This window comes from Parabacteroides sp. AM58-2XD (assembly GCF_003463685.1).
GTDB classification, from domain to species: Bacteria; Bacteroidota; Bacteroidia; order Bacteroidales; family Tannerellaceae; genus Parabacteroides; species Parabacteroides segnis.
The window spans coordinates 1-40,787 of the sequence record NZ_QSDP01000056.1 but is presented as its reverse complement, the minus strand read 5'-3'; the positions used below and the strand labels follow the sequence as shown (position 1 = coordinate 40,787).

The 40,787-nt window shown below is 43.2% G+C and carries 20 protein-coding genes and 7 pseudogenes; 15 read left to right on the top strand and 12 right to left on the bottom strand.

From position 1 onward, the window contains the following. Nucleotides 1-205 precede the first annotated feature (205 nt). Both DXA15_RS14560 and DXA15_RS14555 read left to right on the top strand, forming a co-directional pair. Nucleotides 206-2,801, top strand: a pseudogene (locus tag DXA15_RS14560) (substrate-binding domain-containing protein). 171 nt (nt 2,802-2,972) lie between these two features. Next, nucleotides 2,973-3,851 carry a carbohydrate kinase gene (locus DXA15_RS14555; protein ID WP_128134480.1) on the top strand — a complete coding sequence of 293 codons (879 nt, stop codon included), beginning with the start codon at nt 2,973-2,975 and terminating at the stop codon, nt 3,849-3,851. Between the two features lie 209 nt (nt 3,852-4,060). Here DXA15_RS14555 and DXA15_RS14550 read toward each other — a convergent pair whose 3' ends face one another. Further along, complete coding sequence (locus tag DXA15_RS14550; RefSeq protein WP_007652658.1) at nt 4,061-4,552, bottom strand: SPOR domain-containing protein; 492 nt, start codon at nt 4,550-4,552, stop codon at nt 4,061-4,063. A 112-nt stretch (nt 4,553-4,664) separates the two neighbouring features. On the opposite strand from DXA15_RS14550, the gene DXA15_RS14545 reads away from it, so the two are divergent. Together DXA15_RS14545 and DXA15_RS14540 are read left to right on the top strand one after the other, a co-directional pair. Beyond that, nucleotides 4,665-6,743 carry a S9 family peptidase gene (locus DXA15_RS14545; protein WP_233567289.1) on the top strand — a complete coding sequence of 693 codons (2,079 nt, stop codon included), beginning with the start codon at nt 4,665-4,667 and terminating at the stop codon, nt 6,741-6,743. Nucleotides 6,744-6,981: 238 nt separating this feature from the next. Then, on the top strand, nt 6,982-7,536 hold the full coding sequence (locus DXA15_RS14540; protein ID WP_128134479.1) for an RNA polymerase sigma-70 factor: 555 nt from the start codon (nt 6,982-6,984) through the stop codon (nt 7,534-7,536). A gap of 33 nt (nt 7,537-7,569) precedes the next feature. Here DXA15_RS14540 and DXA15_RS14535 read toward each other — a convergent pair whose 3' ends face one another. Continuing rightward, nucleotides 7,570-8,760, bottom strand: a complete 1,191-nt coding sequence (locus tag DXA15_RS14535; RefSeq protein ID WP_128134478.1) for a S41 family peptidase — start codon at nt 8,758-8,760, stop codon at nt 7,570-7,572. A gap of 20 nt (nt 8,761-8,780) precedes the next feature. Continuing rightward, nucleotides 8,781-11,383, bottom strand: a pseudogene (locus DXA15_RS14530) (outer membrane protein assembly factor). Nucleotides 11,384-11,721: 338 nt separating this feature from the next. Between DXA15_RS14530 and DXA15_RS14525 the strand changes: the two are divergent. Then, the gene (locus DXA15_RS14525) at nt 11,722-12,699 is read left to right on the top strand and encodes a FecR family protein (protein ID WP_128134477.1); all 978 of its coding nucleotides are present in this window, start codon (nt 11,722-11,724) and stop codon (nt 12,697-12,699) included. Between the two features lie 6 nt (nt 12,700-12,705). Beyond that, nucleotides 12,706-15,315 (top strand): carboxypeptidase-like regulatory domain-containing protein, encoded by a 2,610-nt coding sequence (locus DXA15_RS14520; protein ID WP_128134476.1) that lies wholly within the window; start codon nt 12,706-12,708, stop codon nt 15,313-15,315. A gap of 27 nt (nt 15,316-15,342) precedes the next feature. Here the strand turns inward: DXA15_RS14520 and DXA15_RS14515 are convergent, their stop codons facing one another. The 3 genes and pseudogenes from DXA15_RS14515 to DXA15_RS14505 all read right to left on the bottom strand — a co-directional run bounded on the left by DXA15_RS14515 (nt 15,343) and on the right by DXA15_RS14505 (nt 18,352). Next, a complete protein-coding gene (locus DXA15_RS14515) occupies nt 15,343-16,701 on the bottom strand; it encodes an MATE family efflux transporter (RefSeq protein ID WP_128134475.1) in 1,359 nt (452 codons plus the stop codon). Nucleotides 16,702-16,903: 202 nt separating this feature from the next. Next, nucleotides 16,904-17,661 (bottom strand): annotated as a pseudogene (locus DXA15_RS14510) (peptidylprolyl isomerase). A 19-nt stretch (nt 17,662-17,680) separates the two neighbouring features. Then, on the bottom strand, nt 17,681-18,352 hold the full coding sequence (locus tag DXA15_RS14505; protein WP_046146671.1) for a peptidylprolyl isomerase: 672 nt from the start codon (nt 18,350-18,352) through the stop codon (nt 17,681-17,683). 126 nt (nt 18,353-18,478) lie between these two features. On the opposite strand from DXA15_RS14505, the pseudogene DXA15_RS14500 reads away from it, so the two are divergent. The 8 genes and pseudogenes from DXA15_RS14500 to DXA15_RS14465 all read left to right on the top strand — a co-directional run bounded on the left by DXA15_RS14500 (nt 18,479) and on the right by DXA15_RS14465 (nt 33,515). Continuing rightward, nucleotides 18,479-19,761 (top strand): annotated as a pseudogene (locus DXA15_RS14500) (DcaP family trimeric outer membrane transporter). A gap of 96 nt (nt 19,762-19,857) precedes the next feature. Then, nucleotides 19,858-22,962 carry a SusC/RagA family TonB-linked outer membrane protein gene (locus DXA15_RS14495; protein ID WP_128134474.1) on the top strand — a complete coding sequence of 1,035 codons (3,105 nt, stop codon included), beginning with the start codon at nt 19,858-19,860 and terminating at the stop codon, nt 22,960-22,962. A gap of 9 nt (nt 22,963-22,971) precedes the next feature. Continuing rightward, nucleotides 22,972-24,578, top strand: a pseudogene (locus DXA15_RS14490) (SusD/RagB family nutrient-binding outer membrane lipoprotein). A 105-nt stretch (nt 24,579-24,683) separates the two neighbouring features. Beyond that, nucleotides 24,684-25,703 carry a FecR family protein gene (locus DXA15_RS14485; RefSeq protein WP_128134473.1) on the top strand — a complete coding sequence of 340 codons (1,020 nt, stop codon included), beginning with the start codon at nt 24,684-24,686 and terminating at the stop codon, nt 25,701-25,703. A 227-nt stretch (nt 25,704-25,930) separates the two neighbouring features. Then, a complete protein-coding gene (locus DXA15_RS14480; RefSeq protein WP_233567288.1) occupies nt 25,931-29,359 on the top strand; it encodes a TonB-dependent receptor in 3,429 nt (1,142 codons plus the stop codon). A 36-nt stretch (nt 29,360-29,395) separates the two neighbouring features. Further along, nucleotides 29,396-31,215 (top strand): annotated as a pseudogene (locus DXA15_RS14475) (RagB/SusD family nutrient uptake outer membrane protein). An 80-nt stretch (nt 31,216-31,295) separates the two neighbouring features. Next, nucleotides 31,296-32,197, top strand: a pseudogene (locus DXA15_RS14470) (alkaline phosphatase). 34 nt (nt 32,198-32,231) lie between these two features. Then, nucleotides 32,232-33,515 (top strand): sulfatase, encoded by a 1,284-nt coding sequence (locus DXA15_RS14465; RefSeq protein WP_233567287.1) that lies wholly within the window; start codon nt 32,232-32,234, stop codon nt 33,513-33,515. Between the two features lie 59 nt (nt 33,516-33,574). Here DXA15_RS14465 and DXA15_RS14460 read toward each other — a convergent pair whose 3' ends face one another. The 3 genes from DXA15_RS14460 to DXA15_RS14450 form a co-directional block, all read right to left on the bottom strand. Next, a complete protein-coding gene (locus tag DXA15_RS14460; RefSeq protein ID WP_128134471.1) occupies nt 33,575-34,171 on the bottom strand; it encodes an RNA polymerase sigma-70 factor in 597 nt (198 codons plus the stop codon). Between the two features lie 119 nt (nt 34,172-34,290). Next, nucleotides 34,291-35,202 carry a hypothetical protein gene (locus DXA15_RS14455; protein WP_007652694.1) on the bottom strand — a complete coding sequence of 304 codons (912 nt, stop codon included), beginning with the start codon at nt 35,200-35,202 and terminating at the stop codon, nt 34,291-34,293. Between the two features lie 202 nt (nt 35,203-35,404). Next, nucleotides 35,405-37,357 (bottom strand): hypothetical protein, encoded by a 1,953-nt coding sequence (locus DXA15_RS14450; protein WP_233567286.1) that lies wholly within the window; start codon nt 37,355-37,357, stop codon nt 35,405-35,407. A 177-nt stretch (nt 37,358-37,534) separates the two neighbouring features. Here DXA15_RS14450 and DXA15_RS14445 point away from each other — a divergent pair, with 177 nt between their 5' ends. After that, nucleotides 37,535-38,305 (top strand): hypothetical protein, encoded by a 771-nt coding sequence (locus tag DXA15_RS14445; RefSeq protein ID WP_128134470.1) that lies wholly within the window; start codon nt 37,535-37,537, stop codon nt 38,303-38,305. 69 nt (nt 38,306-38,374) lie between these two features. Here the strand turns inward: DXA15_RS14445 and DXA15_RS14440 are convergent, their stop codons facing one another. The 3 genes from DXA15_RS14440 to DXA15_RS14430 all read right to left on the bottom strand — a co-directional run. Further along, nucleotides 38,375-38,821: an HU family DNA-binding protein gene (locus tag DXA15_RS14440; RefSeq protein ID WP_128134469.1), complete on the bottom strand. Its 447-nt coding sequence runs from the start codon at nt 38,819-38,821 to the stop codon at nt 38,375-38,377. 147 nt (nt 38,822-38,968) lie between these two features. Beyond that, the gene (locus tag DXA15_RS14435) at nt 38,969-40,162 is read right to left on the bottom strand and encodes a 6-bladed beta-propeller (protein WP_128134468.1); all 1,194 of its coding nucleotides are present in this window, start codon (nt 40,160-40,162) and stop codon (nt 38,969-38,971) included. Nucleotides 40,163-40,314: 152 nt separating this feature from the next. Continuing rightward, the coding region (locus tag DXA15_RS14430) for a CDC27 family protein (protein WP_233567285.1) at nt 40,315-40,787 on the bottom strand (473 nt) is incomplete at its 5' end.

Here is a 40,787-nt window from a genome sequence, read left to right as displayed (position 1 = left end):
ACCTCAAAGGTATGATTTCAAATCGTCGCGCCTAAAAAGTAGTATCTAATAGACTATATTTCAATTATTTCAAAGAACTATTTATCCACTTTTACGGGACAGTAATGGTATCTTGTCTCTAACAATATCCTGTAAACAGGAAGGAGAAAAGAAATTTGTTGTGGGCGTTTCCCATAGTTCTATCAATGATAGCTGGCGGAAAGCGATGGTGCTGGATATGCAGGTAAAAGCTTCTGAGTATCCCGGACTGACTCTGCAAATAAAAGATGCCGGAGAAGACAATGACACTCAGATCAAACAGATACGTGAGTTTATCAAACAACGGGTAGACCTTGTCATTATATCTGCCAACGAATCGGAACCGGTCACAACCGCAGCCGTAGAGGCCTTCCGGGCGGGGATTCCTACTATTATAATAGACCGGAAGATTTATTCGGAAGAATATACGACTTTTATCGGTGCGGACAATTATGAGATTGGCCGTGCAGCCGGATTGTTTATCAATTCATTGTTGAAGAAAGAGAAGACAACGATTGTCGAAGTGTGGGGGCGCGAAGGTTCTTCTTCTGCCCGCGACAGACATAACGGTTTTAGTGATGCTCTTATTCATAATGATAATGTGATTCTGAAAACTGTTTACGGACGTTGGCATTCGAAAGAAACAAAAGAGAATATAGCTGCACTTGGCCTGTTTGATGATATTGATATCGTGTATGCACATAACGATGTAATGGCTTTGGCTGCGCGGGAAGCTATTATGGAAATAGATCCGCTGGCAGTAAAAAGGATAAAGTTTATCGGCATAGATGCTTTGCCGGGGAAAGGAAAAGGAATTGAAGCGGTAAGTAACGGCTATCTGACAGCTTCTTTCGTATATCCAACCGGAGGAACTACCGCGATAAAGGTTGCCTGGCAGATACTGAACGGGCAGCCTGTCTCCAAACAATATGCACTGACATCAGCCTGATCGACAAAGAGAATGCCGGTACATTATATTTGCAGACTGAACAGTTGGCTGATTATCAGGAACAGATCGAGAAACAGCGGAATAATCTGGAAGAGATGCTTTCAGAATACCGTTTTTTACAAAATTCAGTCGGTTTGATCCTGTTGTTGCTGGGAGTAGTGGGCCTACTGGCTCTTTATGTAATACACATCTTCCGTAAAGTACAGCGTAAGAACCATGAGTTGAAGCGAACCAATATACAAGTGGAACAACAACGCGAAGAATTGGCTATTGCCAACCGGAAGATCGAACAGGCTACTACCCGCAAATTACAGTTCTTCACAAATGTATCCCATGAGATCAAAACACCGCTGACACTGATACTCGGTCCATTGAATAAGCTATCGAAAGAGTTGCCTCCCGATTCTCCGCTTGCCGATGACATACATATCATAAAGAAGAATGCCGACCGTCTGAAACGTGTTGTCAGCCAGCTGCTCGACTTCCGTAAGGTAGAAAGTAACAAGATGGATATGCGGGTGACGGAAATAGATCTGATTACCTTTATCGAAGATGTCAGTTCCTATTTCGATAATATGGCACAGAGCAAACAGATACAATACTCGTTTCAACACGATGTCTCTTCCGTAATGTTGTGGGTGGATACGGATAAGATGGAAAAGATTCTGGCCAATCTGTTGTCGAATGCCTTTAAATTTACACCCGACGGAGGAACCGTCACAATTCGTTTGCAGGATCATGCGGGATATGTTATCCTTTCGGTAGAAGATAATGGGAAAGGAATCCAGCCGCAGAACCTGTCTTCCGTTTTCGATCAGTTTTTTACCGCCGACCATCTTACCGGGACGGGAATCGGCCTGCACCTGACTCATGAGTTTGTCGGTATGCATAAAGGAAGTATCCGTGTGGAAAGTGAACCGGGGAAACGTACCGTCTTTTTTGTCGAGTTGCCCAAAGGAAAATCTCACTTTGATGAATCCTGTGTGTTTGCCCCTTCCGTGACAGAATTGTCGAGCGGCGTGCTAATCTGGATACCCGTGAAATGGATGAGATTGTGAACCGTACCTACGATTATACGATCCTGATTGTTGAAGACGATCCGGATATTAATGCGTATCTGCAAAAAGAACTGAAGCCGAATTTCCGTATCCTGGCGGCAGAGAATGGTCGGGTGGCAGTGGATATACTGGCAAAAGAAAATGTGTCGCTGGTAATCAGTGACGTGATGATGCCCGAAATGAATGGCTATGAATTGTGTAAGCGGATTAAATCGGATATTGTTTTCAGCCATATACCGGTTATATTGCTCACCGCCCTTTCCGATGATAAACAGCGGATGTATGGTATTGCCAGCGGTGCCGATGAGTTTATCCAGAAACCGTTTAATATTGAAGAAGTAAAACTCCGTATCGTCCGTCTGCTGGAAGAACGTGCCCGGCTGAGGAATGCATTTGCCCAGGAACTTCAATCGCCTGCTGCTTCCGGATTGAAAACGGATAAGGCGGAAAGTATGGACGAATTATTTATGCGCAAGTTCATGGCATTGATTGAGGAATCTTATCCTGATTCAAACTTCAGTATCGAAAAAGCGAGCGAAATGCTTGGCCTGTCGCGTGTGCATCTCTACCGGAAAGTAAAAGAACTGACAGGAGTGACGCCTACCGATTTCCTCCGTAACTACCGTTTGAAGCAAGCCGCTGCCTTGTTGCGTCAGAAAGACTGTAATGTCAATGAGGCCGCTTATGCAACCGGTTTCAGTTCCCCTCCTTACTTCTCCAAATGCTTTAAGGCGGTGTATAATATTACACCAACCGAATATCAGGAGAAAGGATAACACTCGTTACATTTATGTAACGACAATATAAGCCTGTTGAAAATAAACCTTTTATGTAACGAATGTTATCCTTTTTGTAGCATCCGTTATCGTCTGCTTCTGTTTCGTTCCTTAGTTTTGCATCATCAACATAAGGAACAAAAATCTCGTATTACAAAGAATTACTACATCATGGAACAGATGAAGCAACAAAATAAAAAACCGGTAGTGGTCGGTATTGGCGAACTTCTTTGGGATTTGCTTCCCACAGGTAAGACGGCAGGCGGCGCACCGATTAATTTTGTTTACCATGCTTCCCGTTTGGGAGCGGAAGGGTATGCTATCAGTGCCATTGGTGATGATGATAACGGAAGGGATATATTGAGCGAACTGAATAAGTACAAAATTCAGTATTTAATAGAAAAGTTGCCATATCCTACAGGAACGGTACATGTGGATATAGAGGATGACGGTATTCCCCATTATACAATAACGGAACGTGTAGCCTGGGATCATATGTCGCCTACCTCCGATGCAGTAGACCTTGCAGAACGTGCGGATGCTATCTGCTTCGGTGCTTTGGGACAGCGTTGTCAACAATCCCGTGAAACGATTCAGGCTATTCTTTCGTTTGCTCCCGATTCGGCGTACCGGTTGTTTGATATTAACCTGCGACAACATTATTATAATAAGGTATTGATTGAAGAATCTTTGTACTTGGCGAACGTGCTGAAAATGAATGATGATGAAATGTCGGAGCTGAAAAAACTGTTCGGTTTGAAAGGAACCGAAGAAGAGGTGGCTAACTGGTTTATGGAGAACTATAACCTGCGAATGGTTGTTCTGACGGCGGGTGCTGATTACAGTACGGTTTACACCCCCGACGAAGTCTCTACCTTAGCTACTCCAAAAGTGGATGTAGCGGATACGGTAGGAGCAGGAGATGCTTTTTCGGCAGCCTTGGTGATGTCGTTATTGAAAGGGCAGACATTGAGAGAAGCCCACGAATGTGCTGTAAAGATATCGGCTTTTGTTTGTTCCCATAAGGGAGCATGGCCGGCTTACGAATAAGAAATAGAAGATACTCATATATGTATAGGTTAATTGTTTAAGGCAAAAAGATGGTTAGTTTTAGGTTTTTAATTTAGGTTGGTTAAAAGGTCCGGCATTGCCGGGCCTTTTATGTTTTCTCCTTAACACACAAAAAGGGATTATCCCGAAGGATATCCCTTTTCATGTATCGATAATAATGTTTGCCTGTTTTACTAACAGACGTCTTATTAGTATTGTCTTTCCAACAACCAGGCATCCTGGAAATCAGGTGCATATTTAGCTTTGATAGCATCGCGACTGTCGGCAGCATCAGCTTTATCATCGAAGCTGGCAACGATTACACGCAACATGCCTTGTTCGTTTTCACCTAATACAGCGTTGTAGCCTGCATTCTGCATACGTTCTTTCAAAGAGTAAGCATTTGTCTTGTTCTTGAAGCTACCGATAACCACACTGTAACGTTTCAGACGGCTGGCGTCTTCGCCTTGTGCAGCGCTGATTCTTTCCGAGCGAGTCGTTGCTGTAGAAGTTCTGGGTTTGGAAACCGGGGCAACCTCTTCAACAATCTCTTCTTCTTGTTCTACTACCTCAACAGGAGCTGTAGACTCTTTTTCTTTGGCTTGTTCGTAAGCAGCCTTATAAGCACTCTGTTTAGGTTTACATGAGCCGAATGCTAATACCATACTTATAGCGGCTCCAAATAACCAAATCTTATTCATACTGTTCAGTTCTTAAATTACTTGTGCAAAGATATAAATTATATTTACTAATTTCGCACACAGAATATAATATATTATAATGTACATGAATAAATCTATTGCAACAATGGTTATGGCAACATCCGTATTACTAGGTGCTTGTAATCAGGAAGCTAAGAAAGCAGAAGACACAAAGCCAGTTATCGGACGTTCGGAAATCAAGATTGCCGACGGTCGGATGACGCCCGAGGCGCTTTGGGCCATGGGACGTATCGGCGGCATGAATGTTTCGCCCGACGGACAGAAAGTAGTTTACACGGTAGCTTATTACAGTGTACCTCTCAACAGCAGCAACCGTGAAGTGTTCGTCATGAACGCCGATGGTTCTGATAACAAACAGATTACCCACACTTCCTTTTCTGAAAATGAAGCAACCTGGATTAAAGGGGGCACAAAGATTGCTTTCCTTTCCGGCGAAAGCGGAAGCAGCCAGCTTTGGGAAATGAATCCGGACGGAACCGGACGGAAGCAGTTGTCCAATTATGACGGCGATATCGAAGGCTTCGCTTTCTCTCCGGATGAAAAGAAGGTTTTGTTTATTTCGCAGGTAAAGACGGTTCCGAGCACAAAAGACAAGTATCCGGATTTGGATAAAGCCAGCGGTATCATTGTGACGGATTTGATGTATAAGCATTGGGATGAATGGGTAACGACAGCTCCCCATCCGTTTATTGCTGATTTTGACGGAAATAAGGTCGGAAGTCCGATTGATGTGTTGGAAGGTGAACCGTACGAATCACCGATGAAACCTTTCGGTGGTATCGAGCAGCTGGCCTGGAATACGACCTCCGATAAGATTGCATACACTTCCCGTAAGAAGACCGGTAAGGAATATGCTCTTTCCACTAATTCGGATATTTATGTATATGACCTGAATACCAAGCAGACCGTAAATATCAGCGAAGGTATTATGGGATACGATACCAATCCGCAGTATTCGCCTGACGGTAAATATATTGCCTGGCAGAGTATGGAACGCGACGGGTATGAATCGGATCAGAACCGCCTGATGGTTATGAATCTGGAGACGGGCGAAAAGACATTTGTCAGCAAGGACTTCGATTCAAATGTAGACGGTTTTTGTTGGAGTGCCGATGCCCGTACGCTTTACTTTACGGGAGTTTGGCATGGTGAATCGCAGGTATATAAGATAGAACTGGACAACGGTAATAAACTGACTCAGCTTACTTCTGGTACGTATGATTATGATTCAGTGAACTTGCTGGGAGAAAACAAGTTGATTGTTAAGCGCCACTCTATGAGCATGGGCGATGAAATCTATTCTATCGACCTGGCTGATAATAATAAGGTAGCTCAGCTGACTACTGAAAACAAGCAGATTTACGACCAGCTGACTATGGGTAAGGTAGAAGGACGCTGGATGAAGACAACCGATGGTAAGCAAATGTTGACCTGGGTAATCTATCCGCCTAATTTCGATCCTAACAAGAAATATCCGACTTTGCTGTTCTGCGAAGGTGGCCCGCAAAGTCCGGTCAGCCAGTTCTGGTCTTATCGTTGGAACTTCCAGATTATGGCGGCTAACGATTATATCATTGTCGCTCCGAACCGTCGCGGTCTTCCGGGCTTCGGCATGGAATGGAACGAACAAATCAGCGGTGATTACGGTGGTCAGTGTATGAAAGACTATTTCACGGCTATTGATGAAATGGCGAAAGAACCGTATGTGGATAACGATCGTTTGGGTTGTGTCGGAGCCAGCTTCGGAGGTTTCTCCGTTTACTGGTTAGCCGGTCATCATGACAAACGTTTCAAAGCATTCATTGCCCATGACGGTATCTTCAATATGGAAATGCAATATCTGGAAACGGAAGAAATGTGGTTTGCCAACTGGGATATGGGCGGCGCTTACTGGGAAAAGAACAATCCGGTGGCACAACGTACATTTGCCAACTCTCCGCATTTATTCGTAGACAAATGGGATACGCCAATCTTGTGTATCCACGGAGAAAAAGACTATCGTATCCTTGCCGGTCAGGGAATGGCGGCCTTCAATGCAGCCGTGCTACGTGGTGTTCCTGCCGAATTGTTAATCTATCCGGATGAAAACCACTGGGTATTGAAACCGCAGAACGGCGTACTCTGGCAGCGCACATTCTTTGAATGGCTGGATCGGTGGGTGAAGAAATAACAGCCTGCTTGTGCTGGAAGAGTGGCTTGCCTGTGTTGAATTGGCGACACAGGCAAGCCAGCTCGCCAGCCTTATAGTGCTAAACGGATAAGCATCGGCTACTGCAACGATGCCCCTAGTTCCCATAAAACATTTTAATTTTGTATATAAATAGCTATTTACATTAAGATTTCAAAAAGATATTTTCTATCCCGCAAATAATTACTTCTTTTGTCTCCCGATACTAAGAAGTTGATTCATGGCAGGTAGCAGTATTGACATAAAAACGATTGAAGGCTTATGGAATGGAGATCATAAGGCTTTTGAAACGGTATTTCTTACCTATTATAATAAGACGAAAGCTTTTATCTACGGATATGTAAAATCGGAATCCGACGCCGAGGAATTGGCTGAGGACTTATTTGTAAACCTCTGGATCAACCGGCAAGCTATCAACACCGCCAAATCTTTCGACGCCTATTTATATACGATTGCCCGCAATGCCGCTATAAACTACCTCAACCATAAATACATCCATCTGGCTTATACGAATAATTTCCAACCGGATGAAGCCGGTTCTACATCAGAAGAAGATCTTATCGCAAAAGAACTGGGCTTGTTAATCGATGATCTCGTAAACAAAATGCCGGAACAGCGTAAGCAGATTTACATACTCAGCCGCAACGAAGGACTCAGTAACGGCGAAATAGCCGAACGGCTGCATACGAGCAAAAGAAACGTTGAAAGTCAGCTAAGCCTCGCCCTGAAAGAGATTCGTAAAGCTATATTCGCCTTCATCCTTGCTCTGTTATAGTTTCCCCGGTTACGCTGCGCTCCGTCTGCATCGTTATATGAACAACAAACTGTCGTTTAATCGGTCGATCAGGTTGTTTAATCTTTCATCCGGTTTGTTTCCTTTTATCTCTGTGTCGGGAATTGTTTTATCTTCTATATGCAGACTACCGTTAGGATTTAATCCTGCCAATGCCGGGTAACGCACAAGTATACCACTAGCCGGCAACCGTATCACTACCGGATCGCTTCCGATACCGCCACCGGCAGTTGTCTGGCCGGCAACAGTAGCCCAGGAGGTGCTTTGGGCAAAACAAGCAAATTCATCTGCCGCAGAAAAGACGCCTGAATCTGTCAGGATGATTATTTCCCCTTTAAAAGGGATAGGTAAATACGGATAGATGATGGTTGTTTCCTTCGTTACCTTAAATGTTTGTTCTGAAAGTTCCAAAGGTGGTGATATAAATTGTGAAGATACATTTATGGTGACATCACTGTTCAGATAGCGTGAAAAGAATAAACTGTTGTGCCTTCCCTTTTTGATCGCGAAGTAACGCTGGAAGCAGGCGGGTGCATATATCAGCCGTTTCACGATCCCTTCCATCCAGTAAGAGCTGCTCCTTCCTTTATTACCTTGTATATCTATGATGAGATAGTTGTAGTTGCTAATCCTATAAAGAAATTCATTTATTCGCTGAAAATCATCCTCCCGGCTTTCCGGATCGAATGACGATATGTGTAAGATCCCTATCTTACGTGAAGGAATGATCGAATCTTTATACTGTGAATTGTTCTTTGAAACGGTTTCTTTTGTATTACCTTTCTTTAATAATTTACTCCAATACCCCATCTCTTTGTCCGATTGGTTCAATGTATTTACCCAGGGTATATATCCCGGATTTATTAAGCAAGCTTCTCCGTATTTTGTGCGGTAGTGGCTCCAGTACACAGTAGGGGAGAGATCGACTTCTTTGTCATGCAGGTTTTTTACGATGGAGTCGAGCAGCAATATATATTCTTTATTATTCTTTGTGTTGCACACTTTCTTCAGAAAAGAATCCTTTTGAGATAACCACGACTTTCCGTATACACGTTCATACAGGCTGAAATAGGGATAATTGCTTTTTAGTGTTTCTACCAGAAAGAGAAAGTCCTTCTCTTTTTCTGTTGACGTTAATTCTCTGACTTCCTGAGATAGTCCTATTTGCGCGATACATGCAAATAGCCATATGAATATACTTTTCATTCTTCTTTTTCTTATTATTATTAAAATTCCTGTCCGATAATAAAGTGAGGATGCCAGCCTCCTCTTTTTCCATTTACCTTATCAAATCCGTAAGCCATATCGATACCCATCAAACCGATCATCGGCAGGAAGATACGTGCACCTACACCCACAGAACGTTTCAGATCGAACGGATTAAAACTCTTCAAATCCTTCCAGGCGTTACCGGCTTCTGCAAAAACCAATCCGTAGATGGTAGAAGACGGTTCCAGCAGGAACGGATAGCGCAACTCCATTGCTAAACGAGAGTAGGCATACCCGTATGAACTGTAACCAGCGTTACCGGCAATACTTCCGTTTTCATACCCTCTCAAACCAATCGTTTCGGTAGCATAGGTGCTGGAGTATCCGCTCATGCCGTCGCCACCCATGTAGAAGGTTTCAAACGGTGAACGTTTATGGCTGTTGTATGATCCCAGGAATCCGTATTCAACACGTGTCATTAATACCGGCGTACGCTTCACCGCTACCGGAGCCAATGGAGAGAATAGCTTTGCTTTGAATTTCCATTTATGATACTCGATAAACTTAAACTTATTCGGGTCGCTATCACTCATGCTGGTATAATCCTTTCCATCCCATAAAGAATAAGGGGGAGTTGCGCTTACCGACACCGAAAATTGCGAACCGTGACGAGTGTACAACGGGTTGTCGATCGAGTTGCGCTGCAACATCAATTCCAGATTGACATTATGGCTGGTACCGTTCTGCACGAGAAAGTAGGCCCAGTCGTGCATAATATACATCTGATAATTCAATGTTGCCATGAACTGAAAGTAGTCGTCCGGCCAGTTTAGTCGTTTACCGTAACCGACAGCAACACCAAGCATCATGATCGACTTATCCGGGTCGTAGGCCAGTTCGTAGTTGTTGTAGTTATTGCCATAGCCGTACATATTACCGTAGCCGCTGCCATAACCGGGATAATAACTACCGTAATTCGACAGATTGTTATTATAGTAGCTACTACTGATATCTGTTTGTTTGGAAAAGTAGGCACTTACAGAAAGCGTATTCGGTCGTCTTCCACCAAACCACGGATCCATAAATGAAATACTGTATGCCTGATAATAACGTCCATTGGTCTGGCCGCTCAATGTCAATGTCTGTCCTTCCCCCTGCGGATGATACCTTTATATGTCTTCGGGTTCAGAAAGTTCTTCATGGAGAAGTTGGTAAACTTCAGACTTAGCTTACCGATCACCCCTGTCTGTCCCCAGCCGGCTGAGAACTCGATCTGGTCGTTTGCCTTGGAAGTCAGGTTATACTGTATATCTACCGTTCCGTTCTCCGGGTCGGGCAGCGGTTTGGGATCCATATTCTCCGGGTCGAAGTGTCCCTTCTGTGCAATTTCACGGACTGAACGCATCAGATCTTCACGACTGAACAACGTGCCCGGCTTGGTACGCAGCTCACGACGCACGATATCTTCATACAAACGGTCGTTGCCATTAATGATTATACGGTTGATAGTCGCCTGCGGGCCTTCCTGAATACGAACTTCCAGCGAGATAGAGTCGTTATCCACATCCACTTCCACCGGGTCGGCACTGAAGAAGATGTAACCGTTGTTGTAATAAATGTTAGACACGGCGTCTTCGTCCAACGACAAACGCTCGTTGAGTTTCTTTTGGTTGTAAACTTCCCCCGGCTTCATACTCAGTATCGCTTCCAGATAATCGGAATCATATTGTGTATTACCTACGAAACGAATATCTTTCAGGTAATATTTGTTGCCTTCTTCCAGTTTCAGAAAGATATCTACTAGCTTCTCATTATAATTAACAACACTGTCTGAGAGTAAGACGGCATCACGATAACCTTGTTCGTTATATTTGGCGATGATGTTCTGTTTATCCTTCTCATATTCTTCGGAGGTAAACTTTTTCGTGCTGAAGGCTTCCAGTATGCTGCTTTTCCAGTCGTTCGGGAGGCTGAATTTCTCGTTTGTTTTCTTCATCGCCTTCTTCAGCACTCCGGTAGTCAGCGCTGTATTTCCTTTGAAGTAGATACGGTGAATCTTTGTCTTCTCGTTTTTATTGATATTGATATCGACAATCACTTCGCTTTCTTTCGACAGATCGTCGCGCTGAACGATATCCACATCTACGTTCTTAAAACCTTTGCCGTCGAAAAATTTCTGAATAACAATCTTTGCCCTATCCATCAGGTTAGGAGTTACCTGGAAGCCCTTCTTCAAGCCCAGCCTGGCTTCAAGGTCTTCCCGCTCTCCTTTCTTGATGCCATGATAATTTACTTCCGATATACGGGGACGTTGTTTCAACCGGATTTCCAGCCAGACATCGTCGCCTTCTAGCTTAGTTGCCAGTATCTTTACATCCGAAAACAATCCATGTTTCCAAAAACGCTTTACCGCTGTTGTAATTTCATCGCCAGGGATTGTCACCATGTCGCCTACCGACAGCCCGGAGAAGCCTATTAACACGAAATCATCATAATTCTTAATACCCGTCACCTTAATATCGGCAATCTTATACCGTTTGGGATGATTATAAGATATTTGTACTTTTGTTTTGGCTATTGAGTCATTTTGTGCACATACAGTTTCGTTAGAAAAAAGCATCAGCAAGAAGGTAATAGTGAATAATATCTTCATATCAAGCATTCATTTTAGTTTCGTTTCTTTTGTTATTGTCTATTAATATACAAACTGGAGGACAAAAGCTCAATAAGAAAAGTGCATTGTTATCAAAAAACAGTGGGGGGATTTGTGCGTGAGGAAACAATAGGAAAATCATATTCCCACTCGTATGGGGAAAAATCCCCACTATGATGGGGAAGTATTCCCACTTATGTGGGGGATTTTCCCCACACTATAAAAATAACTGGGGATATTTATGAAATATTCATTTTCTTACTGAGTTTTCCTCCCTTTAATTGTATATTATAAAAAGTAATCAAATGGAGAATAGTAATATATCGCGAATCGTCCGGCAATATCTAAGCAAACGCTTTCCGAAGGAAACTGAAGAAAGGATTCAGCGGTGGATTATTGCTGATAAGCACATGAAAGAGAAAGAGGAAGCCTCGTTGGCCTATTGGACTGAGTTGGAAACGAAAATCACCCCGGATACGTATGCTGCTTTGAAGCGTGTCAACAGCCGAATCGGATATTCCGAAAGGCAACCGGCCGATACCCTATTCTATAAAAAAGCACTTCGGATTGCAGCTGTACTCATACCTCTGTTTCTGATTACCGGCGGATACTTCTATTATACGCAGCATAAACTGACAGAGATTACCGTGGCTTACGGAGAAACCAAACATCTATTCCTGCCCGACAGCTCTGAAATATGGATTAATGCGGGTTCAAACGTAAAGTTTCCGAAAACATTTACCGACGACAGTTTGCGACAGGTCTATCTGGAAGGAGAAGCCTATTTCTCCGTAAGAAAGAACCCGGCTCAACCTTTCATTGTGAAAACAGAACAACTCTCGGTAAAAGTACTTGGCACGAAATTCAATGTCAAAGCCTATCCGGACGATGAATGCATAACTGCAACACTGACAAGCGGAAAAGTAGAAGTCAGCCCCCAATCACAAGCCCCCCAAACCCTTGCGCCCAACGAGCAACTAATTTATAATATCAAGACTTCCGTATTGAATATTGAAAAGGTATCACCGGCAGAAACCGATGCCTGGCTTTCCGGACAAATCTTATTCATCAATTCCTCTTTCGGAGAGATGATACAGACGTTGGAAAGGCATTTTAATGTTACGATTGATGATAAAACAGCTATCTCGGCATCTAAGCAATATACTGTTAAATTCCTGAAAGGTGAAACACTGGATGAAATACTCAATGTGTTGAAGGATGTTGTCGGTTTTACCTATCGACAGCAAGGTGCAACTATCGTATTAAGTAAACAATACAAATAAAACCTGATGGATCGGATCAAATCAAGACGGTTTTACCGGATTATCGTTTTCTTATCTCTTGTTTTCCATTCTTTCGTGAGCATCGCTCAGAACAAAGGAAAAACAATCTCTATACAAAACAAAAGCATATCCGTCAAAGAAGCTCTCGCCGCTATCGAACGACAAACAGGTTACAGTATCGCTTATGAACAAGCGGCTTTAGACCTGAATAAAATGGTCCGCCTCTCACTCAAAGAGGCAGATGTCGATCAGGCTCTGGCAGAAATATTGAAAGACGGACAATACACTTATCGGATAAAAGGGTATCATATCATTTTATCTCCGGGAAAATATGCCGGCCGGCAAAAAGAAACAAACAGGTTCGTGCAGTCGATACGAGGAGTCGTCACTGATTCCAAAAGCAATACTCCGATCGAGTATGCGACAGTAAGTATTTTAGGTAAACTCTCCCTGGGGGCTGTTACCGATAGTCTGGGCTGCTTCCATATGAAAGAAGTGCCTGTCGGACGCTATGACATACAGATATCCTATATGGGGTATAATACCCATATAGTCAATGAAGTACTTGTAACTTCCTCCAAAGAAATACAATTGGATATATCGTTGAACGAAAACATTCATCTTCTCAGTGAGATCGTCGTGCATCCCGAAGTGAAGAAGTCTGAAACGGTTAATCCGATGGCTATCACCGGAGGACGCATGATAAGTATGGAAGAGGCAAGCCGTTTTGCCAACGGCTTCGATGACCCGGCTCGTCTGAGTTCCGCCTTTGCGGGTGTAGCCGGCGAAGTAGGAACAAATGCCGTTGCCATCCGGGGCAACTCTCCGCAATATACGCAATGGCGACTGGAGGGTGTCGAGATTCCCAATCCCACCCATTTTGCTGATCTCTCCGGTTTGGGTGGTGGTTTTCTTTCGGCATTGAGTACGCAGGTGATCGGTAATTCTGACTTTTATAACGGAGCTTTTCCGGCTGAATATAACAATGCTCTTTCGGGAGTTTTCGATATGCATATGCGTAACGGGAATAACCGGGAGTACGAACATGCCTTTCAGGTCGGATTAATGGGTATCGACCTGGCATCGGAAGGCCCGGTCAATAAGAAGCAGGGTAGTTCTTACCTCTTCAACTATCGCTTCTCGACGACTTCACTTGCAACGAATGGCAGTGCTAATCTGAAATATCAGGATGTATCATTCAAGCTGCATTTCCCGACTTCGAAAGCCGGGACATTTTCTATCTGGGGACTGGGATTAATAGACCGGAATAAAGCGGATGCAGAAGATCCTTCTGACTGGGAAACACAAGCCGACCGGCAATCGGCTAGAAACAACCTCGAAAAACTGGTCGGGGGAATTACTCATACCTATTTCCTCGACCGGAATACTTACCTGCGTTCCTCCTTGTCTGCCACTTATTCCCAAGATCATATATTGGCCGATCAACAAATCCCGGACGGCAACTCTGTACATGTCGGAGATATTCAAAACCGGAAATGGGATATCCTATTCAACGCATACATCAATAAGAAGTTCAGCCGTGCACATACCAACAGAACCGGTATTACAATTACAGGGTTGAATTACGATCTCGATTACAAGATCAGTCCTAATTTTGGTTTGAATAAGCCCATGGAGCAGCTTTCAAAAGGGAAGGGTAAAAGTATGGTTCTTTCGGCTTTCAGCAGTTCGGTGATCGACATAAACCGCCGTATAACGGTCAGCCTGGGAATTACTTCTTCTTATTTTGCACTCAATAACAACTGGTCTTTGGAACCGCGAGCCGCCCTGAAATGGAAACCGGCTGCCCGGCATTCTTTCTCCCTAGCCTATGGCCTGCATAGCCGTAGAGAAAGGCTTGATTACTATTTTGTTGAACGGAACGTCGAAGGGCAATCTGCCTCTAACAAATATCTGGACTTCTCGTATGCGCATCATGCCGGACTCAGCTACGACTGGACTGTCAAACCGAATCTGCATGTGAAGATAGAACCTTATTATCAATATCTATATAACATTCCTGTCGAGGATCATACCTCTTTCTCCCTGATTAATCTTCAGGATTTCTACCTGGATAGAGTTTTGACAAATAACGGTTCGGGTAAGAACTACGGCGTCGATGTAACGCTGGAACAATACATGACAAACGGATTTTACTACATGCTGACCGGTTCTCTTTTCAAATCAAAATATAAAGGAGGCGATAATATCTGGCGGAATACAAGGATGGACAGAGGTTTCCTGTTGAATGCGCTTGCCGGAAAAGAGTGGATGGTAGGTAAACAGAATATGTTTAATATAAACGTTCGCCTGTTCTTTCATGGCGGCGATCGTTATACGCCTGTCGACGAAGAAAGATCGAATGAAGAGCAGGATGTCCTGTTTGACGAAACGAAAGCTTTCAGCAGGAAATTCAGTCCGGTACTGAACGGGGATGTATCGCTCAATTACAGAATAAACAAACGAAAGTTATCTCATGAATTCTCGTTGAAAATGCTCAATGTCGGGATGCGTACCGGTATGCATTATTATGAGTATAACGAGAAAACTAACAAGATCAAAAGAGAAAAGGGAACCGGTTTGATCCCCAACATCAGTTATAAGTTGTATTTCTAGCTATTTATCCGTATTTGCATAGTGAAATCAGGAACCAGATTTGGTGAAGGCGTAAAGATAATACAATTTATTGAACCTTCTCCAAAATAATATTCCTAGCGTAGTCAGGCTGACAGGAAAACCGCACCAGATACCTATCGCTCCCCAGTCAAGAATGAATCCGCAGATGTATCCGATCGGCAAAGCCAGCCCGAAATGACAGAAGAAAGCCCTGTAAGCCATATACTTCACATCGGCTATGCCGCGTAGTGCATTGGCAAACAGTATTTGTAGTCCGTCTCCGAACTGATACAGGATAACCGACCACGACAGAAGGGAAACCATTGCCACCACATCATGTTCGGGAGTAAACAAATATCCCATGTTTTTATGGAAGGCGAGGATGAACAGGACAAACAGAACAGCCACTCCCATAATCAGATGTAATCCGGCAAAAGAAGCCTGACGGATATTCAGCCAGTCACTGTATCCTTTGAATACACTTACGCGAATTGTAACGGCGGCAGCTATCCCGTAATAGACCATGAATCCGAGTGTCGTGATTACGCCTAACACCTGATGGGCGGCCAGTGCGGTGCTCCCGATCCATCCCATCATAATAACACTCAGACTGAATGAACCCGTTTCAACCCCCATTAACAATCCCACCGGAAAGCCTAAACGTATCAGGTTGGAGAGGTTCAGGCGGTTAACGACTCCGTTTTTGAATCCGGTCAGGAACTCTTTATATTTTTCCCTTCGGGCAAATAAAACGCAGAAAACGATAAATGTAAGGATACGACTGACAAGTGTGGAGATACCTGCCCCGGTCAGTCCCATCTCCGGAACTCCGCATTTTCCATAGATAAGAAAATAGTTCCCTATAATATTCAATACGTTCGCCCCGAGCATGATCCACATCGGAGTAACCGTATCGGTCGTACCGTCGCTGAACTGCTTAAACGAATTGAACAGCATGGCGAATATCACCGAGAAAAGCTGTAAGATATAGTAGGGAACGATATATGGCATCAACTCTTCCGGCTGTTTTAAAATATCGATGTTCAACAGGAGCAGGAGCATCAAAGTACTTAACAATACCCCGACGATGAAGTTGATAAAAAGACTGTTCTTCAATGTCTCTCCGGCTTTGTGATATTCCTTGTTGGCATGCAAACCGCCGATAATGGGAGTGAGGCCGTATGAGAAACCCATCCCGAAGATAAAAGCCAGGTTAAAGAAGTTATTGACAAAAGAAGCGGCGGCCAGTTCAGCTGTGCTGTGATGTCCCACCATGATGTTGTCGGCAAAACCGACAATAATAATGCCCAGCTGCCCCAACATGATCGGGACACCCAGACGGATTGTTTCTTTATAATGTTCTTTGTAAGCAGAGAGTTGTATCATTGCATTCTTTTAGTCGGTTCATCAGCATAAAAGAGTGGTAAGTATCTGATGAGTTTTCAGAAAGAGGTAGGTCTAATTTAATTTAGAGGTAGGTCTAAATTGAATTACACGTACCTCTAAATTGATTTAGACCTACCTCTAAATATAAAAACATTGGATATTCTCCGGAAAGATGTTGTGTATTTTCCGGAAAAGGATCGTATTAAATTATTTCCACTGATTCGATAACCACATTTTCCAACGGGCGGTCCTGGCGGTTGGTCTTTACGTTCTGGATGGCGTCCACTACGTCCAGTCCTTCTACCACTTCGCCGTATACCGTATATTCGTTATCCAGAAAAGGAACACCGCCGATTGTTTTGTAAACTTCGCGCTGTTCCGGAGTCAGCTTGGCTTCCTCTTTGCGCTTTTCAGCTTCCAGTTCTGTTTTTCCGATCAAGGTATCACGGATGATGGCCAGTTCGGCTTTGTCGCCACTTTGGTAGGCAGCTTTGATTTTCGCTGCATTTTCTTTTTGCAGACGGGCGAAAATAGACTGTTTCAGGCGGCCTTCTTTCTGTTTTTCCATCTGGGCCAGTTCGCTGTCGGAATAAACTTTTCCGGTTACGATATAGAACTGGGAAGCGGAAGATTCTCTTTCCGGATTCACTTCATCGCTAGTACGGGCTGCTGAGAGTGCTCCTTTTTGTGGAAATATTTCGGATAAACGAATTCGGCAGGGACCGTATATCCCAGGTCGCCGGCACCCAGTTGTTTGTTCATCGGAGCATCTTTAGAGGTGACATCGCCACCCTGAATCATGAAATCCTTGATGACACGGTGGAAAAGCAGGCCGTTGTAAGTGCCTTCCTTTACCAGCTTGATAAAGTTGTCGCGGTGTTGCGGTGTTTCGTTGTATAATTTTAGTTTGATGTTACCCAGGCTGGTCTTCATCAGAACCTGTGTTTCGTTTGTTTCCATTTTTCGTTTCGTTTAATGATTATTTATCGACAATCGTCATTGTCTTGATCTTTATATTCTTTAACGGCCTGTCGTCCTCATTTGTTTCGACAAACTGGATTTTATCGACAACTTTCATGCCTTTTATTACTTCGCCGAAGACGGTGTAGGTCCCGTCCAGGTGGGGAGCGCCCCCTTCAAGCATATAGGCTTCCCGTTGTTCGGGAGTAAAGGTTTTATTATCTTTTTCCTCCATCTTGTCCAGTTCCATTTCCGTATAGAATTTTCCGGTAACGATGTAGAACTGTGTACCCGATGAGGCGCGTTCCGGATTCTCGTCGTCGCTGGTACGGGCGGCACAGAGCATACCGCGTTTGTGGAAATATTTCGGATAGACGATCTCTGCCGGGATGGTGTAACCCGGGTCGCCGTCCCCCAGATGCTGTTCGATAGGTGCATCTTTCGAGTTGATGTCTCCGCCTTGTACCATGAATTGTTTGATGACACGGTGGAACAGGAGGCCGTCGTAGCGCTTCTCTTTCACATTTTTGATAAAATTATCCCTGTGCTGGGGCGTGTCGTTAAATAACTTCACTTTGATCTTTCCCATGTCGGTATCGATCTGGACAAGGGTCTCAACTTCCTGCGCTTGCAAATGAAGGGATGACAATAATCCGATTAGGAGTAAACCTATAGCAAACAGCTTTTTCATCTTCGTTTTATTTTGTTATTAAGGCAACAAAAATAGTTACTTTTAGTCGTTAACGCAACCTTTTAACACAACCTTTTCATGCAATGCTTGTTCCTTACTGGTAAAACGTCTAAACAAAACACATTTATGAAAGCATTTGTTAAAGGAGCAGCTTTGTTGCTCGGGGTCGGACTGTTATCCACCCATGCTCAGGCTCAGAAAGTGATCATTAAAGATGAGGAGCCGAATTCAATCCTGTTTATTTCCCGTGATAAGGCGGGTGATGAAATTATCCGGATACTGAACGAAACCCAGAATCAGCGTTTCCATGAACCGGGCATTCCCCGTTTCCTGCTGACCGACCGTAAGGGGCGTTTCGCTCTCGGTATCGGAGGATACGTGAAGGCAACAGCCGAATATGATTTTGGCGGTATCTCCAAAGATATTGATTTCTATCCCGCACTGATCCCCAACAAAGGTGCGTCGCATGTCAGAAACCAGTTCCAGATGGATGCAACAACCAGCACGGTCTTCCTTAAACTGGTGGGACACACCAAACATTTGGGCGACTTCGTTGTCTATACGGCCGGTAATTTCCGTGGAAACGGTAAGGGCTTTGAACTGAGAAATGCGTATGCTTCCTTGCTGGGATTCACACTCGGATATGACTATGGTTCGTTTATGGACCTGGCGGCTATTCCTCCGACGATCGACTTTGCCGGTCCGAACGGGATGGCGATTTATCATGCTACCCAGTTCCGTTACGAACGTTCGTTCGGGAAGGATGGAAAGCCGGTGTCGGTGTGGAAATGCCGGTGGTGGACGGACTGACCAATGATAACCTGAGTATCGGTTCGCAACGCATGCCGAACTTCCCCGCCTATCTGCAATATGGCTGGAACTCTAAGAGCCATCTGCGTGCCGCCGCTATCGTCAGAAGTATGACCTATGATAACCTGGTTGCCAATAAAGCCGAATCGGAAACAGGCTGGGGCGTGTTGCTCTCCACCACATTCAACCTTTGCAGCAAAGTACAGGTGTACGGACAAGGTGTTTACGGTCGGGGTATCAGCCAGTACATGAACGACTTGAGTAATCTGAATGTGGATATTGTTCCCGATCCTGACAAAGCCGGACGTATGCAGGTTCTTCCGATGATGGGATGGTATGCCGGCCTGCAATACAATATTACTCCGAATGTGTTTGTTTCGAGTACTTACAGCCAGTCACGTTTGTATAGTGAAAACGATTATCCGTCGACTCCTTCCGAACAATACCGCTACGGACAATATCTGGTAGCCAACCTGTTCTGGAATATCACTCCCGACTTGCAGGTCGGTGCCGAATATCTGAGAGGATGGCGCACGGACTTTAACGACCAGACTCGCCATGCCAATCGTCTGAATCTGGCAGTACAGTATAGTTTCTAGTCGAACGGACAAAACCGTTAAAAGTCAAAGCGCCTCTTTGTCGTGTTGCTTTTTTGTATACCTTTGTGGTTATTGAGGGATAATTAAAGAGGCAATATGAATTTTCAGATGAGGCAGCTTGCGATTCTATCGCTGCTATTGTTATTATCAATATATGCGAAAGGAGAGAATACTCCGGTTGTATCTGCTCGGGATGCGGCCGGAGCATTCCCTTTTGAAAAGAAAGTTACCGGACGGGTTGTTGATTCCGGCGGTAAACCGTTAGCGGGAACAAATGTGGTGGAAGAAGGCACGACAAACGGTGCCGTAGCGGATGCGGGAGGTAATTACTCGCTGTCAGTGGGAGAAGAGGCTACATTGATCTTCTCTTTTATCGGTTATAAAACCAAACATATTCCTGTCCGCGAACAGCAATATCTGGAAGTCGTGTTGGAAGAAGATGTATTATTTCTGGATAATATTGTCGTAACCGCCCTGGGTATAAAAAGAAAAGAAGCCTCGCTGACCTATTCCGTCGAACAGGTTGATGGTGAGGAACTGAACCGGGTGAAAGACCCGAATATGATTAATACGCTTGCCGGAAAAGTAGCGGGGGTACAAATAAACAAGGCTGCTTCCGGCCTGGGCAGTTCTTCTAAAGTCCTGATGCGTGGCATCCGCTCGGTGGTAGGTAACAACCAGCCTTTGTATGTCATAGACGGTGTCCCTATTCTTAATTCTGCCAATGAACAGGCTTTTTCCGCTATTGGCGGTACTGCCGATGCCGGAAACCGTGATGGCGGTGACGGTATCTCTAATCTGAATCCCGAAGACGTTGAAAGTATCAGTATCCTGAAAGGCTCGCCGGCAGCCGCCTTGTATGGTAGCCAGGCGGCTAATGGCGTTATCCTGATTACAACGAAGAAAGGCAATCCGGATATCCGTAAGATATCCTTTTCAACCAGCCTGATGTTTGATAAAGCCTTTTGCCTGCCGGAGTTCCAGAACGAATACGGGGTGTCCGACAACGTGGAAAGCTGGGGAAAGAAAGCCGACTTGCCGGTATATGATAATGCGGGCGGATTCTTCAAGACTGGTCTGACCTCTATCTCTTCTTTTTCCGTAAGTGCAGGTAACAAGAAATACCAGACTTATTTCTCCTATGCCAATACAACGGGAAAAGGTATCATCGAACATAACAGCCTGTCAAAACATAATATATCTCTCAGAGAGACGGCTTTCCTGTTTGACGACCGTCTGAAGCTGGACGGAAGTGCTTCATTCCTGCGGCAAACAACGAAGAACCGCAATCCCAGCGGTGGCTTCTATATGAATTCGCTGGTGGGACTTTATCGTTTCCCGCGAGGTGTGGATATATCCGAATACAAGGAGAACTTTGAAGTATGGAACCCGTCCCGGAACCTTAACGAACAGAACTGGCATTCCGATACCCAGGATTTTGAACAGAACCCGTATTGGGTCACAAACCGTATCCGGAGCAAAGATTCCCGTACCCGTACGATCCTGTCGCTGAATGCCGAACTCAAAGTGACGGACTGGTTTAAGATACAGGCACGCGGCAGCCTCGACTATCTGTCGGATAAGGTGCGTCAAATGTTTTATGCCTCCACAGCCCCGGCTTTGTCCGGTCAGAACGGCAGGTATATCGAGGCGGATTATCAGGAGACACTTTTGTACGGGGATATTATCGGTTCCTTTGAAAAGAAATTCGGACAGTTTTCCCTGAACGGAGTGATAGGAGGGAGCATCAACGACAAGCTGGTGAACTCTCTGCGTTATGATTCGAAAACTGCATCATTGAAATATGCCAATGTGTTTAATGTGGCGAATATCATTATGGACGGTTCAGCTTATATCGACCAGCAGATCGATGCCCACCGTCAGTTGCAGTCGCTGTTTGCTACTGCGCAGGTCGGTTACAAGGACATTTTCTTTCTCGACCTGACAGCCCGGAACGACTGGTCGAGTACGCTGGCCTTTACTCCGAATGAAAAGAAAGGCTTTTTCTATCCGTCGGTAGGCGGGGCCTGGGTGATGAGCAAGATGTTCCGGTTGCCGGAATTTATTTCTTTTGGCAAGCTGAGAGCCGTATGGAGCAAGGTCGGTAACGACATACCTTTATATATAACAAACCCAGTTTCGCATGTGGGAGCCGGTGGCGAAATAGAATATGCCGATTCCGCCCCGTTTGAAAATATGAAACCCGAAATGACAACTTCGGTGGAGCTGGGTACGGAATGGCGTTTCCTGAACGACCGTATCAGTTTTAGCGGGACGTATTATAAAACGAATACCCGTAACCAGTTCTTCAAACTCCCCGCCAAGTCGGGAGACAAATATGCTTATCGTTATGTCAATGCAGGAGATATCCAAAATATCGGTTGGGAGGTCAGTGCCTCCGCATTGCCGGTTGTCGGTAAAGATTTCGAATGGAAATCGTCGCTGAACTATTCGACCAATAAAAATAAAGTGGTCCGGTTGCATGAAGAATTGCCAGTCTTTATTTATGGTCCGAGAGGTTTCTCTTCCAGCTATGCAATGAAGCTGGTGGAGGGCGGCTCTTTCGGGGATATCTATGGGAAAGCATTCCGCCGTGATGAGAACGGGCATATCCTTTATGAAACGGAAGGTGGCAAAAAAGGTCTGCCCCAGGTGGAAGGCGAAGGAAACCTGATTAAGGTTGGAAATGCAAATCCCAAATTCACAATGAGCTGGAACAATACGTTTGCTTACAGGAACCTGTCTCTTTCATTTCTGATAGACAGCCGTTTTGGTGGTGAAGTCTTGTCGCAGACGCAGGCCGATATGGATATGTTCGGCGTGACTCAGGTAACGGCTGATGCCCGTAATGCCGGCTTTGTCATGCTGGAAGGAAACAGGATAGAAGATGTAAAAAGCTTTTATAAAAATGTAGTGGGAGGACGTGCGGGAGTAACCGAATATTATATGTACGATGCGACCAATATCCGTCTGCGTGAATGTTCGCTCGGCTACGCTTTGCCCGGGAAATGGTTGGAGGCGACGAAGGCTATCAGGCAGGTTCACCTGGCTTTCACTGCCCGTAATCTCTTTTTCCTTTATAAGAAAGCCCCTTTCGACCCTGATTTGATTCTTTCAACGGGAAATGATAACCAGGGAATAGAGGTTTACGGTATACCGACCACCAGGAGTTTTGGTTTCAGTGTAAAATGTGATTTTTAATTCAGGAGTATGCAGATGATAAACAGAAAGATAGCAACCTTCCTTTTTATTCTTTTCCTGGTTTTCCCATCCTGTACGGGACATTTCCAGGAGATGAATACAGACCAGTCCGGAATCACCGATGAGGATATGACTGTCGATTTCAATAATCTGGGTATTCCGTTGGGAATCATTCAGCAGGGAATCTATTTCAATTATGATTTCGGAAAGGGAAAGAACTGGCCTTACCAGATTATGCAGAATCTGAATGCCGATATGTTCAGCGGGTATATGCACGATTATAAACCCCATAACGGTGGAAGCAGCAATTCCGATTATAACTTGCAGGACGGTTGGAATGGTACGAACTGGGGATATACCTATGCCTATATCCTTCCTCAGATAGATAAACTGGAAGACTCTACCCGTGTCAATTACCCGGAAGTCTACGCAATAACGAAGATTCTGAAAGTGGAGGTCATGCACAGAATATCCGATATGTATGGTCCTGTCATATATTCTACATTCGGAAACGACGACGGTGTTTATTCTGCCGATACACAAAAAGAGGCATATGATGCTTTCTTCCGGGACCTGGATATAGCGGTCGGGTTGATAACCGAACATCTCCGGAGCAAAACGATTGCTCCCGACCTTTCGGATTTTGATATTCTGCTGGACGGAAACTACACTTCCTGGCTGAAGTTTGCCAATTCATTACGGATGCGCCTGGCGATACGGATAGCAATGGCCGATCCTGAAAAGGCCCGCAATGAATTTCTGAAAGCGTTCCATAATCCTTACGGAGTTTTCGAAACGGTAAAAGACCGGTTGGTCGTTTCAATCCGGAACGGTTATCAGAATCCGTTGGGAGAAATAAACCGGATATGGAATGAAGTCTATATGAACGCATCCATGGAATCTGTTTTGAATGGTTACGAAGACCCTCGCCGTGAGTTCTTTTTTGAGCCCTGTGCGGAAGACACCGGAGAAACGGTTCTGCATGGAAAATACAAAGGAATACGGCAGGGTACCTGTTTTTCTCATTTATTATATGCATCTCATTCGAAGATATATGTGAATAAATCGACCGAACCCATATTGATGACTGCCGCCGAAGTCTGGTTTTTACGTGCCGAAGCTGCATTGAGAGGCTGGACGACGGAGAATGCCGGGGATAACTATCGCCAGGGAGTATCGACTTCATTTATCCAGTGGGGAGCAGGCGGTCTGGAGGATTATCTTCAGTCTGAACGCATCGGTGCAGATTATATAGATGCTTTTGACACTTCCAACAATATAGAAGCCCGATGCAAAGTCTCTCCCAAATGGATGAAACGGCCCCAAATGAAATCAAACTGGAGAAAATCATCACCCAGAAATGGCTGGCGGTTTTCCCGGAGGGTTGTGAAGCCTGGGCGGAACAGAGGCGTACCGGCTATCCCCGTCTTTTCCCTGTGAAAATAAATAACAGTAAAGACGGTTGTATCGATACGGAAATTATGATCCGGCGTCTAAACTTTCCTGCCGATCTGATCGATACGGATATCCCGCTTTACAACTCGCTTGTGAAGGCTTTGGATGGTCCCGATCATGCCGGGACAAGAATATGGTGGGATAAGGGGAGAAACTTCTAAAATATTAATATGTGTTAAATAAGAGCGAGGCACCCCTAGATAGGAAAGTGTTGTGTGTATCCTTTATAAACGAACCTGAAAAAGGTACTATTATTAAGGAAACATATGCAAGACACAGTAATCATATCTCTTCTTCAGAAGTACATAAAAGATCAATGTACGGAGCAGGAGTTGCGTACTTTACTTCAATGGTTGAAGTCTCCGGATAACCATATTGATCTCGATTTGGTTGTTCAACCGCTTTGGGATGCAATAGATAAGGATATGTCTCATCCGAATGAAGAAAGAGAAAATGAACTGCGCCGGGAAGTTTCTTCCTTGTTATCTGAAATAAAACAAAAGAATAAGTTTACTTCTAACTCCAGAGTTAGAAGTAAAAACCGTTTATACGGTTTTTACAGGGTTGCAGCTATTTTAATTCTAGCTTTCAGTGTGACGTTAGGTTTACTGAAAGTCCTTGATCGTCCGCAACCGGTTGTTACTTATGCGGAAAAAATGTCTGCGAAAGGTGAAAAGAAAAGTTTACTTCTGGCAGATGGTACTAAAGTAATCCTTAACTCTGATACAAAACTAATAATCCCCAGCAATTTTAATAAAGAGGAACGTATTATAGAGATGGAAGGAGAGGGATTCTTCGATGTGACTCCTAATCCGGATAAACCTTTCATTATAAGAAGTGGAGAAGCCCAGGTAAAAGTATTGGGTACCTCTTTCGATTTTAAATCTTATAAAGAAGATGAATTCATTAAGCTGACGGTGTCGACAGGAAAAGTCAGAGTAAATGTTGCCGACCAAGATCTCCAACTGGCCGTTTCACCGAATGAACATCTTTCAATCAATAAAATAGATGGAAATGTCCGTAAGGAAAGCATAGAGGAAAATAACTATATAAAATGGATACATGGTTCTTTATATTTTAACAAAGAACCGATCCGTGAAGTAATCAAAACAATCAATCGTACATATAACCGGAAAGTGATTCTGCAATGTCAAAATTGTGATTATCGCATAACTGGTACTCATGATAACAAGAGCATTGAGGCTGTTATTGAAGCTATCTGTTTTACAACAGGACTTCGAAGTAAACGTGAAGGAGGTAATATTATATTATATGAGAAACATTAAAGTCTAACACTAAAAAAAATAGAATGCCTATGATAAACATTTGATAGTAACGTATATGAAAAAAGCAGTAGTGCTGCTACACTACTGCCTTCACTAAATTTCAGCAGAAACCTTTAAAACAGTATTGAGCCACTGGGTTGTAAGGTGTTTCTGCCTGTCTTAACAAACATCATTTATTAAAACATTACAAATGTATGAATTATAATCTAATCTATAACAAGACTCTTATGCGAACTTCGTTAACCGTTTGTGCTATCGCTCTGTCGTCTCAGTTACTCTGTGCGGAAGGAGCTTTAGGGCAAAGTCTTAAAGAAAACGATATCACGTATGTGGTGAAACAAACGTCTGTCAGTGACGCTTTTGAACAGTTAAGTAAAATCACCGGTTTTAATTTCTTTTATGACGAATCTGTCTTAAAAGGATTAAAAAATGTAAGCGTACAAATTAAAGAAGGTACGATAGATACTATTTTACACGAATTATCCCGTCAGACGGGACTGTCTTTTAAAAAGATCAATAATACCATATCGGTCAGCAGGGGACAAGCTAACACTTCTTTTCCGGCTGTTGAACAGAAAGTGAAGAAAGTAACGGGTACTATTCGCGATAATCATGGTGAACCCATTATCGGTGCGAATGTGTTTGTAAAAGGTACAACGAGTGGTACAGTGACGGATATGGATGGTAATTTCTCCTTGGAAGTTCCGGAGCAGGGTACTTTAGTTGTCTCATATATTGGTTATCTGACAAAAGAAATGCCGATAGGAAAAGGACAACAAAATGTGGAAGTTGCATTGATTGAAGACACCCAGGCTTTAGATGAAGTCGTAGTAGTCGGTTTTGCGAAACAGAAGAAGGCTAATCTGACCGGTTCCGTAAGTAGTGTTAAAATGGATGAGGTGATGGGAGACCGTCCGGTTCCGACTACAGGTGCTTTATTACAGGGAGCGGTTCCGGGTTTACAGGTTACTTCCGGTAGCGGTGAACCTGGTGGCGGTTTGGATTTTAATATTCGTGGTACAACGAGTATCAATGAAGGTGAGCCTCTTATACTTGTCGATAATGTCCCGTTCTCCGGTTCGTTGAACTTACTCAATCCGAATGATATCGAATCGGTTACAGTCCTGAAAGATGCAGCATCAGCCTCTATCTACGGAGCCCGTTCTGCTTTTGGTGTTATCCTGATTACAACCAAAGGTGCTCAGAAAGAACAGAAGGTACAGCTGACATACAGTAATAATTTTTCTTTTTCAAAACCAACGAATTTGCCGGTAAAAGCAACTCCGCTTCAGACCGTTCAGGCATATTCCGATATGGGTTATATTACTTATTATTCCGGTCAGACAGTCGATACATGGCTGGATTTACTTCATGAATACGGCTCTAATCCGTCTGCTTATGCGAATGGATATGCTGAGATCGGTGGTATGCGTTATCAGTTGGCACAAACGGATATAATGAAGGATTTCTTATCGGAAACAGGTTTCCAGCAGAAACATGATTTTTCTGTGAGTGGGGGGACTGAGCGTTCTTCATACCGTATTTCTTTGGGATATACGGGGGCCGATGGTATTATGACAACCGATATGGATAGTTATAAACGTTATAATGCGAAAGGTTTTATCAGTTCGAAAATAACAAATTGGTTGACTGGACAGTTGGATCTTAGTTTCTATAAGTCGGATAAAGGTATGCCCAGCGGTGCAAATTATGCCAAAGCTGTATGGGCACCGTCCTACAACCCGACAGGAATGATTACAATCAATGATGAGGAATTGTATTCTGGTACGGCAGGTAACCTGACTCGTCTGGGAGGACAGAACACGAATGCGATCTCTGATACGCGTGTTTTTGCCAAATTGATAGCAACGCCGATTAAGGATATGGTTCTTAATGCAGAGTTTACATACGATAACCTGAATGAAACCGAGACAAAGTATTCAAAACGTACCCGTTTTGCTAATTCTGATAAGTTCTCGGAAGAATACACATCTGATTATTCAACATATAGCCGTCAACGTGCTATTACAAATTATACGGCTTTGAACATTTACGGTTCATACGCTAAAAGTTTTGCCAATAATAATTTCTCTTTATTATTGGGATACAATCAGGAATCCAATCATTATGATTATTTGAAGGCTGAAACTTCAAATATGATCAATGATGATATGCCTTCGATATCTCAGTCTGTGGGTGTACAGAAAGCGTATGATAAGTTTACTGAATATACGGTGATGGGATTTTTCGGACGTTTGAATTATGATTTTGCAAATCGTTATTTGCTTGAACTGAACGGGCGTTATGACGCTTCTTCTAAATTTCCGTCGGGTAGCCGCTGGGGCTTCTTCCCTTCTCTGTCTGTGGGCTGGAGAGTGATGGAAGAAAGTTTTATGGAGCCATTGCGCGATTATATTCCGGAATTTAAGATTAGAGGATCAATCGGTACGGTTGGTAATCAGAATATCGATCCTTACCAGTTTGTGCCAAGTATGGAATCTGAAAAGTCAAAATGGCTAGATAATAATACACAGCCTATTACTCTGAAGCAACCGGGTTTGGTGAGTGGAAATTTCACTTGGGAAACAGTTCGTACTTTAAATCTCGGTTTCGATATCAGTGCCTTGAAGAATCGTCTTTCTGCCAACTTCGATCTTTTTCGTCGTGATACGAAAGATATGTTGACTAGCGGATCACAGTTACCTGCAACTTTGGGTGCAACAGCTCCTTTACAGAATGTTGCTGATTTGAAATCTACTGGTTTCGAATTGGAATTAGCATGGCGTGACCAGATTGGTAAAGTGCATTATAATATAGGTTTCAATTTGTATGATTACAAAGCCTATATTACAAAGTTTAAAAATAATGTAGCTGGTGTGATTCGTACTTCTGATAACAAAACGTATGTAGAAGGACAACAGCTAGGGGAAATATGGGGATATGTAACTGATCGACTGTATACGGTCGATGACTTTGTCGAAGGAACTTTGGATGCCAACCTGAAAAATGGTACCCTGAAAGACGGTATTCCTCACGTGGAAGGTGTGAAACCGAATCCGGGAGATATGATGTATAAAGATTTGGATGGCAATGGTATCATTAATTCAGGAAATGAAACGATTTATGATCCGGGTGACCGTAAAATTATCGGAAACAATTCATTACGTTTTCAATATGGTATTAATGGTGGCTTGTCATGGAATAATTTCAGTTTCTCCTTCCTTTTGCAAGGAGTCGGAAAGTGTGATAAATGGTTGACCAACGATTTGATCTTCCCGTATTATTATGAATTCGGTACAATTTATGAACACCAACTGGATTACTGGACTTCCGAAAATACAGGAGCTTTCTTCCCGCGTTTGTATGAAACAGGGATGAGAAATACGAACTATGCAGCGAATGTGCGTGCCCAGACAAAGTATCTGACTAACGGTGCTTATCTGCGGGTAAAGAATTTGACACTGGGATATACGATTCCTCAGAGTGTTATTTCTAAAATTGGTATCAATAACCTGAGAGTGTATGTTTCTGCAGAAAATCCGTTTACATTCGATCATATGCCTAAGGGGTTGGATCCGGCAGTTGAAAGTAAAGCGAACGGATTGGGTTATCCGTTTATGAGTTCGTATGCTTTTGGCTTCAGCGTAAGCTTGTAATTCTGTATTATTATGAAACTATTAAAAAGAGAGAATATGAATTTGAAAAAATATATCGTATTACCGGTTATTGCTTTAACCGGTTTGGGATTGACGGGATGTTCAAGTGACTTTTTGGATAAAATCCCTTTGGACCAGCAGACTGAAGCTACTGCATTTAAAACGAGTGATAACTTCAAAACGTATGCCTGGGGATTATATGAATATTTCGACGGATTTCCAACCGATGGAGGGTATACTCCGGCTAATATATCGAGTGAGTATGATACGGATAATATCATTTATGCTAATTCCGGAGGAGAGTCTGATTATGCATATCAGTTAAAGAAATTACCGGCAACCAGCGATTCCTGGAGTTTTACGTATATCCGTCGTGTTAATATAATGTTGCAGAATATTGATGGTTCTTCCATGAGTGATGTCGATAAAGACACTGGAGAAGTGTCGGTTACTTTTTCAGAGCGTTACGTTATTTCGATATGATGGCTGCTTATGGCGATGTGCCTTGGATCGACAAAGTGCTGAGTGATACGGATACGGAGGATCTTTATTGTGAACGTACTCCGCGAGACGAAGTCGCTAAGCATATCCTGGAAGATCTGCAATGGGCGGAAGAACACATCAGAGAAGATGGTACAGGAACAAATACAATTAATGTTCATGTGGTCAGAGCTCTAATTTCACGTTTCGGATTATTTGAAGGTACCTGGCGTAAATATCATGGATTGAATGATAGCGAAACGTATTTAAGAGCTTGTGCTAATGCTTCAGAAAAGTTGATGAGTGCTTATCCTTCTATCATGCCTAATTATGATGACCTTTACAACTCCGAAGAATTGGTCGGAAAAGCAGGTGTGATCCTGGTAAAACAATATGAAACGGATATGGTAACACATAGTATTACACGTGTTATCCGTTCTTCAGCCTGGTATGTCGACCTGACAAAAGATGCAGTTGACAGCTATTTGTGTTCAGACGGACGTCCGGTTTCTACCAGTAAGGTATATGAAGGTGATAAAGATTTGAATGCTCAGTTCCGTCATCGTGACCGTCGTTTATATTGGACGGTAGTTCCTCCGTATAAAGTGAAATTGACTGGTGCTGCCGGAACATCATTCGGTTGGGAGCATACCGGAGTGGCCAGCGATCGTGAATATATTGACTTTATGGAAGAAATAGGTGGTTCGGCAACGGGTAAGAGCTTGCCGGTTTCTAACTTCGTCGGCTATCAGGTTTCTGGTTTTCCACACTTCCGTAACTATCCGAACGGACAGGGATTTCTGGTTACTCACTTAGGTTTCTATTTCTGGAAATATTATAACCGTCACGTCGATAATATGGCGTTGCGTTCCTCTACGGTCGATTATTTGCTTTTCGGTATAGAAGAAGTAATGTTGAATTATGCTGAAGCTAAATTTGAATTGGGCGAATTCTCTCAATCTGTAGCTGATGCCACTATTAATAAACTTCGTGTTCGTGCGGTTATTCCTGCTATGAATGTTTCGGAAATAGATGCATCCTTTGATTTAAACAGAGATTTGAGCGTAGATCCTGTTTTGTGGGAAATTCGTCGTGAACGTCGTATCGAATTGATGGGTGACGGTTTCCGTTTCCGTGATTTGAAACGCTGGAAGAAAGGAGAATATGTGAATAAACAACCATTAGGTGCATGGGTAAAAAGCAGTGACTATGGTAGTAAACTCAATATTCTTGGAGGTGCTGATGAAGGATATTCTATCCTGTTTGCCAAACCATCAGGTTGGTTGGAAAAATATTATCTGGAACCGATTCCAACACAGGAAATTGCCTTGAATCCTAAACTAAAACAGAACCCCGGTTGGGAAACCGCTGAATAAATAACATCAATTACTACTTTAAAGGTTGTTTCCGGACAATGTTGTCATAGGGACAACCTTTATACTTTAATACAAATATTATGAACACTAGAAAATATTTATATATTGTTGCTTTTATTTTTCTATTTGCCAATGTTTCATTTGCTGCTAAATGGAAAGCTAAACATGTCGTATTGATCGGTCTTGATGGTTGGGGCGCTTATAGTGTGGAAAAAGCTGAAATGCCCACCGTGAAGAAATTAATGGCTGAAGGTTCCTATACCTTGAAAAAAAGAAGCGTGCTGCCTTCTTCCAGCGCAGTGAACTGGGCTTCTATGTTTATGGGGGCCGGTCCTGAACTACACGGATATACGGAATGGGGGTCACGGACACCTGAACTGCCGTCGCGTGTATTGAGTAAAGACGGCATATTTCCAACAGTATTCGGCCTTTTACGTGAATCGGATGCCAAAGCGGAGATCGGTTGCGTTTGCGAATGGAAAGGTATTCGTTATGTGATAGATACACTGGCATTGAGTTATGACAAACATGTAGCGGAAGCATCGAAAGAACCGGATGCGACAGCCCGTTATGCAGTCAATTATATCAAATCGGCCAAACCGAACTTGTGTGCGGTTATCTTTGATAATCCGGATCATGTGGGGCATGCAGACGGACATGATACTCCTGAATACTATAATATGTTGAAAGTTCTGGATGGCTATATCGCCAGATAGTAGAAGCTGTTAAAGAAGCCGGAATATTGGATGATACGATCTTTATTGTTACATCCGACCACGGAGGAATCAAAAAAGGACATGGTGGTAAGACTATGCAGGAAATGGAAACAGCTTTCATTATTTCCGGAAAAGGAATCAAGAATGGGTATGAATTTACAGAAAGTATGATGCAGTTTGATACAGCCGCTACTATCGCTCATATTTTTAACCTGAAACAACCGCAGGTATGGATCGGCCGTCCGATGGTACAGGTTTTCAAATAACATGAGAAGCTCGCGTCTAAAAATAAAAGTACGAATGAATAATCATATAAAAATAAGTTTGGCTTTGCTGTCGGTACCTTTGTGTCAGGCAGCAGCTAAAGAAAATAAGAATGACCGTCCGAATATCGTTATTATCTATTGTGACGATATGGGGTATGGTGATATAGGAGTGACCGGGCATCCGGATATAAAAACACCCAATCTGGACCGAATGGCTCTGGATGGTATGCGCTTCACGAATTATTACAGTGCATCGCCGGCTTCAACGGCAAGCCGTTATTCTTTGTTGACGGGACGTTATCCGGTTCGTGCCGGTTTCCGGTGGGTCTTGAGTCCGGATGCGGAGAGAGGTATTCATCCTCGGGAATTGACAATAGCCGAACTTCTGAAGGAACAAGGTTATGCTACGGCTATTTATGGTAAATGGCATTTAGGTAGTACGAAGAAAGAATATCTGCCTTTGCAGAATGGTTTTGATGAATATGTCGGCCTTCCGTATAGCAATGATATGATTCCCCCGAAATATCCGGATATTGCTTTGATGTGTGGGAATGATACGCTTAGAATGAATCCGGACCAGTCGGAACTGACGGCCCTTTACACGGAAAAAGCTATATCGTTCATTAAGAAACATAAGAAAGAAAACTTTTTTGTATATGTTCCTTATGCAATGCCCCATGTCCCGTTATATCCCGGAAAAGCTTTCATAGGCAAATCCAAAAGAGGTACTTACGGCGATGCTGTGGAAGAAATCGACTGGGGAGTGGGAGAAATTTTGTCTGCTCTTAAAAAAGAAGGAATAGACAAGAATACGATTGTTTGGTTTATGAGTGATAACGGTCCCTGGTTGCCCCGGAACGAGGAAGGCGGTTCGGCCGGTATCTTCCGTGACGGTAAAGGCAGTACCTGGGAAGGAGGGGTCCGCGTACCTTGTTTTGTTAGCTGGCCCGACCATTTGAATGGGCAGGTGAATGAAGAAGTTATTACTTCCATGGATGTTTTCGCTACATCCGTATGGATGGGAGGGGCAACAATTCCAACCGACCGCGTTATTGACGGAAAGAATATAGCTTCTTATCTCGGATACGAAAATGTGGTTCCGAAACCGGAAACTCCGTATTTCTATTTTGGTATCGACCATCAGCTGATGGCGGTACGTAAAGGACAATGGAAGCTGCATGTAAAAACATACAGCCAATTGGGACTGGATTATTTTAAAGGAGAATTACCGTTACTGTTTAACATTAATGCCGATCCTTCTGAGAAATATAATCTGGCAACCAAATATCCGGAGGTTGTGAAGGAATTGACCTCCTGATAGAAGAAAAGCTGGAGGAAGTGAAAACGACCGGTGATTTTTTCAGTAAAAACTGAGTATTATTTGTATAGGATAAAAGCTGCTAGCAACAGGCTTATAGAAATGCCTGCGTGCTTGCTGAAATAGACTTTTATGAATTTGAGTGCCTCAGAAATATGTTCCTGTACGGTGTTGACTGAAATACCTAATTCGGCAGCAATTTCTTTATGAGACATACTTTCGATACGGCTCATATTAAAAATCTTTTGACGTTGCGGGGGGAGTTGACTGATTGCATTCTGGAGAATCATCTGATATTCAGTATAGATGATTTTGGAGTCAATCGCTTCTTCCTCCGTAATTTTTTGTGCAGACAGTATTTGTTTCACTTTCTCATCAATATCGATATCCCGGAAATAATTGAGTATGCGGTTCCGAGCCATCGTATAAAGGAAAGAAGAAAAGGACAACTCCGGATTGATAAAGGAGCGCGATTCCCACAAACGGATAAATATTTCCTGTACAATGTCGTTCGCTTCTTCTTTCGATTTGAGCAGATGGAGGCAAAAATAGTATAATTTATCTTTATAGCGCACATATAACTCACTGAAAGCCGCTTCATTGTCCCGAATGAGTAGTGTGGCTAATTCTGTGTCTGTCTTTTCTTTGAAGTTCATGTACACAAATTCCTAATTTGAGACAATATTACGTTTTTTTCTAGAATAAAAGAAATTCCCGGCAGAATAACTGAAAAATAGTAATTCCACCGGGAATTTTATGTAATGTTTCTGTTTTATCAGAACAACTTTTCAGGATATTCACCGGCATCAACCAGTGCCTGGATCTTGTCGACTACTTCCTGGCGGTCTTCCGGATATGTGACACCGAACCATTTACTGTTTGTATCCAAAACTTTTACAGTGGCAGTTTTGTCACTGATCAGTTTGTCAACCATCAGCGGGATGAAGAATTCACTTTTCAGGTTTTCCATGTTTTTCGGATCACTCAGGAAAGTTTTGAAGAATTCATTGCTGTAAGCGAAATAATCAGGAGTAAAGCCCCAGAAATTCATGCTGACCGGAGTTGTGTCGGGAGTAGCTGTCCATTCGCCGTTGTCGTCGATATATTTTACTTCGCCATCTATACGCTGGATTTTGGTACGCTCAACGACTGATGTCAGCAGTTGGTTTTCGTCCGTACCGCAAATACCGCGTGAAACGGTTCCGCTTTCGCTCAATGTATTTCCTACACGGAAACCTACCATTGCATAGGTGTTTTTTGAACCGTCAGGCAGTGCAGCCAGATACTTGCCCATTACCTGGAAAGAGTCGCGGCCGTAGAAGTCGTCGCAGTTGATTACAGCGAACGGTTCGTTGATCACACCGTCACCCATCATTACAGCATGGTTTGTTCCCCACGGTTTTGTACGTTCCGGCGGGCAGGTAAATCCTTCGGGGAGGTTATCCAATGCCTGGAATACTAATTCACAAGGAATATGACCTTCATATTTTGAGATGATCTTATCACGAAAATCCTGTTCAAAATCTTTACGGATAACAAAGACAAGCTTTCCGAAACCAGCCTGAATAGCATCATAGATTGAGTAATCCATAATTGTTTCTCCGTTAGGACCTAGTCCGTCCAATTGTTTTAATCCTCCATAGCGGCTGCCCATACCGGCTGCCAATAGAAATAATGTAGGTTTCATAATTCTTTTATTTTAATTAGATAGTGTATTTTTCATTTTGCTGACAAAGGTAGAAAACTATTTACGAACAGCAAGACAATATTCTCCTGATTTGAGATGCCGGCCGAAATAAAATATCCTTACCCTGAAAAATTCACTTCACTTCCAGTACAACGATGGATTTGGCCGGAATATTGATTTTCAGCTGCCCTTTCTCCACTTTTTACTGTATTTGTGGTGTATCGATGGCATCCAACTTCCTCAAAGTTTCCAGCCTGAAAGCACCGGGCCAGGCCACCAGCCATGAATTGATCCGGTCGAAATGAGGCGCGGCATCCCAGTTCCAGTGACTTTGCAGATAGGCTTCATTCTGGGAACCGACAGGGCGGACACGTCCGTTTATCACCAGTGTTCCGTCGGATATCAGTTGGCAACCGTTATTCCAGATGGCAATCGCTTTTTCTTTCCACTGGCTGTCTCCCGTCAGTTTCGTCAGTTCGAACCATTCCGGCACCCAGAACAAAGCGTATGGGTCCAGGTGATGATGCTGCACGGAAACAGAAGTCGCACCGAAGGTCTTATAGTTGTATTGGGTGAAGTTGTCGTTTTCCGGATAAACGCCGTTATAATGCCACAACCAGGTAGACAGATAATAGGAGACGGCAACGGCATCATCGAGGTATTCTTTGTTGCTTGTCAGGTTATACAGCATTAAAGCCGAGCGCAGGAGGGAAATGGATGACTCCTTGTCGATACACCAGGTATCCAAAGCCCCGGCCGTAGAATATCCTTTTGTTTTCAGCTCGCTCACATAATGATCGTAAGCCCGGGTTGCGGAAGATAAATAGGTGGAGTCTTTCGAACGCGTGAATGCTTCGAGCATGGGGGGAACCATGAAACAACCGATAGTCCCTTCCCGGTAGAAACATTCTCCGTTCGGATACCAGCCGCGGCCATATACTCCGTTGTCCTGCTGGTCGTTTCTGACGAAATCGCAGATACCGAAAGCCAGGCTTTCATAATCCGGTCTTTCCAGTCCGCAGGCTTTCACCAGTTCAGTCGCTTCGAAATAATTCAGGGCGGCCGTTCCCAGGTTGCAGGCATCTATGACGACATTGTCGATCTGGCTTCTCTGGCCGGAGATACGGTCATAGTTCGTGATAAAAAGTCCGTTGGGCAGCCGGCAGAGTTTTGCCCATGCATCGAGGGTGGCTACCCCTTTGTCCAGAGATTCTTTGTTTTTATGTTTGATATAATCGAAAAGCAGTGAATTGGCAAAAGACGCATTTTGTCCGCACCAACCTATTTCGTATCCTTTCCGTTTACTCCATTCCCCGCTTTTATCCGGCGAGAAACCGATTGTAAATCCACTGAAAGCACCCTCTTTCGTCCAAAGATATTCTTTAGCATACCGGAGGCCCAGTTCCCATATTTTGGCGGGTGGATAAATAGCTGTCTCTTGTTTGTCGGCACGTTCCCAGGCTTCGTGCAAAAAGTTATGCATGGCATAATGATGAGGCAGCACGTCGCAGACGGAGAGATAAGCGGTCAATGTAACCGTTTCCCCTTTGGATAATTTTTCCTGTTTCTGATATCCCGGTTTGTAGCGGTCCCTGGCTGCATACATGACCGGCATTTCTTCTTCCGGCCAGATAAGCCGGTGGGTAGTGGTCTCCCTGTCCGGCATCAGGGAACAGGAGATACTCTCTTTTTCATTCTGGGGGACGTCGCTCCACATGGCAACGGCAAACCGTGTCCCTTCCGAGTAGGTTGCTCCGGGAATAGGTGTGCTGCGGTAGGAATAAGTTCGCCATTTCCCGTTTTGCTGTGCGCCTTTGGGTTCTTTTCCCCGTCCCCAGTTGTTTCCGTTGTAAGAGACGGAAGGTATCATCCAGTAGTCGGAGGCGGATTTGTGTACGAAATCCAGGTTAATCCTGGCTGTTTCCATGTCTTCCAATGCTGTGTATTGGCAGGTGATCTTAAACGTACAGGAATCGAGCATTTCAATCTGATCTGTACGGTCCATTCCTTTTGTTACGGAAGGGTTCAACTCTCCGACAACCGTTTTTCCGGACATGAGAACCATTCTGTCATCCTGGTTTTTCCAGTGATATTTATCAGACTGGCAGGACAAAAGGATGAAGCATAGAACGAAATAGAATAAGTGTAGTCTCATAAATATGTGATTTTGTCTAAAGTCTTCATTCTAGCAAGGTTACTGCCAACAAATGTATGTAAATATCAGGACAAAGCCAAAGGAAATGATTCTTATTTTGACAGAAAGAGTGTAATTGAGTAAATTAATTTATCTTTGCCTTTGAAAACGAATGCTACTCATTGATTTTAATGGATTATGGAAGAAAATAAAAAACTCTACTCACAGAATGCTATTGCTGTGGCGACCTTTTTCGGTGGTCCTTTTGCTGCCGGTATCCTGATACGGAAGAATTGTATTGCTTTGGGCAATGAAAGACAGGGATTCAATGCCCTGGTAATCGGTATTATTGCAACATTTCTGCTTTTTGGCGGAATTTTAATGATACCGGAGTCTGCTATGGAAAAAGTACCGAATGCTTTGATTCCGACAATTTATACAGCCATTATTTATGTGATTGTAGACAAATTGCAGGGGAAAGAGCTGAAAGCTCATAAAGCAGGGAATGGCCTGTTTTATTCAAACTGGCGGGCTACCGGGGTAGGGGCTGTTTGTTGTTTAATACTTGTTGCGGTCATCTTGGGAGGTCTTTGGCTGGGTACAAAAGACTGGGACAGTGACCGCTATAATGCAAAGATGGAACGGTTTGAACTAAATGAGTCTCTGGCAATCAGGCTTTATGATATGATAGAAGAGAAACCGGTAAAGGAGGTTGTTGAATTTATAGAAGAAACCGGTATTCCCAAATGGAAAGAAAATATCGATTTGGTAAAAGAAACAAATGAAATCCCGGATATCCCTTCCGAGTATGTGAAATCCAACAAATTACTGATTAAGTATTGCCAACTCCGTATCCGAATATACGAGATGATAGCCAAATCGCTTAACGAAGATACGGATGCTTATTCGGAGGAATTAGATAAACTGGGTATAGAACTGGAAAAGGTTATGGAGCAATTAAAAGAATAAAGATAAGGGAGTGCCTCAAAACGTAGAAGCACTCCCTTTTTACATTACAGCAACTTGAAATCTGATCGTCTATTCAATTTCCGGTCTGTCGCCGCCGCCGTTGCCACCGCCGTCATTTTTGGTAACAATCTCTTCCTTTTTCTCGAAATTGGCATCTTTACGAGCTTTACGCAAGGTCGCTCCCGGACTGAAAATGATTCGTGGAATTTTTATCATATTGGTTTGAAATTCCTCTTTTTCAGCAGCTCCGGTAGAACCAACTCCATAACGGAAGTTCCCGAATTCACCGAACTGTACCCGTCGTCCGGCTGCCAAATGTTTTTTGATCAGGTAGTTCATACGGTCCATAACCCCTTTTACCTGGTTAGAAGGAATACCGGCTTCACTGATCTCACCCAATAATTCTTCAAATCCTACCAAATCCGAATAAACCGGTTGTGCATATAACTTTTTCGGGGTTTCTTCTTTGTCTTTCCCCATGTTGTTACGTTCGACTAAACGATACTTTACTGACATAATTTTAATTTTTTAAGTGTTAATAGAAATTACTTCATCTGTTTTCGAAAACATTACAAAAGTAACTTCCAGCCGAAACACAAAAACGGTTTAGATGGAGATAGATGGGTTTAAAAGGGAATAGGAGGGAATGGAAGGGTATAGAAGTTATTTTTTATATTTTACCAGCATAATTACGGGATTTGAATCTTCTTCCAACTCCGCAGCAATTTCATTCAACTTCCCTTTTAATTGCCCTTTTTCGTAAGCCTCAATAAGTTCGTGAGGTTCTAATTTTTGACAAAAGGCGATTTCACTATTTGTAGTTTCCTGCATAGTTAAGTTCACGGGGACTTTTTCAGAAAAATCATCATTGAATACAGTATATTCGAATAATGTATTATCTATTCTGTCATACATTAAATGTGTCTTTGGGAATTTCTCATTTCTTAAAATGTCGGCATTCATCGTTACTGTTTCCATAAAATAGTAGCGATCGGTAAATATACATGGTAAAAGGAATACGGCTGGTTTCATCGATTGTATAGATGGTGTTCTGGCTATGAAAGGAGTCAGATTGTAATCCGGTGAGAGTTTGAATATCGTATCGGACGAGGGTTCCGTTAGCAACCAACTATCATCGTAAGGAACGATAGGATAAAGACGAGGGGCACCCCCTGCATTTCCTGCGCGGTTGGTTATTCCCCATTCTACTTTCTTCTTAAAATAGATTCGAAAATCTTTGGCAATGTTCCCGTCTTGTTTGGAAATGATAACAAAACGTTGGTTATCCGTTTTATTTTGTATCTGGATGGAAGGAGATTCCCTGGCAATCAAATAATCCTGGTTGTAATTCGTTGCATTAATCCATTTGTTATCGTCTCTGGGGATACTTTTTAAAAAATTCCCCTGAAAATCATATACCAGAACGTTTCTTATTATTTCATCAATATATATTTCACCGCTGTTATCATCTATGAAAGCACTTAGGTTGAATATATATTCCTCAGAACCTTGCCCTTTCCGGTTAAACTTTCTCAAACCTTTGCCATTTCGGTCGAAGATAAAGATATCGCCATCGTTGATGACATTTTTTACTAATATGATTTCTTTACCTATGGCTTGTACGATGCCTTGACAAAGAAATTCGTCCGTGGATTCTAATGCAATATATTCCACATCCATAATATCCTGAAGAATTAACTCTTTTAGAGGATATTTTTTACTAACGTCAATCGTAATAAAAGTATCCGGTATAGTAATAGCATCAGAGTCTTCCTTTTGACAACCAGATTTTTTGTTACCACCGCATCCAGCCATTATTGTCAGGAACATAACTAAGATTGTATAAATGCTTTTCATATTACTTTAATTTCATCAAACATATAACCGGATTATCTTCTTTACTTATATTTTCACTGATAGATTTCAATTCAGGTATTTTTGCTTAATCACCTTGCTTGTAAAGATATAAAAAACTTCTTACCTATTGAAAATATTATGCCGAATGAAATTTATTTTCTGTTTTGAATTAATATCTTGACCTCTTCCCGCATTTCCCGGATAGCCGTGCTTTTCACTTTTGGCTCCTTTTCCAGTACGGCATTTGCCGCTTTGAGGAACTTGTCTTTTTGAAAGAATCCTGGTTCTGAGTAAAGTTTGGTAAGCAGGTAATACGGATAGATCCGTTCCGGTAACATGTCGATCGCGTGCAGCAATAAATTTTCCGCTTTTTGATAGTTTCCCATCGACTGCTCATTTTTTGCCGCCATATAATGTATCATCGGATCACCGCTCAATTTCATTGCCCGTTCCAACAACCAGTTCGCTTCTTCAAACCGTTCCGATTTGCTCAGGCACTGTGCTGCCTCGAACAGCAACTCCGGTTTATGTCCCATCAACGGCACCAGTTCCTCATATCCTTCACCTGCCGCCTCATAAGCCTTACTATTATACAACATCTTCAACGTATTCCATTTTTTATATC

Coding starts and splice junctions, on each gene's coding strand:
- DXA15_RS14515 (WP_128134475.1), bottom strand. CDS start 16,701: ATGATACAACTCTCTGCTTACAAAGAACATTATAAAGAAACAATCCGT.
- DXA15_RS14465 (WP_233567287.1), top strand. CDS start 32,232: ATGAATAATCATATAAAAATAAGTTTGGCTTTGCTGTCGGTACCTTTG.
- DXA15_RS14550 (WP_007652658.1), bottom strand. CDS start 4,552: ATGAATAAGATTTGGTTATTTGGAGCCGCTATAAGTATGGTATTAGCA.
- DXA15_RS14545 (WP_233567289.1), top strand. CDS start 4,665: ATGGCAACATCCGTATTACTAGGTGCTTGTAATCAGGAAGCTAAGAAA.
- DXA15_RS14495 (WP_128134474.1), top strand. CDS start 19,858: ATGAATTTTCAGATGAGGCAGCTTGCGATTCTATCGCTGCTATTGTTA.
- DXA15_RS14525 (WP_128134477.1), top strand. CDS start 11,722: ATGGAGAATAGTAATATATCGCGAATCGTCCGGCAATATCTAAGCAAA.
- DXA15_RS14555 (WP_128134480.1), top strand. CDS start 2,973: ATGGAACAGATGAAGCAACAAAATAAAAAACCGGTAGTGGTCGGTATT.
- DXA15_RS14450 (WP_233567286.1), bottom strand. CDS start 37,357: ATGAGACTACACTTATTCTATTTCGTTCTATGCTTCATCCTTTTGTCC.
- DXA15_RS14485 (WP_128134473.1), top strand. CDS start 24,684: ATGCAAGACACAGTAATCATATCTCTTCTTCAGAAGTACATAAAAGAT.
- DXA15_RS14520 (WP_128134476.1), top strand. CDS start 12,706: ATGGATCGGATCAAATCAAGACGGTTTTACCGGATTATCGTTTTCTTA.
- DXA15_RS14455 (WP_007652694.1), bottom strand. CDS start 35,202: ATGAAACCTACATTATTTCTATTGGCAGCCGGTATGGGCAGCCGCTAT.
- DXA15_RS14505 (WP_046146671.1), bottom strand. CDS start 18,352: ATGAAAAAGCTGTTTGCTATAGGTTTACTCCTAATCGGATTATTGTCA.
- DXA15_RS14535 (WP_128134478.1), bottom strand. CDS start 8,760: ATGAAAAGTATATTCATATGGCTATTTGCATGTATCGCGCAAATAGGA.
- DXA15_RS14445 (WP_128134470.1), top strand. CDS start 37,535: ATGGAAGAAAATAAAAAACTCTACTCACAGAATGCTATTGCTGTGGCG.
- DXA15_RS14540 (WP_128134479.1), top strand. CDS start 6,982: ATGGCAGGTAGCAGTATTGACATAAAAACGATTGAAGGCTTATGGAAT.
- DXA15_RS14480 (WP_233567288.1), top strand. CDS start 25,931: ATGCGAACTTCGTTAACCGTTTGTGCTATCGCTCTGTCGTCTCAGTTA.
- DXA15_RS14460 (WP_128134471.1), bottom strand. CDS start 34,171: ATGAACTTCAAAGAAAAGACAGACACAGAATTAGCCACACTACTCATT.
- DXA15_RS14440 (WP_128134469.1), bottom strand. CDS start 38,821: ATGTCAGTAAAGTATCGTTTAGTCGAACGTAACAACATGGGGAAAGAC.
- DXA15_RS14435 (WP_128134468.1), bottom strand. CDS start 40,162: ATGAAAAGCATTTATACAATCTTAGTTATGTTCCTGACAATAATGGCT.